Annotated in this window: 48 protein-coding genes and 4 pseudogenes; 22 read left to right on the forward strand and 30 right to left on the reverse strand. The window is 73.8% G+C overall.

Annotated features, from left to right (window positions below; translation table 11 throughout):
• Window positions 1–229 precede the first annotated feature (229 nt).
• Window positions 230–2,599, reverse strand: a complete 2,370-nt coding sequence (treY, locus tag AQJ66_RS01175; protein WP_208611254.1) for a malto-oligosyltrehalose synthase — start codon at window positions 2,597–2,599, stop codon at window positions 230–232.
• 92 nt (window positions 2,600–2,691) lie between these two features.
• Entirely contained in the window at window positions 2,692–4,815 is a 2,124-nt protein-coding gene (glgX, locus tag AQJ66_RS01180) for a glycogen debranching protein GlgX (protein WP_061915012.1), read from the reverse strand.
• 198 nt (window positions 4,816–5,013) lie between these two features.
• Here glgX and AQJ66_RS01185 point away from each other — a divergent pair, with 198 nt between their 5' ends.
• From AQJ66_RS01185 to AQJ66_RS01200, 4 genes are all read left to right on the forward strand, one after another.
• Window positions 5,014–5,826 (forward strand): hypothetical protein, encoded by an 813-nt coding sequence (locus tag AQJ66_RS01185; protein ID WP_061915015.1) that lies wholly within the window; start codon window positions 5,014–5,016, stop codon window positions 5,824–5,826.
• A gap of 48 nt (window positions 5,827–5,874) precedes the next feature.
• Window positions 5,875–7,200 (forward strand): copper amine oxidase, encoded by a 1,326-nt coding sequence (locus AQJ66_RS01190; protein WP_061915018.1) that lies wholly within the window; start codon window positions 5,875–5,877, stop codon window positions 7,198–7,200.
• Window positions 7,201–7,315: 115 nt separating this feature from the next.
• Window positions 7,316–8,557, forward strand: a complete 1,242-nt coding sequence (locus AQJ66_RS01195; protein ID WP_061915020.1) for an SAV2148 family HEPN domain-containing protein — start codon at window positions 7,316–7,318, stop codon at window positions 8,555–8,557.
• A gap of 147 nt (window positions 8,558–8,704) precedes the next feature.
• Window positions 8,705–9,436 (forward strand): 3'-5' exonuclease, encoded by a 732-nt coding sequence (locus AQJ66_RS01200; protein WP_061915023.1) that lies wholly within the window; start codon window positions 8,705–8,707, stop codon window positions 9,434–9,436.
• Between the two features lie 34 nt (window positions 9,437–9,470).
• On the opposite strand, the gene AQJ66_RS01205 is transcribed toward AQJ66_RS01200, so the two are convergent.
• The gene (locus AQJ66_RS01205; RefSeq protein WP_061915026.1) at window positions 9,471–10,334 is read right to left on the reverse strand and encodes a phosphotransferase enzyme family protein; all 864 of its coding nucleotides are present in this window, start codon (window positions 10,332–10,334) and stop codon (window positions 9,471–9,473) included.
• Between the two features lie 196 nt (window positions 10,335–10,530).
• Here AQJ66_RS01205 and AQJ66_RS01210 point away from each other — a divergent pair, with 196 nt between their 5' ends.
• Window positions 10,531–11,682, forward strand: coding sequence for a CDP-alcohol phosphatidyltransferase family protein (locus AQJ66_RS01210; RefSeq protein WP_061915029.1), 1,152 nt, complete (start codon window positions 10,531–10,533; stop codon window positions 11,680–11,682).
• 70 nt (window positions 11,683–11,752) lie between these two features.
• Here the strand turns inward: AQJ66_RS01210 and AQJ66_RS01215 are convergent, their stop codons facing one another.
• Entirely contained in the window at window positions 11,753–14,005 is a 2,253-nt protein-coding gene (locus tag AQJ66_RS01215) for an MMPL family transporter (RefSeq protein ID WP_107118826.1), read from the reverse strand.
• Window positions 14,006–14,383: 378 nt separating this feature from the next.
• Between AQJ66_RS01215 and AQJ66_RS01220 the strand changes: the two genes are divergently transcribed.
• The 4 genes from AQJ66_RS01220 (at window position 14,384) to AQJ66_RS01235 (ending at window position 17,487) form a co-directional block, all read left to right on the forward strand.
• Window positions 14,384–14,932: a DUF1697 domain-containing protein gene (locus AQJ66_RS01220; protein WP_061915035.1), complete on the forward strand. Its 549-nt coding sequence runs from the start codon at window positions 14,384–14,386 to the stop codon at window positions 14,930–14,932.
• Window positions 14,933–15,069: 137 nt separating this feature from the next.
• The gene (locus AQJ66_RS01225) at window positions 15,070–16,002 is read left to right on the forward strand and encodes a sigma-70 family RNA polymerase sigma factor (protein ID WP_061916599.1); all 933 of its coding nucleotides are present in this window, start codon (window positions 15,070–15,072) and stop codon (window positions 16,000–16,002) included.
• Between the two features lie 55 nt (window positions 16,003–16,057).
• Entirely contained in the window at window positions 16,058–16,693 is a 636-nt protein-coding gene (locus tag AQJ66_RS01230; protein ID WP_061915038.1) for a mycothiol-dependent nitroreductase Rv2466c family protein, read from the forward strand.
• Between the two features lie 503 nt (window positions 16,694–17,196).
• The gene (locus AQJ66_RS01235; protein ID WP_061915040.1) at window positions 17,197–17,487 is read left to right on the forward strand and encodes a hypothetical protein; all 291 of its coding nucleotides are present in this window, start codon (window positions 17,197–17,199) and stop codon (window positions 17,485–17,487) included.
• Between the two features lie 64 nt (window positions 17,488–17,551).
• On the opposite strand, the gene AQJ66_RS01240 is transcribed toward AQJ66_RS01235, so the two are convergent.
• The 16 genes and pseudogenes from AQJ66_RS01240 to AQJ66_RS01310 form a co-directional block, all read right to left on the reverse strand.
• Window positions 17,552–18,289 carry a sirohydrochlorin chelatase gene (locus AQJ66_RS01240; RefSeq protein ID WP_061915043.1) on the reverse strand — a complete coding sequence of 246 codons (738 nt, stop codon included), beginning with the start codon at window positions 18,287–18,289 and terminating at the stop codon, window positions 17,552–17,554.
• A gap of 8 nt (window positions 18,290–18,297) precedes the next feature.
• Window positions 18,298–19,182 (reverse strand): ABC transporter permease, encoded by an 885-nt coding sequence (locus tag AQJ66_RS01245; RefSeq protein WP_061915046.1) that lies wholly within the window; start codon window positions 19,180–19,182, stop codon window positions 18,298–18,300.
• Window positions 19,169–19,954, reverse strand: a complete 786-nt coding sequence (locus AQJ66_RS01250) for an ABC transporter ATP-binding protein (RefSeq protein ID WP_061915049.1) — start codon at window positions 19,952–19,954, stop codon at window positions 19,169–19,171. Before AQJ66_RS01250 ends, AQJ66_RS01245 begins: the two co-directional genes overlap by 14 nt.
• 35 nt (window positions 19,955–19,989) lie before the next feature.
• The gene (locus AQJ66_RS01255; protein ID WP_061915052.1) at window positions 19,990–21,093 is read right to left on the reverse strand and encodes an aliphatic sulfonate ABC transporter substrate-binding protein; all 1,104 of its coding nucleotides are present in this window, start codon (window positions 21,091–21,093) and stop codon (window positions 19,990–19,992) included.
• Window positions 21,094–21,316: 223 nt separating this feature from the next.
• On the reverse strand, window positions 21,317–22,651 hold the full coding sequence (locus AQJ66_RS01265; RefSeq protein WP_061915058.1) for a sulfate adenylyltransferase subunit 1: 1,335 nt from the start codon (window positions 22,649–22,651) through the stop codon (window positions 21,317–21,319).
• Window positions 22,652–22,653: 2 nt separating this feature from the next.
• A complete protein-coding gene (gene cysD, locus AQJ66_RS01270; protein WP_061915061.1) occupies window positions 22,654–23,589 on the reverse strand; it encodes a sulfate adenylyltransferase subunit CysD in 936 nt (311 codons plus the stop codon).
• A complete protein-coding gene (gene cysC / locus AQJ66_RS01275; protein WP_061915064.1) occupies window positions 23,586–24,122 on the reverse strand; it encodes an adenylyl-sulfate kinase in 537 nt (178 codons plus the stop codon). The genes cysD and cysC overlap by 4 nt, the downstream gene beginning before the upstream one ends.
• 26 nt (window positions 24,123–24,148) lie before the next feature.
• Window positions 24,149–24,862 (reverse strand): phosphoadenylyl-sulfate reductase, encoded by a 714-nt coding sequence (locus AQJ66_RS01280; RefSeq protein ID WP_061915065.1) that lies wholly within the window; start codon window positions 24,860–24,862, stop codon window positions 24,149–24,151.
• Window positions 24,859–25,050, reverse strand: a complete 192-nt coding sequence (locus AQJ66_RS01285) for a hypothetical protein (protein WP_061915068.1) — start codon at window positions 25,048–25,050, stop codon at window positions 24,859–24,861. Before AQJ66_RS01285 ends, AQJ66_RS01280 begins: the two co-directional genes overlap by 4 nt.
• Window positions 25,047–26,747, reverse strand: coding sequence for a nitrite/sulfite reductase (locus AQJ66_RS01290; RefSeq protein WP_061915070.1), 1,701 nt, complete (start codon window positions 26,745–26,747; stop codon window positions 25,047–25,049). Before AQJ66_RS01290 ends, AQJ66_RS01285 begins: the two co-directional genes overlap by 4 nt.
• A gap of 126 nt (window positions 26,748–26,873) precedes the next feature.
• Window positions 26,874–26,957, reverse strand: coding sequence for a putative leader peptide (locus AQJ66_RS40800; RefSeq protein WP_341849403.1), 84 nt, complete (start codon window positions 26,955–26,957; stop codon window positions 26,874–26,876).
• A gap of 136 nt (window positions 26,958–27,093) precedes the next feature.
• Window positions 27,094–27,657 carry a GNAT family N-acetyltransferase gene (locus AQJ66_RS01295; RefSeq protein WP_061915073.1) on the reverse strand — a complete coding sequence of 188 codons (564 nt, stop codon included), beginning with the start codon at window positions 27,655–27,657 and terminating at the stop codon, window positions 27,094–27,096.
• 108 nt (window positions 27,658–27,765) lie between these two features.
• On the reverse strand, window positions 27,766–29,100 hold the full coding sequence (locus AQJ66_RS01300; protein ID WP_061915076.1) for a hypothetical protein: 1,335 nt from the start codon (window positions 29,098–29,100) through the stop codon (window positions 27,766–27,768).
• Between the two features lie 154 nt (window positions 29,101–29,254).
• On the reverse strand, window positions 29,255–30,544 hold the full coding sequence (locus AQJ66_RS01305) for a helix-turn-helix domain-containing protein (RefSeq protein ID WP_061915079.1): 1,290 nt from the start codon (window positions 30,542–30,544) through the stop codon (window positions 29,255–29,257).
• Between the two features lie 174 nt (window positions 30,545–30,718).
• A pseudogene (locus AQJ66_RS39830) lies at window positions 30,719–31,204 on the reverse strand (IS200/IS605 family accessory protein TnpB-related protein); the annotation flags it as partial.
• Between the two features lie 184 nt (window positions 31,205–31,388).
• Window positions 31,389–33,026, reverse strand: a complete 1,638-nt coding sequence (locus AQJ66_RS01310) for an acyl-CoA dehydrogenase family protein (protein WP_061915082.1) — start codon at window positions 33,024–33,026, stop codon at window positions 31,389–31,391.
• Between the two features lie 95 nt (window positions 33,027–33,121).
• Between AQJ66_RS01310 and AQJ66_RS01315 the strand changes: the two genes are divergently transcribed.
• Complete coding sequence (locus AQJ66_RS01315) at window positions 33,122–34,285, forward strand: YihY/virulence factor BrkB family protein (RefSeq protein WP_061915084.1); 1,164 nt, start codon at window positions 33,122–33,124, stop codon at window positions 34,283–34,285.
• A 107-nt stretch (window positions 34,286–34,392) separates the two neighbouring features.
• Window positions 34,393–35,076: pseudogene (locus tag AQJ66_RS01320) on the forward strand (helix-turn-helix domain-containing protein); the annotation flags it as partial.
• Here the strand turns inward: AQJ66_RS01320 and AQJ66_RS36800 are convergent.
• On the reverse strand, window positions 35,062–35,460 hold the full coding sequence (locus AQJ66_RS36800; RefSeq protein WP_079060060.1) for a VOC family protein: 399 nt from the start codon (window positions 35,458–35,460) through the stop codon (window positions 35,062–35,064). The pseudogene AQJ66_RS01320 and the gene AQJ66_RS36800 overlap by 15 nt on opposite strands.
• Window positions 35,461–35,680: 220 nt before the next feature.
• Between AQJ66_RS36800 and helR the strand changes: the two genes are divergently transcribed.
• The 5 genes from helR (at window position 35,681) to AQJ66_RS01345 (ending at window position 40,518) form a co-directional block, all read left to right on the forward strand.
• Window positions 35,681–37,864: an RNA polymerase recycling motor ATPase HelR gene (gene helR, locus AQJ66_RS01325; RefSeq protein ID WP_061915087.1), complete on the forward strand. Its 2,184-nt coding sequence runs from the start codon at window positions 35,681–35,683 to the stop codon at window positions 37,862–37,864.
• A gap of 49 nt (window positions 37,865–37,913) precedes the next feature.
• A complete protein-coding gene (locus AQJ66_RS01330; RefSeq protein ID WP_061915089.1) occupies window positions 37,914–38,468 on the forward strand; it encodes a hypothetical protein in 555 nt (184 codons plus the stop codon).
• A 70-nt stretch (window positions 38,469–38,538) separates the two neighbouring features.
• Window positions 38,539–39,189 carry a ThuA domain-containing protein gene (locus AQJ66_RS01335; protein ID WP_061915092.1) on the forward strand — a complete coding sequence of 217 codons (651 nt, stop codon included), beginning with the start codon at window positions 38,539–38,541 and terminating at the stop codon, window positions 39,187–39,189.
• 160 nt (window positions 39,190–39,349) lie between these two features.
• Entirely contained in the window at window positions 39,350–40,213 is an 864-nt protein-coding gene (locus AQJ66_RS01340; protein ID WP_061915093.1) for an isocitrate lyase/PEP mutase family protein, read from the forward strand.
• Entirely contained in the window at window positions 40,210–40,518 is a 309-nt protein-coding gene (locus tag AQJ66_RS01345; protein ID WP_244162707.1) for a hypothetical protein, read from the forward strand. Before AQJ66_RS01340 ends, AQJ66_RS01345 begins: the two co-directional genes overlap by 4 nt.
• Before the next feature lie 85 nt (window positions 40,519–40,603).
• Here the strand turns inward: AQJ66_RS01345 and AQJ66_RS01350 are convergent, their stop codons facing one another.
• The gene (locus AQJ66_RS01350; protein ID WP_061915096.1) at window positions 40,604–41,665 is read right to left on the reverse strand and encodes a LacI family DNA-binding transcriptional regulator; all 1,062 of its coding nucleotides are present in this window, start codon (window positions 41,663–41,665) and stop codon (window positions 40,604–40,606) included.
• A gap of 292 nt (window positions 41,666–41,957) precedes the next feature.
• On the opposite strand from AQJ66_RS01350, the gene AQJ66_RS01355 reads away from it, so the two are divergent.
• Window positions 41,958–43,544: a carboxylesterase/lipase family protein gene (locus AQJ66_RS01355; RefSeq protein ID WP_208611274.1), complete on the forward strand. Its 1,587-nt coding sequence runs from the start codon at window positions 41,958–41,960 to the stop codon at window positions 43,542–43,544.
• Between the two features lies 1 nt (window position 43,545).
• Here the strand turns inward: AQJ66_RS01355 and AQJ66_RS01360 are convergent, their stop codons facing one another.
• On the reverse strand, window positions 43,546–44,121 hold the full coding sequence (locus AQJ66_RS01360) for a TetR/AcrR family transcriptional regulator (RefSeq protein WP_061915098.1): 576 nt from the start codon (window positions 44,119–44,121) through the stop codon (window positions 43,546–43,548).
• A 104-nt stretch (window positions 44,122–44,225) separates the two neighbouring features.
• Between AQJ66_RS01360 and AQJ66_RS01365 the strand changes: the two genes are divergently transcribed.
• The gene (locus tag AQJ66_RS01365) at window positions 44,226–44,795 is read left to right on the forward strand and encodes a dihydrofolate reductase family protein (protein ID WP_061915101.1); all 570 of its coding nucleotides are present in this window, start codon (window positions 44,226–44,228) and stop codon (window positions 44,793–44,795) included.
• 49 nt (window positions 44,796–44,844) lie between these two features.
• Here the strand turns inward: AQJ66_RS01365 and mmuM are convergent, their stop codons facing one another.
• Window positions 44,845–45,765: a homocysteine S-methyltransferase gene (mmuM, locus tag AQJ66_RS01370; RefSeq protein WP_061915104.1), complete on the reverse strand. Its 921-nt coding sequence runs from the start codon at window positions 45,763–45,765 to the stop codon at window positions 44,845–44,847.
• 264 nt (window positions 45,766–46,029) lie between these two features.
• Between mmuM and AQJ66_RS01375 the strand changes: the two genes are divergently transcribed.
• The 4 genes and pseudogenes from AQJ66_RS01375 (at window position 46,030) to AQJ66_RS01385 (ending at window position 48,843) form a co-directional block, all read left to right on the forward strand.
• On the forward strand, window positions 46,030–46,689 hold the full coding sequence (locus AQJ66_RS01375) for a TMEM175 family protein (RefSeq protein WP_061915107.1): 660 nt from the start codon (window positions 46,030–46,032) through the stop codon (window positions 46,687–46,689).
• Between the two features lie 191 nt (window positions 46,690–46,880).
• Window positions 46,881–47,261 (forward strand): annotated as a pseudogene (locus tag AQJ66_RS36805) (DUF2264 domain-containing protein); the annotation flags it as partial.
• A 354-nt stretch (window positions 47,262–47,615) separates the two neighbouring features.
• Window positions 47,616–47,984 carry a VOC family protein gene (locus AQJ66_RS36810; RefSeq protein ID WP_061916607.1) on the forward strand — a complete coding sequence of 123 codons (369 nt, stop codon included), beginning with the start codon at window positions 47,616–47,618 and terminating at the stop codon, window positions 47,982–47,984.
• Between the two features lie 49 nt (window positions 47,985–48,033).
• Window positions 48,034–48,843 (forward strand): isocitrate lyase/PEP mutase family protein, encoded by an 810-nt coding sequence (locus tag AQJ66_RS01385; RefSeq protein WP_061915110.1) that lies wholly within the window; start codon window positions 48,034–48,036, stop codon window positions 48,841–48,843.
• On the opposite strand, the gene AQJ66_RS01390 is transcribed toward AQJ66_RS01385, so the two are convergent.
• The 6 genes and pseudogenes from AQJ66_RS01390 to AQJ66_RS01415 form a co-directional block, all read right to left on the reverse strand.
• Window positions 48,777–49,496, reverse strand: coding sequence for an alpha/beta fold hydrolase (locus tag AQJ66_RS01390; protein ID WP_061915113.1), 720 nt, complete (start codon window positions 49,494–49,496; stop codon window positions 48,777–48,779). The genes AQJ66_RS01385 and AQJ66_RS01390 overlap by 67 nt on opposite strands.
• Window positions 49,493–50,083 carry a TetR/AcrR family transcriptional regulator gene (locus tag AQJ66_RS01395; RefSeq protein WP_061916610.1) on the reverse strand — a complete coding sequence of 197 codons (591 nt, stop codon included), beginning with the start codon at window positions 50,081–50,083 and terminating at the stop codon, window positions 49,493–49,495. Before AQJ66_RS01395 ends, AQJ66_RS01390 begins: the two co-directional genes overlap by 4 nt.
• 85 nt (window positions 50,084–50,168) lie before the next feature.
• Window positions 50,169–51,488, reverse strand: a complete 1,320-nt coding sequence (locus AQJ66_RS01400; RefSeq protein ID WP_061915116.1) for a jacalin-like lectin — start codon at window positions 51,486–51,488, stop codon at window positions 50,169–50,171.
• Between the two features lie 82 nt (window positions 51,489–51,570).
• Window positions 51,571–54,468 carry a glycoside hydrolase family 2 TIM barrel-domain containing protein gene (locus AQJ66_RS01405; RefSeq protein WP_061915119.1) on the reverse strand — a complete coding sequence of 966 codons (2,898 nt, stop codon included), beginning with the start codon at window positions 54,466–54,468 and terminating at the stop codon, window positions 51,571–51,573.
• 12 nt (window positions 54,469–54,480) lie between these two features.
• A pseudogene (locus tag AQJ66_RS36815) lies at window positions 54,481–54,943 on the reverse strand (carbohydrate ABC transporter permease); the annotation flags it as partial.
• A gap of 228 nt (window positions 54,944–55,171) precedes the next feature.
• Window positions 55,172–56,431, reverse strand: a complete 1,260-nt coding sequence (locus AQJ66_RS01415) for an ROK family transcriptional regulator (protein ID WP_061915126.1) — start codon at window positions 56,429–56,431, stop codon at window positions 55,172–55,174.
• Window positions 56,432–56,485: the final 54 nt, after the last annotated feature.

Here is a 56,485-nt window from a genome sequence, read left to right on the forward strand (position 1 = left end):
GGCTCGGCACCTCCCCGGGCTCGCCGTCGACCGGCTTCGCCGAGGCGCGCCGTCCAGCTGCGCGGCCCACCGGCGTAGCTTCCGCGCACGCACGCCAAGACGGCCCGGGCGCGACCGGAGCCCTGCCGGTCCGCCTGCGGCCCGGCGGCCCCGTCCGCGGCGGCACGCGAGATGCCGCACCCGCCGGCGGTGAGCCCGGCAGGCGCGGACCCGGCGGCAGCGTGCCCGCTCAGTCGCCGTCCGTCCGCTCCAGCAGGACCACCGGCAGGCGCTCGAAGAGGTCCGCCACGCGGGTGGGACCCGTGAACTCGCGGCCCGGGGTCAGGGTGTCCGTCCAGCGGCCCGGGGGGAGGTCCAGGCGGGTGTCGCGCCAGCCGCCCGTCTCCGCCAGGCGCAGGGAGAGGCGGGTGACCGCCGTCAGGACCTCGCCGGAGCGGGTGAAGGCCAGGCAGTGCTCGGCCGCCGGGCCGTCCGCGGTGAGCGGGGCGTACGTCGCCGCCGTACCGAAGGCGCCGGGCCGGCGGGCGCGCAGCCGCAGGGCGGCCGCCGTCAGCGCGTCCTTCTCGCCGGGGGCCGCCGGCGGGAACGACACCGGGCGCCGGTTGTCCGGGTCCACCAGCGCCCGGTACTCGCTCTCCGTGCCCTGGTACACGTCCGGCACCCCCGGCATCGTCAGGTGGACCAGGGCGGTGCCGAGGACGTTCGCGCGGATGTGGGGCTCCAGCACCTTGCGGAAGGCGGTTACCCGCTCGCCGGGCGGCCCGCACGGTCCCGCCGAGACGAAGGCGGCCACCGCCTCCTCGTACGGCGGCTCCTGCTCCGTCCAGCTGGTGTACATGCCCGCCTCGCGCACGTGCTTCAGCAGCGCCTGCTGGACCCGCTCCTCCTCCGCCGGGCCCAGCCCGAAGACCGTCTGCCAGGCCGCCCAGGCCAGTTGCCCGTCCGGCACGCCCTCCTCCGGCAGGGTCACCTCGGCGAGCAGGTCCGCCCAGGGGCCGGGGCACTCGGTGAGCACGGCCAGCGCCGCCCGGACGTCCGCGCTGCGCTTGGTGTCGTGGGTGGAGACGACCGTCCCGGTGGCCGGCCAGTCGCGCTGCACGCGCGCGCAGTATGCGTGGAAGTCCTCCGGCGTCACGCCGGGCGAGCCGGGGTCGCCGCCGACCTCGGCGGCCGACAGCAGCGGCACGTACCGGTAGAAGGCCGTGTCCTCCACCGCCTTCGCGCGCAGCGCCGACGCGGTCTGCGCGAACCGGGTGCGGAACTCCACCCGGTCGGCGTGGTCCGGCGCCGACGCGTCGCCCGGGTCCTCGACCAGCATCCGGCGCACGACGGCGACCGCGTCGGCCTCCTCGGGCACCACGAAGGCCAGCCGGGCCTCCGCGGCGGCCTCCTCGGTGACCACGGCGGCGGCGTCGCCGGAGGCGTACGGCCGGTACACCCGCATCCGGACCAGCAGCTCCTCCACGGCCGTGCGCAGCGCCCAGGGGGCCCGGTCGCGCAGGGCCAGGTCCGGCGAGGCGGCGCACAGCCGGGCGGCCACCCGGGTGAGCCGGTCGGTCTCGGTGGCCAGCTCGTGCGTGAGCACCTTGTAGGCGGCCCGCCGGACCGTGGCCTCCCAGTTGCCGCCGCGGTCCGTCTGCGGCGCCGCGAAGGCCCGGTAGCGGCCCAGCAGCTCGTACGCACCGGTGCGGTCCGTGAACAGGCCGTCGACGTGGCGCAGGGCGTCGTAGCCCGTGGTGCCGGCGACGGGCCAGGAGGCGGGCAGGTGCTCGCCGTCGGCGAGGATCTTCTCCACCACCGTCCAGCGCCCGCCGGTCGCCTCGTGCAGCCGCGCCAGGTAGCCGTCGGGGTCCGCCAGCCCGTCCGGGTGGTCGACCCGCAGCCCGTCGATCACGCCCTCCGCCAGCAGCTGGAGGATCTTGCCGTGGGTGGCGTCGAACACCTCCGGGTCCTCCACGCGCACCCCGATCAGCTCGGAGATGCTGAAGAAGCGCCGGTAGTTCAGCTCGGTGCGGGCCAGCCGCCACCACACCGGGCGGTACCACTGGGCGTCCAGCAGGTGCGGCAGCGGCAGGTCCGCCGTGCCCTCGCGGAGCGGGAAGGCGTGGTCGTGGTAGCGCAGGACGTCCCCGTCGGCCACGAGGTGGTCCAGCTCCCCGCCGACCGGGCCGCCGAGCACGGGCAGCAGCACCCGGCCGCCCTGCGCCTCCCAGTCGATGTCGAACCAGCGCGCGTACGGCGAGCCGGGGCCCTCGCGCAGCACCTCCCACAGCGCGTGGTTGTGCCGGGGAGCCATGGCCATGTGGTTCGGGACGATGTCCACCACCAGGCCCAGCCCGTGCTCTTGCGCGGTCCGCGCGAGCTCCCGCAGCCCGTCCTCGCCGCCCAGCTCCGCGCGCACGCGCGTGGGGTCCGTGACGTCGTAGCCGTGCGCGGACCCGGGGACGGCCTCCAGGACGGGGGACAGGTGCAGGTGCGAGACGCCGAGCGAGGCGAGGTGGGGTACGGCCGCCGCGGCGGCGGCGAACGGGAACGCGGGCTGGAGCTGCAGCCGGTAGGTGGCGGTGGGCACTTCCGGTCGGGGGCGCGCAGAAGTCATGGGAACCTACGTACCCAGCGTGCCGTGTTTCGTGTCATCCGGTCCGCGTCCGAACGGGGGGCGCGCGATGCAGTGCGCGCCCCCGCGTGCGCCTACGCCGGCCGCTGGAGCACCGTCAGGCTGCGGTCCACCAGGGTGATGCGGTCACCGGCCGCGACCTTCGGGCCCGTCCCCGGCGGGACGCCGTCCGGGCGGGCCGTGTCGACGACCACCTGCCATTCCTGCCCGTGGTCGACGGGCACCACGAAGTCCAGCGGCCCGGGTGAGGCGTTGAACATCAGCAGGAACGAGTCGTCGGTGATCCGCTCCCCGCGCGCCCCGGGCTCGGAGATCGCGTTGCCGTTGAGGAACACCGTCAGCGTCGAGGCCTGCGCCGAGTCCCAGTCCTGCTGGGTCATCTCCGCGCCCTCCGGGGTGAACCAGGCGATGTCGGACAGCTCGTCGTGGGTGCCCTCCACCGGGCGGCCGTGGAAGAAGCGGCGGCGGCGGAAGACCGGGTGGTCGCGGCGCAGCCACACCATCGCGCGCGTGAACTCCAGCAGCTCGCCGCCGCCGCCGTCGTCCTCGGTGCCGGGCCAGTGAACCCAGGACAGCTCGTTGTCCTGGCAGTAGGCGTTGTTGTTGCCGTTCTGGGTGCGGGCGAACTCGTCGCCGTGGCTGATCATCGGCACGCCCTGGGACAGCATCAGCGTCGCGACGAAGTTCCGCATCTGCCGGGCGCGCAGGGCGAGCACGTCCTGGTCGTCGCTGTCGCCCTCGGCCCCGCAGTTCCAGGACCGGTTGTGGCTCTCGCCGTCCCGGTTCTCCTCGCCGTTGGCCTCGTTGTGCTTGTCGTTGTAGGCGACGAGGTCGTGCAGCGTGAACCCGTCGTGGCAGGTGACGAAGTTGATCGAGGCCAGCGGGCGGCGGCCGTCGTCCTGGTAGAGGTCGGAGGAGCCGGTCAGCCGGCCGGCGAACTCCGCGAGCGTGCGCTGCTCGCCCCGCCACACGTCCCGCACGGTGTCCCGGTACTTGCCGTTCCACTCGGTCCACAGCGGCGGGAAGTTCCCCACCTGGTAGCCGCCCTCGCCGACGTCCCACGGCTCGGCGATCAGCTTCACCTGGGAGACCACCGGGTCCTGCTGCACCAGGTCGAAGAACGACGACAGCCGGTCCACCTCGTGGAACTGCCGGGCCAGCGTCGCCGCGAGGTCGAAGCGGAACCCGTCGACGTGCATCTCGGTGACCCAGTACCGCAGCGAGTCCATGATGAGCTGGAGCACGTGCGGGGACCGCATGAGCAGGGAGTTCCCGGTGCCCGTGGTGTCCATGTAGTAGCGCGGGTCGTCCGTCAGCCGGTAGTACGACGGATTGTCGATGCCCTTGAAGGACAGCGTCGGGCCCAGGTGGTTGCCCTCGGCGGTGTGGTTGTAGACCACGTCGAGGATGACCTCGATCCCGGCCTCGTGCAGCGCCCGGACCGCCGACTTGAACTCCAGGACCTGCTGGCCGCGGTCGCCCCAGGAGGCGTACGCGTTGTGCGGGGCGAAGAAGCCGATGGTGTTGTAGCCCCAGTAGTTGTTCAGGCCCATGTCGACCAGCCGGTGGTCGTTCACGAACTGGTGCACGGGCATCAGCTCGAGCGCCGTCACCCCGAGCTTGGTCAGGTGTTCGATGATCGCCGGGTGGGCGAGCGCCGCGTACGTGCCGCGCAGCTCCTCCGGCAGCCCCGGATGGCGCATGGTCAGACCCTTGACGTGCGCCTCGTAGATCACCGTGTGGTGGTAGTCGGTGCGCGGCGGCCGGTCGTCGCCCCAGTCGAAGTACGGGTTGATCACCACCGACGTCATGGTGTGCGGCGCCGAGTCCAGGTCGTTGCGCCGGTCGGGCTCGCCGAAGTGGTAGCCGTACACCTCCTCGCCCCAGCGGACCGACCCGCTGACCGCCTTCGCGTACGGGTCGAGCAGCAGCTTCGCCGAGTTGCAGCGCAGCCCGCGCGCGGGATCGTACGGGCCGTGCACCCGGAACCCGTACCGCTGCCCCGGCATCACGCCCGGCAGGTACGCGTGGCGCACGAAAGCGTCGCTCTCGCGCAGTTCCACCGCCGTCTCCGAGCCGTCGTCGTGCAGCAGACACAGCTCTACTCGGTTCGCGGCCTCCGTGAAGACCGCGAAGTTGGTTCCGGCGCCGTCATACGTGGCACCGAGTGGATACGCCTCTCCAGGCCAGACCTGCATGGACACGACTCTCCCAGGTGTGCCGCCCTGTCGGGGCCGCGTTGCGTGCGAGTCTCCCCGAAAGTGAGGGAACCGCCGGTGACTTACATCCCTCTTACCCGCCGACCAGTGCATACGGCGACTCTTGTACCCGCCGTGTGCCGAACCAATGGGGCAGAACGTACTCCCGGGGAAATGTTGGGGGAGTAGGGGGAAGATGTGCGCACGCTAGCGCGCCGCCACCTGGGCAAGGTGGTGGCCGGTACGGCCCTGGCGGTGGCCGGGACCGCCGTGATGGTCGGGATCACCCTGCCGGGCACGGCAGGGGCGGACGAGACGGGAGGGAGCGGGGCCGGTGCCGGCCAGGCCGCCCGGCAGACGGGACCGGGGCCGGACGGAGCCCCGCCGGGCGTCGTGCGGCAGGCGCCGGCCGAGGGGAAGAAGGGCACGGGGAGCGACCCGCTGACCGACGACGAGCTGCGGCGCGCCGCGGCCATCGCCGCGGGCGGGCAGCCGGCGGCCGCCGAGAACGTCGACGGCGCACGCGGCGCGCAGCGCCTCAGCGTCGACCTCGCCGACCCGGAGGCGGACGAACTCGACGACCCGCACGCGCCGCGCCGGGCGGACGTGACGTTCTACGACTACAAGAGCGACGCCCTGATCACCAGGACGGTGAACCTGGAGACCGGCAAGGTCGAGCGGACCGGCACCCAGCACGGGGTGCAGCCGCCGCTGAGCCGCGCCGAGAACGCCGAGGCGGCCCGGCTGCTGATCGCCGACCCGCTGGGCGCGGGCCTGAAGGCGGACTACAAGGACGCCACCGGGCACGAGCTGACCTCACCGGACCAGCTGCTGCTCAACGGCGCCGTCTACCGGGCCATCCCGGGCGGTCAGCCGGCCGTCCTCGACAAGTGCGGAGAGCACCGCTGCGTGCGGCTGTTCCCGAAGATCGTCAACGGTCCGTGGATCGACGCCCGCCGGCTGGTGATCGACCTGAGCGCCCACAAGGTCGCCGAGCTCAGCCGCCGCTGAGCCGTCCTCCGTCCCACTTTCCACCTCCTCGAGGGAGTCTCCTCCGTCATGCGCAGAAACAGGATCGGCCGCGCCCGCATACGCGCGGCCGCCGGTCTCACCGTGGCCGCCCTGGCCGCCGGCGCCGCGGCCGGCGCCGGACCCGCCGTCGCCCAGCCCCAGGCCGCCCCCGGCGCGGCCGCGGCCGCCGACTGCAGCGCCGCCTACCGGATCGAGCAGAAGCTCTCCACCGGCACCACCTGGCGGATGTGCTGGCGCTACGACAGCAAGGCCGGCCTCGTCCTGGAGCACGTCTCCTACCAGCCCAAGGGCGAGCCGAAGCCGATCCAGGTCCTCAACAGCGCCCGCCTCGCCCAGATCGACGTCCCCTACGACGACGGCAGCGTCGAGTACGACGACCTGACCGGCTTCGGCTTCGCCCAGGGCCTGATGAACCTGGCGCCCGGCGAGTGCCCCGGCGGCACCATCAGGACCGTCAAGGTCCCCGACGCCTGGGACCCGCAGCACCCGAACGTCAACGGCCTTTGCACCACCACCCGCTCCCGCGGCCACGCCTACCGCATGCAGGGCGACAGCGCCAACAAGGTCTTCCAGGCCCAGGGCAAGGACCTGCTCGTCTACACCGTCAACCAGGTCGGCTGGTACGAGTACATGACCGAGTGGCGCTTCCAGGACGACGGCACCGTCAACATGAACGTCGGCGCCACCGGCAGCCTCTCCTACGAGGACTACGACGCCGGCGACGGCCGCGGCTGGCCCATCGGCAAGGGTGCCAAGGCCTACGCCACCAGCCACACCCACAACGTGTTCTGGCGGCTGGACTTCGGCCTCGACGGCTCCTCCAAGACGAAGGTGGAGCAGTACGACTCGGCCGTCACCGCCCCCGCGCACGGCCAGCAGGCGCCGACCAACAAGACCACCCGCACCAAGGTCACCAAGGAACTCGCGGGCGACTACAAGACCTACCGCTGGTGGCGGATGGTCAGCGCGACCGGCAAGAACGAGGACGGGCACGCCCGTTCGTACGAGATCGTCCCCGGCCCCACCACCAAGTACCCGGGCCGCAGCTTCACCCGGCACGACGTGTACTTCACCGAGTACAACAAGTGCGAGCAGTTCGCCAGCAACAACCCCGGCAACTGCCCGGCGGGCGCGGGCAAGTCCGTCGACAAGTGGGTCAACGGCCAGACGCTCACCCACCCGGTGGTCTGGATGAACGTCGGCTTCCACCACATCGCCCGGGACGAGGACCAGCAGCCCATGCCGATCCACTGGCAGGGCTTCGCCATCGCCCCGAGGGACGTCACGGCTATGAATCCGCTCACGCCGGACGAGCTGGCATGGCAGAACGGCCACTGGCGGCCGCGTAGTTGAGCGAACAGGACGGGAAACCGACCTGTCCATCCGGCTGCATCGCCGACCGCTCCCGGAGTACCCTTCCTTGATCGTTGGGACGGGGAAGGTCCGGGGGACGGAAGGCGGTGCACGGGTGGGCTCGGGAGGGCTGGAGCTGCCCCCTGGTGACGAGGGTCACGAGGGGAACTCCGCAGACGTCCCGCCCGGTGCGGTGTCCCTGGCCCGGCCGATGGACGCGGCCGGGTCCATCGGGCCGGAACTGGACTGGGACACCGACGCCTGGCTCGAGGTGCGCGTCCGCGCCCAGCGGGCCGGCCGGGCCTACATCTGGCTGAACCTGGTGGAGCAGCGGCTGCGCGCGGTCGTGGCCGCCGTGCTGCGGCCCATCTACGAACCCGTCCACGGCGACGAGTGGGTGGTCGCCGCGGCCGGGCCCGCAGGCCAGGAGTGGGTGCAGCGGGCGGTTGCCGTCCGCGAGGTCAGCCGCCGCAAGGGCTACCTGCTCGACCCTGCCGACGACAACGTGCTCAGCTTCCTGACGCTGCCGCAGCTGCGGGAGCTGATGGTGCAGCACTGGCCCTGCTTCGAGCCGTACTTCGACGAGCGCCGCGACCTCGAACTCGCCCTGGACGAGCTGGAGGTCACCCGCAACGTCGTCTCCCGCAACCGGGCGCTGTCCGAGTCCGTGCTGAACCAGGCCGAGCGCGCCTCGGCCCGGCTGCTGGACATGCTCGGCGCCGGCGGCGACGTGCCCTCCGCGCGCCGGCTGCCCGTCGACGCGGTCGAGGACCTGGTGGGCGACCGGTACGCGGACGTCGTCGCCGTCCACTCCGACCGGGTGCGGCTCATGCGCCAGTTCCCGGCCGAGGACCTCTTCGGCGAGGCCCGCCGCCTCGACGCCATCGGCATCGGCCTCAACCTGCTGGTGCAGAACTTCTCCGGCCGCCGCCTGGTCCGGCTCGCCGAGTCCGGCTGCCGGGTGCGGCTGCTGTTCCTGAACCCGGCCTCCAGCGCGGTCAAGCGCCGCGAGCGCGAACTCGGGATGAAACGGGGCGAACTGAGCCGCTCCGTGGAGATGAACATCCTGCACCTGCGCCGGGTCCGCTCCCGGCTGCGCGACCCGGGCGCCTTCGAGATCCAGGTCTACGACGAGACGCCCCGTTTCACCGCCTACCTGGTGGACGGCGACGGCGCCGACGGCATCGCCGTGGTGCAGTCCTACCTGCGCGGGGCGCGGGGGATGGAGTCGCCGGTGCTGGTGCTGCGGGGCGGCAGCAAGGTGGTCAAGCCGGGCGACGCGGGCGACGGCGGGCTCTTCCCCACATACCGTGAGGAATTCGAGCTGGCCTGGGCGGATTCGCGCCCGGTGTCCTGAACTGTCCCCGGGGGCAGGCGGAACGCGCTCCCCGGATTGTCAGTGCCGCGTGCGATGGTGAAGCCCACTGGGGGAAAGCACCACCGAGAAGGGGGGCCGCCGAATGGGACGGCACCGGGAGTCGCACGCCGGAACGAGGGCCGTGCGATGAGCTGGATCACGGGGCCGCTCGTGGCCTTCGACCTGGAGACCACGGGCACGGACGTCGAGACGGACCGCATCGTCACCGCGGCGCTGGTGCGGCTGGGGCCGGACGGGGCCGTCGCCGCGGAGTGGAACTGGCTGCTCGATCCCGGGGTGGCGATACCCGCCCAGGCGTCGGCGATCCACGGCATCTCCACGGACCACGCCCGCGCGCACGGTGTCCGGGCCGCCTCCGCCGTCGAGGAGATCGCCCGGAGCGTCGCCGAGGTCCTGGACGCGGGGACCCCGCTGGTCGTGATGAACGCGCGCTACGACCTGTCCCTGCTGGACCGCGAGTGCCGGCGGCACGGACTGGCGTCGGTCGGTGAGCGGCTGGGCGGCGAACCGTCGCCCGTCATCGACCCCCTGGTCATCGACAAGCACGTCGACAGGTACCGCAAGGGCACGCGCGCCCTGCACGCGCTGTGCGCGCACTACGGCGTGCCGCTGGACGACGCCCACAACGCGCGGGCGGACGCGGTGGCCGCCGCCCGCGTGGTCCGGCGCATGGGCGAGAAGCACCAGCCCGTCGGCTCGATGTCCCTGCCCGACCTGCACGACCTGCAGATCCGCGCGGCGGCCGACCAGTCCGTCTCCCTCCAGGCCTACCTGCGCCGCACCACGAACCCGTCGGCGGTCGTCGAACAGGCCTGGCCGGTCATCCCGCGCAGCCGGAGACCCGAAGCGAACGGCTGAGCCGGCGGCGGGGCTCCAGGGGCTGCCGCGGCGGTCAGAACGGATACCACCGCACCGTCTCGTCCCCGTCCCGCAGCGACGCCACGCGGCGGCGGAACTCGGCCAGGGCTGCGGGGTTGCCCGGCGCGTGCTGGGCCACCCAGGCGCAACTGGCCGTCTCACGGGCGCCCCTGAGGACCGCGCAGCCCTCCCACTCCCGTACGTCCCAGCCGTAGGCCTCGGTGAAGGAGTCGTAGTCCTGCGCGGGCAGGCCGTACCGGTCGCGGGAGAGGGCCATGACCACCAGGTCGTGCTCGCGCAGGTCGGCGGAGAAGGTCTCCAGGTCGACCAGGACCGGGCCGTCGGGTCCGACGTGCACGTTGCGGGGCAGCGCGTCGCCGTGGATCGGCCCCGGGGCCAGACGGGGCGTCAGCGCGGCGGCGGCCGCCGCGAACCCGTCGCGGCGCGCCCGCAGGTACGCCGCGTCCTCCGGGTCGATCGCGTCGCCCGCGAGCCGCAGCCAGCGCTCCACTCCGCCCAGCAGCTCGCGGGGCGGCAGGGCGAAGGGGGGAGCGGGGAGCGCGTGCACGATCCGCAGCAGCCGCGCCAGGTCCCGCGGCCGGGCCGGCCGGACCGGGTCCGCCAGCCGGTGCCACACCGTCACCGGGTGCCCCTCGATCAGCAGCGGCTTCGGCTCGGCCGCCCGCACCGCCGGGACGCCCGCGTCGGCCAGCCAGCCGGCCACCTCCAGCTCGCGCCGGGCCCGCTCCAGCAGCTCGGCGTCGCGGCCCACCTTGACCACCAGGCCGCCGGCGGCGAACACCGCGTTCTCGCCCAGGGCGAGGAGCCGCGCGTCCCGCGCCGGGCCGGGCAGCACCGCCGCCGCGGCCAGTACGTCCCGCGCCCGTGCCTCGTCCATCACCCGTCTCCGCATCGTCTCGGTCCGTCACGCGCCGGCCAGTCTCGCATCCGCGGTCGCCTGGCTCTGCCGTAGACCCGACCGATCTGTCGGACCGTTACCCCTCGCCGAAGGTTGTACGGAGCGGATCTTGTGCCTTCGGTAAGAGCATTCCTAACGTCGGGTAAACGCCGATTGAAAGTCAGGTAGTAGACCCATGCCATCGAAACACCGGGACGTTCCGGGCCTTGCCGAGGTGCGCCGCCTCACCCAGAAGAAGCGGGACGCGTGGTGGACCGTGCTGCTCGTCGACCCGGTCGCCACACCGCTGGTGCGCCAGGTCGCCCAGCGCACCCGGATCACGCCGAACCAGATCACCTGGGGCGCACTGCTGCTCGGACTCGTCGCGGCCGGCTGCTTCGCGCGGGGCGAGTGGCACTGGCTGATCGCCGGTGCCGTCGTCTACCACCTGAGCTTCATCCTGGACTGCATGGACGGCAAGGTCGCCCGGCTCACCGGCCAGGGCTCGGTGTTCGGCGCCTGGCTGGACTACATCTTCGACCGGATCCGCGTCATGGCCTGCGCCGTCGCGCTGATGGGCGGCCAGTACCACCGCACCGGGAACACCCTCTACATATGGCTGGCCGCCGCGGTCGTCTTCCTCGACGGGCTGCGCTACCTCAACTCCCTGGAGATATTCAAGACCCGGCACAGCATGCGCAAGCAGATCAAGGCCCGCCTGCGGGCGGCCCGGCGCGCGGAGAACGCCTCCCGCGTCGCCTTCATGGAGGACCTGCTGCGCGACAACCCCGAGGCGGACATCGAGCAGGACCTGCGCCGCGCCGCCGACGAGGGCACGCGGCCCTTCGTCGCCGGTGACGCCGGGCTGCCGGCCGAGGCGGAGGGCGCCGCCCTGCTGGACGAGGCCGAGGTCGAGGGCGCCGAGCCGCCGGCCGCCGGCACCACCGGCCCGCTCACCGGCGCGGTGCCCGCCACGGCCACCGCACAGGGCACCGGCACGGTCACCACCGAGGCACCGGCCCCGGCCCCGACGGCGACCGCGCCGGCGAGCGCCCGGGTCATCGACCTGCACCAGGAGTTCCGCCACCGCTTCCCCGCCTATCTGCGGATGCGCTCCTTCCTGCTGCGCCACCGCATCCGCACGCACCTGGTGAGCGGCATCGAGTTCCAGATGGGCGTCTTCATCGTCGGCCCCCTGCTGGACGCGATCATCCCCACCACCGTCGTCGCCGGTTCCCTGCTGCTGGTGTTCGAGCTCGCCATCGTCTACAAGCTGCTGCTGTCGACCCGCGACTTCGCCCGCACCATCGACTCCTTCGACCGGGACACGGTGACGCGCGCCGCCTGAGCCGTCCGGCACCACGGGCCGAGGGCCGGGGGGCACCGCCCCCCGGCCCTCGGCCCGAACCCGTCCGGCGTCAGATCCGTACGGTCTCGCCCCCCACCTCCGCCGGCCGGGCCGGCTCCGGAGGCTCCGGCGCCTCGTCGTGGGTGAGGTCCGGCAGCCGGTGCAGCCACTTCGGCAGGTACCAGTTGCGCTCGCCGAGCAGGGCCATCACGGCCGGCAGCAGCACGCCGCGGATCACCGTCGCGTCGATGAGCACCGCGGCCGCCAGGCCCACGCCCATCTGCTTCATCGACTGCATCGACAGCGTGCCGAAGATCGCGAACACGGCGACCATGATGACGGCGGCGCTGGTGACGACGCCGGCCGTGGTGACCACGCCGTGCTGGATGGCGTCCTTCGTGGTCCGGCCGCGCAGCCGGGCCTCGCGGATCCGGGACACCACGAACACGTGGTAGTCCATCGACAGGCCGAACAGGATCACGAAGAGGAACAGCGGCAGCCAGGTCACGATCGCGCCGACGCCCTGCGCGCCCACCAGGGAGGCGCCCCAGCCGTGCTGGAAGACGGCGACGAGGATGCCGTAGGCCGCGCCCACCGAGAGCAGGTTGAGCAGGATCGAGGTGATCGCGACGGTCAGCGAGCGGAACGACAGCAGCATCAGCAGGAAGGCGAAGACGACCACGAACGCGAACACCGGGACGACCGAGCCGAGGAGCTGGTCGTTGAAGTCGTGGTTGCCCGCGACCTGCCCGGTGACCGGCGCCTGCACGCCCTCGACCTTGCCGAGCGTGGCGGGCCGGACCGTGTCGCGCAGCGTGTCCAGGCTCTTGACCGCCCGGTCCATGTCGGAGCCGCCGACCAGCGGTACGGAGACCAGGGCGACGTTCTGCGCCCGGTGCACCGTGATCTCGACGGGGCCGCGCGAGGCGCCCGAGGAGACCGCCTGGCGCTTGAAGCCGGCCAGTGCCCGCCGGACCTCCGGCGCGTCGATGTCCTTGGCCTTGACGACCACCTGGGCGGGTTCGGAGCCGCCCGGGAACGCCTCGTTGAGCCGGTCGTAGGTCTGCACGATCGGCAGCGAGTCGCCGAACTCCTGGTCCAGCGTGAGCTGCTGGGTCTTCATGCCGAGCGCGGGAGCGGCCACGGCGAGCAGCGCGCCGACCGCGACGAGGACGGAGACCAGGGGCCTGGCCAGCACGCCGCGCAGCACGGCGGTCCAGAACCGGCTCTCGCCGCCGCCACCGCGCCGGCGCCGGCGGCCCAGGAACGGGATGCGGCCCTTCTCGACCCGCTCGCCGAGCAGGGAGAGCAGCGCGGGCAGCACGGTCACCGAGCCGACCATGGCGACCGCGACGACCATCAGCGAGGCCAGGCCCATCGCCTCGAACTCGGCGAGCCCGGTGAACAGCATGCCCGCCATCGCCACGCACACCGTGACACCGGAGACGATGATCGCGCGCCCGCTGGTGGCGGCGGCGATGCGCAGGGCGGTGCCGGCGTCCCGCCCGGCGTCCCGCTCCTCGCGCTCGCGGCGCAGGTAGAAGAGGCAGTAGTCGACGCCGACGGCCATGCCGACCAGCAGCATCACGGAGTTGGCGGTGTCGCTCATCGGCTGCAGGTGGCTGACGAGGCCCATCAGGCCCATCGTCGCCATGATCGCGGTGATGGCCAGGCCCACCGGCAGCAGCGCGGCCACCAGCGCGCCGAAGGCGATCAGCAGGATGCCGAGGGCCACCGGCACGGCCGAGTACTCGGCCTGCTGGAAGTCGTTCCCGAAGGCGTCCTTGTACTGCTTGTTCATGCTGGCGCCGCCGATCTCCTCGATCCGCAGGCCCGGGTGCGCCTCGCCCACCCCGGCGACGGCGTCCAGCACCGGCTCGACCCGGTCGGCGGCGGTCTTGGCGTCACCGCGGATGTCGAACTGCACCAGCGCGCTGCGCCCGTCCCGGGAGATGGTGTGCGTGTCGTAGGGCGAGGTCACGTGCGTGACCTTCCCGGTGCGCCGCACGGCGCCGACCACGTCGGCGACGGCGGCCCGGAACTCGCCGCTGGTGGCCTCGACGGCGCCGTCCCGCGACTGGATCAGCACGCTCTCCCCGGCCGGCTGCTTGATACCCGCGTCGTCGATGATCCGCGCGGCGGTGTGCGTCTCGCCCTTGAGCTGGTCGCTCTCGTTCACGTCGACCCGGCCGGCCGCCGAGCCGAACCCCATGGCCAGGACGACGAACAGCACCCATATGCCGACGGCGGCCCAGCGGTGCCGGGCGCTCCATCCGCCGGCGCGGGCGGCCAGGCCCCGCACGCGCACGTCTGCGTTCCCCATGACGGGATGTCCCCCTCGTGTGCGGTGACGGCCCCCTGCCGCCACGCCTTCGCTTGCTCCGCTACGACCGTATGGGCCGGGCGAGGAGCTCTCGTCGTACTGCCCGGTGAGGTGCGCGGCGCCCGGCTCACCACTGGGGAGGACGACGGCCCCTTACATCTATCGGGATCTCCCGGGGGCGAGCCCGGGGAGGGGACCCGGACGCCGCTTCCGACGTGTCGCGGATTGCGCAACCTTGTTGAACAAATCACAGAATCGCGCAGGAGTTGAACCGGAGCCGGTCGATCCGCCAGAGTTTCGCGCAGCCCGGCGTACGCCGGCGCCCGGCCCGTCGCGCCCGCCCCCACGGGGCACGACGGGCCGCTCTATCGTGTCGGGATGACGACCACCTACGCGGCGCTGCTGCGCGGAATCAACGTCGGCGGCCACCGCAAGCTGCCGATGGCCGAGCTGCGCACCCTCCTGACCGGGCTCGGCCACGACGGCGTACGGACCCATCTGCAGAGCGGTCAGGCCGTCTTCACCGCCGGCCGCGGCGACGAGGAGTCCCTGGCGGCCGAGCTGGCCGGGGCGATCGAGGAGCGGTTCGGCTTCGCGGTCGACGTGATCGTGCGCGACCACGCCTATCTGCGGGCGGTGGCCGAGGCCTGCCCCTTCCCGGCCGCCGAACTGGAGGCCAGGCAGCTGCACGTCACCTACTTCTCCGCACCGGTCACCGCCGATCGCTACGCAGGCGTCGACGCCCCGGCCCACCTTCCCGAGGAGTTCCGCCTCGGCGACCGCTGCCTCTACCTGTACGCCCCGGAGGGCCTCGGCCGCTCCAAGCTGGCCGAGGTGCTGTCCCGGTCCCGGCACGCCAAGGAGGTGATCGGCACCACCCGGAACTGGAACACGGTGCTCAAGCTGGTCGAGCTGACCGCCCCGTGAACCGGGCGAACGCCCCCGGCGGCAAACGCGGTTGATCCGCGGGCCCGGATCGCGTTTCGTGGCTCCCGGCGCGACGCGCCGCGCGCGGAGGAAGGGACGGGAAGACGGTGGACGGGGAGACGGTGGACCGCACGGCGGTGGACGGCAGGACGGCGGACGGCGGAACAGCGGACGGGGCTCGGCTCGCGGCTCGTTTCGAGGCGGACCGTCCGCACCTGACGGCGGTGGCGTACCGGCTGCTCGGCTCGGCCCCCGAGGCCGACGACGCCCTGCAGGACGCCTGGCTGCGCGCCCGGCGGGCCGACACCACCGGGGTGGAGAACCTCACCGGCTGGCTGACCACGGTGGTGACCCGGGTCTGCCTGAACCAGCTGCGCGCCCGCCGCAACCGCCGCGAGGACCCCCTGGACGCGCTGGAGCCCGACGCCTCCCTCGGCGCCGCGGGCGGCGACCCGGCCCGGGAGGCGCTGCTGGCCGACGAGGTCGGCGTCGCCCTGCTCGTCGTCCTGGACACCCTCTCGCCCGCCGAGCGGGTCGCCTTCGTCCTGCACGACCTGTTCGCCACGCCCTTCGACGAGATCGCCCCGCTGCTCGACAGGACCCCGGCCGCCACCCGGCAGCTGGCCAGCCGGGCCCGCCGCCGGGTCCGGGGCACCACCCCCGCGCCCACCGGTGACGCGAGCCGCCGCCAGGAGGCGGTCGAGGCGTTCCTGGCCGCCGCGCGGGGCGGTGACTTCGCGGCGCTGTTCGCCCTCCTCGCGCCGGACGTGGTGCTGCACGCCGACGCACGCGTCGGCCCCTCGCCCGTACCCGTCACGGTCCGCGGCGCCGAGACCGTCGCCCGGGGTGCCCTGGCCGCCGTGGCCCGCGCCCGCTTCACCGGCCCCGCCCTGCTCGACGGCCGGATCGGCCTCGTCATGGCCCCGTACGGCCGCCCGCGCCTGGTGCTGGCGTTCTCCTTCGACGACACGGGCCGGATCGCCCGGGTCGAGATCGTCGCGGAGCCCGACCGCCTGCGGGAGACGGAGATCGCGGTCGCCGGGCCGGGGCAGCCGGAATTGGACCACTGAGAACGCGGCGGATTGGGCCGGGATCCTGCTCCACCGGCCCACTAGCGTCACCGCCATGACCTCTGCGCACCACAGTCCTGCGACCGCCCCCACCCGGGTCGGCTGCTACTTCGACCCCGCCTGCCCCTTCGCCTGGATCACCTCGCGCTGGCTGCTGGAGGTCGAGCGCGAACGCCCGCTCGACCTCCGCTTCCACGTGATGAGCCTGTACCTGCACAACGTCGGCAACGAACTGCCGGACTGGTACCGGGACCTCGTCGACCGGTCGATCGGGCCGGTGCGGGTCGCCGTGGCCGCAGCGCGGCGGCACGGTGAGGAGGTGCTGCGCGACCTGTACACCGCCCTCGGCACCCGGATCCACGAACGCGGCGAGAAGGACTTCGACGCGGTGGTCGCCGGCGCCCTGGCCGAACTCGGGCTCGGGGCGGACCTGGCGGCCGCCGCCCACGACCCGTCCTGGGACGACGCGGTGCGCCGCAGCCACGAGGCGGGCGCCGAACCGGAGTCGGGCGGCTACGTGGGCACGCCCACCGTCCACGTCGACGGCACGGTGTGGTTCGGACCCGTGCTGCGGGCCGTCCCGCGCGGCGCCGAGGCCGCCGGGCTCTTCGACGCCTTCCGGACACTGGCCCGCCACCCCGACGTCTTCGAACTCAAGCGGACCCGCACGGGAGCGCTCCGCTTCGACTGATCCCGGAAGGCGAGGCGCGGCACGCCGAACAGCGGTGGCCGAATAACGCTCCTGAGGCGTGCCGGACGCCTCCGGCCGGTGACATATCCGCCGGGCCCGGCGCAGAACCAAGAGCCGACCGCGGTCCGACGTCACAGGGGAGCGCCGGACCGCGGTCGCCCCACGTCTCCCCGCCGTACCGGAGTGACCCGGCTCACCAGGACCCACGGCACGGCACACCCGTGGTCCCAGGGGCGAGGCGCGCGCGGGACGGCCGGAGGGGAACGCACGAGGCGCACGGGCGCGGTGGTGCCGGAGCCGCCGCGGAAGCAGGGGGATCCGGACACGCACCGGGCCGGTGCCGCGGCGCGTTCCGACCGGGACACGGGATGCGGCCAACGAGCAAAGTTCACTCGTACGAGTGGCTATTTTCGGCCGTCTCCGCATCACGGCGGAGATCGCGCCTAGCCTCCAGCCGACCCGCTCGCCCCGCTCCCTGCGCACCAGGAGTCAGGATCAGGACAATGAGCACCTACAACTACCCCGGGCCCCCCAACGGCCCCGCACACGGACTCGACCTCGACGGCCTCCTCCGGCTCACCGACGGGTTCCTCGAGGCGCTCCACGCCGAGTACCCCGGACTCGTCCCCTGCGGAGAGGTCATCCGCGAGGCGCTGGAGGAGGCCGCCGGGGACGGCGGTCCGCCCAACCGGGGCCGCATCCGCTCGGCCCTGGAGACCCTCTCCATCGGCGCCTCGGCCGGCACCGTCAGCCTCGCCTACACCCAGCAACTGGCGCACGTGATGGACCTCTGAGACCCCCGGGGCTCCGCCGCCACGGGGCCCCGGCCTCACCCGCGCGGCACCGCTCGTACGCGCCTCAGGCGCCGAGCGCCGCCGGCAGCGGCAGGGCGGCCGCGTCGTACCGCTCCAGCAGCACCCGCGCCACCTCCGGTGCCGGGCCCAGGACGTCCGCCAGGACGTCCGCCCCGGCCGCACCGCGCGCGATGCGGTCCGGGAGGAAGCCGGGCGCCAGCACATAGGGCGCCACGGCGACCCGCGCACAGCCGAGGGCGCGCAGCTCGCGCACGGCGTCCTCCGTGCGGGGAAGGGATGCGGAGGCGAACGCAGGCCGCACGGCGCACCAACCGGTACGCCACCACTCCCGCGCGATGTCGGCGATCACTGCGCTCGCCTCCGGGTCGGAGGACCCCGCCGAGGCCAGCACGACCCCGGTCGAGGACTTGTCGGCGGGGCTCAGCCCCGCCTCGTACAGCCGCCGTTCCAGCGCGGACAGCAGCAGCGGCGACGGGCCGAGCACCTCCGCCTGCCGGATCCGCAGCCGGGCCGGCGCCTCCCGCAGCACGGCGGGGATGTCGGCCTTGGCGTGGAAGGCCCGGGTCAGCAGCAGCGGCAGCGCCACGACGTCCCGCACGCCCTGCGCCGCCAGCGACTCCAGCACTCCCGGCACCGACGGCACGTTGAAGTCCAGGAACCCGGTCTCCACGCGCAGTCCCGGCCGCAGCGCCCGGACCCGCTGCACCAGGGCGTGCACGGTCCGGGCATGCCGCGGGTCGCGGCTGCCGTGGGCGACGACGAGGAGGACCGGACGGTGCATGGTGTGCCTCAGCCCTTCACCAGCAGGCCGCGGCTGCGCAGCACCCACCGCTCCAGCGGGCTGAAGATCAGCAGGTCGATGGCGATGCCGACGAACAGGATGAGCAGGATCGCCTCGAACACCATGGCCATGTCGCTGGCCGTGCGGGCGTTCTCCAGCAGCTGGCCGAGGCCCACGCCCAGGTCCGGGAAGCTGGCGATGATCTCCGCGGCCATCAGCGAGCGCCAGGAGAACGCCCAGCCCTGCTTCATGCCGGCCACGTAGCCGGGCAGCGCGGCGGGCAGGGTGACGTGCCAGGTCCCCTTCAGGCCGGTCGCGCCCATCGTGCGGCCCGCCCGCAGGAACAGCGGCGGCACCTGGTCGACGCCGGACACCAGGCCGTTGGCGATGGACGGCACCGCGCCCAGCAGGATCACCGCGTACATCATCGAGTTGTTCAGACCCAGCCAGATCACCGCGGGCGGCACCCACGCCACCGACGGCAGCGACTGCAGACCGGACAGGATCGGGCCGATCGCCGCGCGCACGAACCTCACCCGCGCCACCAGCAGACCCAGCGGAGTGCCGATGAGCAGCGCGAAGCAGAAGCCGAGCAGGCCGCGCGAGACGCTGGTCCAGATGTAGCCGAGCAGCGTGCCCTCGAGCCACGACTGGCGCACGACGTGCCAGACGGCGGCCGGCGAGGGCAGCCTGGTCGGGTCGTCGACCACCTTGAGGCTGATCAGCCCCTGCCAGACCGCCAGGACCACGACGATCGCGGTGAGGGGCGGCAGGACCTTGGTGAGGAGGGTCTGCCGCAGGGGCGTGCGGCCGGTGGCCGCGGTCTCCAGCGCGTCGAGGCCCGCCTCGATGCTCCCGGCGTCCTGCGCCGGTGTCGTCTCAGTGCTGGCCATGACGGCGGATCTCCCCACGCAGTACCTCGGTGATCTCCAGGGACAGTTCGGCCACGGGCGCGTCCTCGATACGGCGCGGCTGCGGGATGTCGACCGTCCACTCCCGGGCGATCCGGCCCGGCCGGGAGGACAGCAGGACGACCCGCTGGGCCAGCCGCACCGCCTCGCGCACGTTGTGCGTGACGAACAGGACGGAGAGCCCGGTCTCCGCCCAGATCCGGGTCAGCTCGTCGTGCAGCACGTCCCGGGTGATGGCGTCCAGCGCCGCGAACGGCTCGTCCATCAGCAGCAGGTTGCTCTCCTGCGCCAGCGCGCGGGCCATCGCCACGCGCTGCCGCATCCCGCCCGACAGCTCGTGCACGCGCTTGCCGTACGCGCCCTTCAGCCGGACCAGTTCGAGCAGCTCCTCGGCCTTGCCGCGCCGCTCGCTCTTCGCCACGCCCCTGAGCTTCAGGGCGAGTTCTATGTTCTTGCCCGCCGTCAGCCACGGGAACAGGGCGTGCTCCTGGAACATCAGGGCGGGGCGGCCGTCCGTGGTGATGGACCCGGCCGTGGGCCGGTCCAGGCCCGCCACCAGGTTCAGCAGCGTGGACTTGCCGCAGCCGGAGGCCCCCAGCAGGGTGACGAACTCGCCCGGCGCGACATCGATGCTGATGTCGTCCAGGACCAGTTGCCGCCCGCCCGGTGCCGTGAAGGACTTGGAGACGTGCTCGAGGCGTGCCGCGTACGCCACCGCCTCGGCGGCCTTGGCGAGAGTCGTGGTCGTGGCCATGGTCGTCACCTCCTGGAGAGTCGTCGGATGTCGTGTCAGCGGGTGCCGAGACCGGCGTCGCCGACCGTGCCGGCGCCCTGGTCCTCGAGGACCTTGTTGAGGATCGTGAGGTCGTAGATGCCCTTCAGATCCGGTTTCCGCAGGAGGCCCGCCTCGACCGCGTGCCGCGCCTCGGTGCCGAGCGTGGACGCCAGCGGGTCGTCGGTGAACGTGATCGACTTCCAGGCCGGGTCCAGGACGCCGGCCGGCAGCGCCGTGCCGGAGTCGGCCGCGAGCTGCCTGTTCGCGGCGGCCTTCGCCTGGCCCGGGTGGGCGTTGATCCACTTGTTGGTCTCGACGGAGGCCCTCAGCACGGCCTCGACCGCCTTGGGGTGCTCCTTGAGGAAGCCCTGCCGCACGACGATGTTCGTGATCACGAACTTCTTGTCCGGCCACAGCGACGACTCGTCGAGCAGGACCTTCGCGCCCTCCGCGACCAGCTTGGAGGCGGTCGGCTCCGGCACCCAGGCGCCGTCCACGGAACCGGACCCGTACGCGTCCGGGGTGATCTTGTTGTCCATGCGGACGACCGTGACGTCGCCCTTGCCGCTCTGCGCGTCGACCTTCCAGCCCCGCCCGGCCGCCCAGTCGAGGAACGCCACGTCCTGCGTGTTGCCCAGCTGGGGTGTGGCGATCCGCTTGCCCCGGACGTCCTTCGCGGTCGTGATCCGCTTCGGGTTCACGACCAGCTTCACCCCGCCCGACGCCGAACCGCCGATGATCCTCAGGTCCGTACCGCCCGACTTGGCGTAGCCGTTGATCGCCGGGGACGGGCCGATCCAGCCGATGTCGATGGAACCCGAGTTGAGCGCCTCGATCTCGGAGGGACCGGCGTTGAAGACCGCGGGTTCCACCCTGGTCGCGCCCAGCTCCTTCTGGAAGAAGCCCTTCCGCATGCCCACCAGCGCGGTGGCGTGCGTCAGGTTCCCGAAGTAGCCGATCCGCACGGAGCCGAGGCCGTCGGTCCGCTCGGCTCCGGCGGCCACCTGGGCGGTGCCGTCGTGCCTGGCCTGGGAGCCGTAGCCGCAGGCGGCGAGGGCGAGCAGGGGCAGCGCGGCGAGGGCCGCGAGGCCGCGGCGGAGGGCGGTCGGTGCAGGCACGGGAGGTGTTCCCCTCGTAGGGCCCGGCGGTCACGGTCTCTCAGGTCGTGGCCGGGAGATCGGCGGGTCTGCCACCACGGCGGTGGCGGGTGCGGGCGCGCGAGCGGTGCGCGTACGTCAGCGCACACATCGCGTCACTCCGCCCCTGCCGCTGCCGAGGTCGCCGCTGCCGACGCGGCCGCCCTCCTTCGCGAACATGGACCAGTAGTCGGTGGGGGTCATGTCAGAAGTCCCACCCGTCGTCCCCGGCCTCGTCCTTGACCGGGTCCGGGGCGGCGAACGACTCGCCGACCATGCCCGCGGTGAGCGTGGTGCCGTCGCTGGGGTCGATCAGGATGAAGGAGCCCGTGCGGCGCGAGTCGGCGTAGGAGTCGACCGGCAGCGGCTCGGCGGTACGGATCTTCACCCGGCCGATGTCGTTGGCGACGAGCCGCCCCGGGTGCGGGTGCAGGGACAGGTCGTCGAGCGTGAGCCGGGACGGGATGTCCTTGACGATCGCCTTGACCGTGCGGGTGCCGTGCTTGAGCAGCACCCGGTGCCCGACGGTCAGCGGCGCGTCGGCGACGTGGCAGACGGTCGCCTCCACGTCCTGCGTGGTGGCCGGGGCGTCCTTGGTCGGCACGATCAGGTCCCCGCGCGAGATGTCGACGTCGTCCTCCAGCAGGACCGTCACCGACTGCGTGGTCCAGGCGACCGTGACCGGCTCGCCGAGCAGGTCGATGCCCGAGATCCGGCTCGTCCGGCCGGACGGCAGGACCGTGACCTCCTCGCCGACCCGGAAGGAACCGGCCGCGATCTGGCCCGCGTAGCCCCGGTAGTCCGGGTGCTCGGCGGTCTGCGGCCGGATCACGTACTGCACGGGCAGCCGGGCGTGGCAGTGGCTCAGGTCGTGGCTGACCGGGACCGTCTCCAGGTGCTCCAGCACGGTCGGGCCGCCGTACCAGTCCATGGTCGCGGACGGCTCCACCACGTTGTCGCCGGCGAGCGCCGAGATCGGGATGGCGGTGACCTCGGGGACGCCCAGCTCGGTGGCGTACGCCGTGAACTCCTCGGCGATCGCGGCGAACACGGACTCCCGGTACTCGACCAGGTCCATCTTGTTGACGGCGAGCACCACGTGCGGCACGCGCAGCAGGGCGGCGATCGCCGCGTGCCGGCGGGTCTGCTCGACCACGCCGTTGCGGGCGTCGACCAGGATCACCGTCAGCTCGGCGGTGGAGGCGCCGGTGACCATGTTCCGGGTGTACTGCACGTGGCCAGGGGTGTCGGCCAGGATGAACCGGCGGCGCGGGGTGGCGAAGTAGCGGTAGGCCACGTCGATGGTGATGCCCTGCTCGCGCTCGGCGCGCAGGCCGTCGGTCAGCAGGGCGAGGTCCGGGCCGTCCTGGCCGCGGCTCGCCGACACCCGCTCCACGGCCTCCAGCTGGTCGGTGAGGACCGACTTGGAGTCGTGCAGCAGCCGCCCGACGAGAGTGGACTTGCCGTCGTCGACGGAGCCGGCGGTGGCGAACCGCAGCAGGGTGGTCTCGGGGAGCGTCTCGGTCGTGGTGGTGCTCATCGTTAGAAGTACCCCTCGCGCTTGCGGTCTTCCATCGCGGCCTCGGACAGCTTGTCGTCGGCGCGGGTCGCGCCGCGCTCGGTGAGCCGGGAGGCGGCGATCTCGGCGATCACCGCTTCCAGCGTGGTGGCGTCGGAGTCGACAGCGCCGGTGCAGGACATGTCACCGACGGTGCGGTAGCGCACCAGCCGCTTCTCGACCGTCTCGCCGTCCTTCGGGCCGCCCCACTCGCCCGCCGTCAGCCACATCCCACCGCGCCGGAACACCTCGCGCTCGTGCGCGAAGTAGATCTCCGGCAGCTCGATGCCCTCGCGGTCGATGTACTGCCACACGTCCAGCTCGGTCCAGTTGGACAGCGGGAAGACCCGGACGTGCTCGCCGGGGGCGTGCCGGCCGTTGTACAGGTTCCACAGCTCCGGGCGCTGGCGGCGCGGGTCCCACTGGGAGAACTCGTCGCGCAGCGAGAACACCCGCTCCTTGGCGCGGGCCTTCTCCTCGTCGCGCCGGCCGCCGCCGAACACCGCGTCGAACCTCTCGCTCTGGATCTTCTCCGTCAGCGGAAGGGTCTGCAGCGGGTTGCGGGTGCCGTCGGGACGCTCCTTGAGCACACCGCGGTCGATGTAGTCCTGGACGGAGGCCACGTGCAGGCGCAGCCCGTGGGCGGCGACCACACGGTCCCGGTACTCCAGCACCTCGGGGAAGTTGTGCCCGGTGTCCACGTGCAGCAGCGAGAACGGCACGGCCGCCGGAGCGAACGCCTTCAGCGCCAGGTGCAGCATGAGGATGGAGTCCTTGCCGCCGGAGAACAGGATCACCGGGTTCTCGAACTCGCCCGCCACCTCGCGGAAGATGTGCACCGCCTCGGACTCCAGCGCGTCCAGGTGCGACAGGGCGTACGGGCTGTCCGTGCCCTCCTCGGTCTTCGCCACGGTCGTCATGCCAGTCCCCTCTCGCCGAGCAGGGCGTACACGGACGCCGCGGACTCCTGCACGCTCTGGTGCTGCGACTCGATCCGCAGGTCGGGCGCCTCGGGCTCCTCGTACGGGTCGTCGACCCCCGTCAGCCCCGACAGCTCGCCCGCGGCCTGCTTGGCGTACAGCCCCTTCACATCGCGTACGGAGCACACCTCGACCGGGGTGGCGACGTGGATCTCCAGGTACGCCGTGCCGCTCGCGTCGTGCCGCTTGCGCACCGCGTCGCGGCTGTCCGCGTACGGCGCGATGACCGGGACGAGCGCCTTGACGCCGTTGCGGGCGAGCAGTTCGGCGACGAAGCCGATGCGCTGCACGTTGGTGTGCCGGTCCTCGCGGGAGAAGCCGAGGCCCGCCGAGATGAACTCGCGGATCTCGTCGCCGTCGAGCACCTCGACGCGGTGGCCCTCGGCGCGCAGCCGCCCGGCCAGTTCGTACGCGATGGTGGTCTTGCCGGCGCTCGGCAGACCCGTGAGCCAGACGGTGGCTCCGCTCGTCACGTCATTCTCCTGAATCCGATGGTTCGTCATCCGTGCAGCCCGCACTCGGTCTTGGCGCGGCCCGCCCAGCGGCCGGCGCGCGCGTCCTCGCCCTCGAGGACCCGGCGGGTGCAGGGGGCGCAGCCGACGGAGGCGTAGCCGTCCGTCAGCAGCGGGTTGGTCAGCACGCCGTGTTCGGCGACGTAGGCGTCCACGTCGTCCTGGGTCCAGCGTGCGATCGGGGAGATCTTGACCTTCTGCCGCTTCTCGTCCCAGCCGACCACCGGGGTGTTCGCCCGGGTCGGGGACTCGTCGCGGCGCAGGCCGGTCGCCCACGCCCGGTAGCCCTTCAGGCCCTCCTCCAGGGGCAGCACCTTGCGCAGCCGGCAGCACAGGTCGGGGTCGCGGTCGTGCAGCTTCGGGCCGTACTCCGCGTCCTGCTCGGCGACGGTCCGGCGCGGCGTGAGGGTGATGACGTTGACGTCCATCACGGCCTCGACGGCGTCCCGGGTGCCGATGGTCTCCGGGAAGTGGTAGCCGGTGTCGAGGAAGACCACGTCGACGCCCTTGAGCACCCGCGAGGCGAGATGGGCGACCACCGCGTCCTCCATGGAGGAGGTGACGCAGAACGCCGTGCCGAAGGTGTCCACCGCCCACTGGAGGATCTCCAGGGCGGAGGCGTCCTCCAGGTCGCGCCCCGCCTGCTCGGCGAGCGCCCTCAACTCGTCGTTCGTGCGCTGCTGTTCCCGAGTCGTCGTCATGTCCGGTCGTCCCCTCCGTTGTCGGCCCGCCGCAGCCCCTGGGCGAGCAGCCCGAGGAACTTCAGCCGGAACGCGCGGTTGCAGGCCCCGCACTCCCAGGCGCCGTGACCGCCGTCCGCGGCCTCGCTGGGGCGCAGGTCCTCGTCGCCGCAGTACGGGCAGTAGAAGGGTGCCGCGCGCTCGCTCACGACAGGGCCTCCTCGGAGGCGCGCGAGGCCCAGGCGGCGAAGCGCTCGCCGTCCTCGCGTTCGGCCTGGAAGCGCTTGAGCACCCGCTCGACGTAGTCGGGCAGTTCCTCCGCGGTCACCTTCAGGCCGCGCACCTTGCGGCCGAAGCCCGCCTCCAGGCCGAGGGCGCCGCCCAGGTGCACCTGGTAGCCCTCGACCTGCTCGCCCCGGTCGTTGAGGACCAGCTGGCCCTTGAGACCGATGTCCGCCACCTGGATCCGGGCGCAGGCGTTCGGGCAGCCGTTGAGGTTGATGGTGATCGGCTCGTCGAAGTCGGGCAGCCGGCGCTCGAGTTCGTCGATCAGGGTGGAGCCGCGCTGCTTGGTCTCGACGATGGCGAGCTTGCAGAACTCGATGCCGGTGCACGCCATCGTGCCGCGCCGGAAGGAGGACGGCCGGGCGGAGAGGTCCAGCGACTCCAGGCCGTCGACCAGCGAGTCGACCCGGTCCTGCGGGACGTCGAGGACGATCATCTTCTGCTCGACGGTGGTGCGGACCCGGCCGGAGCCGTGCGCCTCCGCGAGGTCGGCGATCTTCGTCAGCGTGGCGCCGTCGACGCGGCCGACGCGCGGGGCGAACCCGACGTAGAACCGGCCGTCCCGCTGCCGGTGCACACCGATGTGGTCGCGCCACTGCTGCGGCGGCTGCTCGGGGGCGGGACCGTCGACGAGCCTGCGGCCGCCCAGGTACTCGTCCTCCAGCACCCGGCGGAACTTCTCCGCGCCCCAGTCGGCGACGAGGAACTTCAGGCGGGCGCGGTTGCGCAGCCGGCGGTAGCCGTAGTCACGGAAGATCGAGATGACGCCCTCGTAGACGTCCGGGACGTCCTCCAGCGGCACCCAGGCGCCGAGCCGCACGCCCAGCTTGGGGTTGGTGGACAGCCCGCCGCCGACCCACAGGTCGAAGCCGGGCCCGTGCTCGGGGTGCCGGACGCCGACGAACGCCACGTCGTTGATCTCGTGCACCACGTCCAGCAGCGGCGAGCCCGAGATGGCCGTCTTGAACTTGCGGGGGAGGTTCGAGTACGCCGGGTTGTTCAGGACGCGGCGCTTCATCTCCTCCAGCGCGGGGGTGGGGTCGATGATCTCGTCCTCGGCGATGCCCGCGACCGGGGAGCCGACCATCACGCGCGGGGTGTCGCCGCAGGCGGTGACGGTCGACAGGCCCACGCCCTCCAGCCGCTGCCAGATCTCGGGCACGTCCTCGACCCGGATCCAGTGGTACTGGACGTTCTGCCGGTCGGTGATGTCGGCGGTGCCGCGCGCGAACTCCTGCGAGATCTCGCCGATCACCCGCAGCTGCCGCGTCGTCAGCGCCCCGCCGTCGATGCGCACCCGCAGCATGAAGTAGCGGTCGTCCAGCTCCTCCGGCTCCAGGATCGCGGTCTTGCCGCCGTCGATGCCGGGCTTGCGCTGGGTGTACAGCCCCCACCAGCGCATCCGGCCGCGCAGGTCGCTGGGGTCGATGGAGTCGAAGCCCCGCTTGGAGTAGATCGTCTCAATGCGTGTCCGCACATTGAGACCGTCGTCGTCCTTCTTGACCTGCTCGTTGCCGTTGAGCGGGGTGAAGTGGCCCGCGGCCCACTGACCCTCGCCGCGGTGACGGCTCACCTTGCGGCGGGGCGCGGAGGCAGCAGGGTTCTGCGGGGTGGCGGCCATGGTTTCTACGTCCTTCGGACAGGCGACATGCGGCTCTGAACTGCGCGTATCGCGCACGCGGGCAGGCGTGCGCGTCCTTGCGCAGCAGGAGGGGGATCAGGGGGGAGGTCGGCGGTGCTGGGGGCGTCAGCTCGCCGGACAGATGGCGCTGGACATGCGGCCGAGGTCGACGTGCCGCCGACTCACCAAGGCAATTCCAGATCCAGGCATGACGGAAGCGTGTCATGGGGATCTCTGGCCAGTCCACCTTTGTCCGCGATCTGGACGAAAGTATTCTGCATAGTGAGACAGAGTGGCGTGGGTCACGCGAACGCGCCCACGCCATGGTCGGATTCGAGTCAGCCGGTCAGGCGCCGGGCCACGGTCCCGGCGTGGGGGCGAGCCGCTCCTCCTCCACCTTGGTGTCGAACAGCCTGAAGCCGCGCCGCAGGTAGTTGTCCATCGCGAACTCGCCGTCCTTGCTGCACGTGTGCAGCCACACCCGCTTCGTCGGCGGCCGGGAGGGCCACCTCTCGGCCAGGTCCCAGGCGCGGGCCGTGCCGTACGCCAGGAGATGGCCGCCGATGCGGCGGCCGCGGAAGGCGGCGATCAGGCCGAAGTAGGCGATCTCGACCACGCCCTCGTCCTGCGGGTCCAGCTCCACGTACCCGGCCGGCGTGCCGCGGTCGAGAGCCACCCAGGTCTCCACACCGGGGCGTTCCAGCTGCTCCCGCCACCGCGCGTGGCTCCAGCCGAGGCGGTCCGTCCAGCGGATGTCGCCGCCGACCGCGGTGTACAGGAAGCGGCTGAACTCGGGGGAGGGGACCTCCGCGCGGACGATCCGGACGTCGCCCTCCGGGGCGGCGGCCGGCAGCAGGTCGGCGGGCGAGGTCTGCTCCAGGGACCAGGTGGTGACGGGGACGGTGCTCATGCGGGCCAGGGAATCACCCCACCCGGCGGTCTGTCGATCGGCCCGGTCACACCGCCGGTCCGCCGGTCCGCCCGTCCGTCGGTCCGCCGGTCCGCCGGTCGTCGGTCGTCAGTCCGCCGAGCGGTCGAGCGCCGCCAGCGGCACCGCGAACAGCATCCGGTCCGACAGGGACCAGACCTCGCCCGTCTCCTGCCAGTAGGACAGGGAGCCCGCCGAGCGGGCCCAGCAGTGGTGGGAGGCGTCGAAGCCGCAGTGGGCCGCCTGCGCGCCCTTCCGGTCCTGCCGCCACAGCCCGTCGTGCGCACCGGCGGAGCTGGACAGGTGTCCCACATACCAGGACGGGGCCGCCGCACCGGGCCGCCGGTACGACAGCACGCCGCGGATCCCGGCCGCCTTGGTCCTGTAGGCCTCGACCGCGTCCGCGCGCCCCGCGGAGTCGGTGGCGAGCAGGCCGCCGCGCGCGGGGTCCGTGCTGAAGGCGTACCGCCACAGCCGGGCGCGCCGGTCGCTGCCGGGCGCGGTCCACTCGCCGGCCACGAGGCTGTCGGGCGCCGAGCCGCGGTCCAGGGAGAGGGCGCCGGGGCACGGGGGGCCGGCGGCGGAGCAGCGGCCGGCCGCGTAGCGGTAGGAGCCGACGGCGGGCATCACGTACCCGTAGCCGTCCGCGGACCAGCCGCCCGGCACCCGGCCGACCGCCGGCGTGGTGGCCGTGGTCCGCTGGATGCGGTCGAGGTCGTAGACGTAGAGCGCGTCGGCGCTGCCGGCCGTGGTGGTGACCAGCAGCTTGTTCTGGTACCAGACCATGCCGGAGACGCCGGACGCCAGCCCCCGGTAGTCCCGGCCGCCGTCGACGGGCACCACGAGCAGCACCCAGCGGTAGACGGGGCGGGCGGGGTCGTCGGTGTCGACGAAGGCCACCCGGGCCAGGCCGCGTTCGGCCGCGCGGCCGGCGGTGGCGCTGTGGGTCCAGCCGGCCAGGACCACCCGGTGGGTGCCCCACACGCCGTCGTCGTCGGCGTCGCCGGAGGTGGTCACCGAGGCGGGCCGCCAGGCCGTGGCGGCGGCGTCGGTCCGGTCCCAGCAGTAGGCGCGCCCGGCGGCCGGGGCGACGGGCAGGGTCGCCCGGTCACCCGCGGAGCAGCCGGCGCCCGAGCGCAGGGTGTGGTCGGCCGTGCGCAGCACGGCGTCCACACCGACCGGGCGGCCCATGGACGCGGCGAGCCGGTTCAGGGTGCGGGCGGGGACCAGGCGCTCCTGGAGCCGCAGCGGGCCGGTGTCCGCCCGGGAGGTCAGCGGCTGGAGCGCGCCGGGGTTGCCGGCGACCTCGGCCTGCGAGGTGCTGATCAGGGTGGCGGTCGCGGTGAGCGCCAGCGCGGTCCCGGCGAGGACCGCGCGCAGGGCCGCGCCCCGTCTGCGCCGGCGGTGTCTGCCGCGATGCTTCATGTCTCCTCCCGAGGCGGGCCAACTGCGCCCGGCGGTCGTCGCGTTGACCGAGGAGCAGGTGGGGCGGCCCGTAGGGATGCTACGGCAGCGGCGGACGCCACAGGGCCAAGACCCCGCAAATACCCGTGAACGCACCCCGTGCCGTACGGCGTTCTCAGCCGCCGTCCGGTGCCGTCCGGCGCCGGGCCACCGCCGCCGCCGTCGACCGGGGCAGCAGGTCACGGGGGTCGCCGGGCAGCAGCACCTCCACCTCCACGCCCTCGCGGAACCGGTACGGCCGGTGGCCGAGAAGGTCGCCCAGGTACCGGCGGATCCTGGACATCTCCGCCCGCACGGTCACGGTCCGGGAGCGGTCGCCGAACAGGTCCTCCGCGAGCGCCGCCGCGCCGCACCCGGAGGGGTGTTCGGCGAGCAGGAACAGCAACTCGGCGTGCCGGGGACTGAGTTCCCGGGACCAGGGGCCGGCCGCCCCGGACACGGCCACCACGCCCCGGCCCGGCCGGCTCAGGTCCAGCGTGACCCGGACGGCGCCGCCGGCCGGCGGGTCGCCGGCCGCGCGCAGCAGCCAGCCGCCGGCCAGCGGCTCCACCGCGCAGGCGCCGAACGCGGGCAGCCACCGGCGGCCCGGCGCCAGCGACTCGGGCAGCGTCAGCCGCCGTACGTACGGCATCCCGGTCACGGCCGCCGCCCAGCCGTCGCGGTCCACCACCAGAGCGCTGCCGTCCAGCCGGGCCAGCACCGGGGCGGCCACCGTGCGCAGCCGCTCCAGCGAGGCCAGGTGCCGTTCGCGCAGGTGCGCCTCGGCGAGCTTGGCGACCGAGCCCACCCAGGACAGGGTCGCCGGGTGCATGGTCTCCAGCGGACCGCTGACGTCCACCACGCCGATGAGCCGGCCGTCCCTGGGGTCGGTGATCGGCGCGCCGGTGCAGGTCCAGGAGGTGTGGGAGCGGACGAAGTGCTCCCCGGCGAAGACCTGTACCGGCCGCCGTACGACCGCGGGGGTGCCCACCCCGTTGGTGCCGACGACGTCTTCGCGCCAGTCCGCGCCGAGTTCGAACCCGAGGCCGTCGGCCTTGCGCAGCACCTGCGGCGACCCCTCCCGCCACAGCACGCGGCCGTCGGCGTCGGCGACGACCATGATGTGCTGGGCGGCGTCCGCGACCGACAGCAGCCCCTCGCGCAGCACGGGCAGGACGTGCCTGAGCGGCGACTCCTCGCGTCTGCGCCGCACTTCGTCGCGGGACAGCGGGCGCGACCTGAAGTCGTGGTCGGGGTCGACGCCGCTGCGCAGCATCCGCGACCAGGACTGCTCGATCACCGGCCGCGGCGGGACCCGCGCACGGTGGCCGGCGAGCGTCGCCTCGCGCACCTCGTTCAGCATCCGCGCCGCCTGAGCCGCGTTCACGGCGGCCAGACGCGCCACGTTCGTCGGCGGGTTCACCACTGGGGTCCTCCCGGGATGGGCGTCGAACACACTCGTCCAAGCACACTGTCGTTCCAGCACGCGTCACGCCGTGCCGGCGGTGGTTCCCGGCCCGGCCGCTGCGCACATACTGCCGTCCGGCACATGCCGGGTGCACACACTCCGCACACAGTCACCGACAGGTTGCAACCGTTCCTAGGGACTGAGTGGGAGTGAGTCCTGGTGCCAGGACTCGTGCTCAGCCGTGTGCCCCGAACGGTTGTGGGCACACTGGTCGCCCGCTTTCGCTCCGCGTCCGGCCCGCACGGATCGTGTCCGTGGTCCGGGAATGCGGGGGCGGGTTCCCTCACGCTCCGGGACGCCCGGTGCGGCCTGGACGGTCCGATGCCCCACCACATCACGCTGGTGTGGTGGGGGCGGTGCCGTCCGTCGCCGGATCGGGTGTCCCAGGGCGCGCCTTCCGATCGCCACCGCTGCCGCGTCGTGGCGAGTGGTGGTGCGAGTTGTGCTGCTGAGGGGCTTCTGCCAGTGCTGGGCGCCCCAGCGGCTGGTGTAGGCGGGGTCGACGGCGACCAGGGGGATGCCGAGTTCGGCGGCCATGGACACCAGCCTGCCGCGCAGCCGCGCGGTGGGCATACCGGAGATCAGCCGGCGGAACCGCTTGCGCCGCCCGTGCCTATCCAGTATCAGTTCGCAACCCCCTGCAACCCTGGTGAACGGCCGGGGTTTGGCCGAGACTTGCCCCCGGCGCCGCCTCCGGGCGGCGTCGGGGGCCTCCACCGGCCCACGCGGCGGGGGTGGTGCCGTGTCGGCGCAGCACCACCCCCCCCCTGCGTCCGCCCCCGGCCGGGCCCGCCGCTGCCGGTCAGGACACCGGCCGCGCCCGCTCCACCACCGACGCCAGGTCCAGGCCCCCCGGCAGCGTGCCGAAGGACGCGCCGTGGTCGCCGCCGAGGCGGGAGGCGCAGAAGGCGTCGGCGACCGCCGGCGGCGCGTGCCGCACCAGCAGCGAGCCCTGCAGGACCAGCGCGAGGCGTTCCACCAGCCGCCGGGCCCGGCCCTCGACGTTCTCCAGGTCGGCGAGTTCGGTGAACAGGTCCTTCACCGCCCGGTCCAGGCGGTGGTCGGCGCCGTGCGCCCGGCCGATCTCGGTGAGGCAGGCGTCCAGCGCGCCCGGCTCGCGCCGCAGGGCCCGCAGCACGTCCAGCGCCTGCACGTTGCCCGCGCCCTCCCAGATCGAGTTCAGCGGCGACTCGCGCACCAGCCGGGGCAGGCCCGACTCCTCGACGTACCCGTTGCCGCCCAGGCACTCGGCGGCCTCCACCGCCACCGGCGCGCAGCGCTTGGTGATCCAGTACTTGGCGGCCGGCACCGCCAGCCGCAGCAGGGCCCGCTCCTGCTCGCCCCCGTCGTCGCAGGCGGCCGCGAGCCGCACCGCGAGCGCGGTCGCGGCCTCGGACTCCAGCGCGAGGTCGGCGAGCACGTTGCGCATCAGCGGCTTGTCGACGAGCCGGCCGCCGAACGCCTCGCGGTACGTGCAGTGGTGGATCGCCTGCGCCACCGCCTGCCGCATCAGGCCCGCCGAGCCGAGCGCGCAGTCCAGCCGGGTCGCGGCGACCATCTCGATGATGGTGCGCACGCCCTGCCCCTCCTCGCCGACGCGGCGCGCCCAGGTGCCGGCGAACTCGACCTCGGCGGAGGCGTTGGACCGGTTGCCCAGCTTGTCCTTGAGCCGCTGGATCAGGAACACGTTGCGGGTGCCGTCGGCGAGGACGCGCGGGACGAGGAAGCAGGTCAGGCCGTCGGGGGCCTGGGCCAGCACCAGGAAGCCGTCCGACATCGGCGCCGAGCAGAACCACTTGTGGCCGGTCAGCGTGTACGTCCCGGCCTCCGCGAGCGGCCGGGCCTCGGTGGTGTTCGCCCGTACGTCGCTGCCGCCCTGCTTCTCGGTCATGCCCATGCCGAACAGCGCGCCGGCCTTCCGGTCCGCGGGCCGCAGGTCGCGGTCGTAGATCGCGGACGTCAGCCGGGGCTCCCACTCGGCCGCGAGGGCGGGGTCGGCCCGCAGCGCGGGCACGGCCGCGTGGGTCATCGACAGCGGGCAGCAGGTGCCCGCCTCGACCTGGGTCCAGACCACGAACGCGGCCGCTCTGCGCACGTGCCCGGCCGGGCGGGTCCAGGCGCCGGTCAGCCCCGCCGAGACGCCCTTGCCGAGCAGCCGGTGCCAGGCCGGGTGGAAGTCGACCTCGTCGATCCGGTGGCCGTAGCGGTCGTGCGTGCGCAGCCGGGGCGGCTGCTCGTTCGCCTGCACCGCCCACTCCCGGACCTGGGAGGAGCCCGAGGTCCGGCCGAGCCCGGACAGCTCGGAGCGCACCTCGGGCAGCAGCGCGGGATCGGTGTGCCGTTCGACGGCCTCGGTCAGGGCCCGGTCGGCGGTGAAGAGGTCGTACCCGACCAGCTCGGGCGGCTGATTCGTCACGGTGTGCGTGGAGTGGCCTGCCATGCACCTGAACCTACCCGGGATCGCGGCGAAGCCGTCCTGCCGTCCGCCCTGCCCGGAAGGTGAGGGGCGCCCGGTGCGGCGGATACCGTTAGGTCGTGCAGCCAGGAAGTGACACCCCCGAGCGACCCGCGGGCCGCCTCCACCGGGCCAGAGCCCTCTACCGGAACGTCTCCAAGCGCCGGACGGCCTGGCTGCTGCTGAAGGACACCGTCAACTCGTGCATGGAGTACCGCATCCTGGGGCTGGCGGCCGAGGCGGCGTTCTTCACGCTGCTGTCGGTGCCGCCCCTGCTGCTCTGCCTCATCGGGCTGCTCGCCTACGTCGACGCCTGGACCGGCGCCCACACGATCAGAAGCCTGGAGAACAACCTCCTCGACGCCTCCCGCACCGTCCTGTCCGAGAAGGGCGTCAAGGAGATCACCCAGCCGATCCTGCACGACGTGATCAAGGGCGGGCGGCCCGACGTCATCTCCATCGGCTTCGTGTTCGCCCTGTGGTCGGGGTCCCGGGCGGTGAACGTCTTCATCGACACGATCACGGTCATGTACGGCCTCGACGGCGTCCGGGGCATCGTCAAGACCCGGATGATGGCCTTCCTGCTCTTCATCGTGGCGCTGCTGATCGGCTCGGTGGCGCTGCCGCTGATGGTGGCCGGGCCGGACGCTGTGGTGGGGGTCGTGCCCTGGTCGGAGACGCTGGTCCAGGTCCTGTACTGGCCGGTCGTGATCGTCCTGTCCATCGCCTTCCTCACGACCCTGTACCACGTCTCCGTCCCGGTCCGCTCGCCGTGGATCGAGGACGTCCCCGGCGCGCTCGTCGCCCTCGCCATGTGGGTCCTGGGCAGCTTCCTGCTGCGGATCTACCTCGTGCACACCATCGAGGGCGCCACCATCTACGGCTCCCTCGCCGCCTCCGTCGCCGTCCTGCTGTGGATCGGCGTGGCGGCCTTCGCCGTGCTCGTCGGCGCGGCGGTGAACGCGGCCATCGACCGGGTCTGGCCGGCCGCGGCCACGGCCGCCGCCCGCGAGGCCAACGAACGGGTCCGCCAGGCCCAGGTCGCCGAGTACGTCGCCCGCGCCGCCGCCGGCCTGGAGACCGACCCCGACGACCCCGACATGCCCTCCGAGTTCCCCGAACGCTGGTCCCGCTTCCTCCCCCCGGAGGACGTCACGTCCCGCCTCCGCACCCAGCCGAAGAACGGCCACCACGCCCCCAAGGGCAACGGGACGCCGGGGGAGCAGCAGCCGCCGGCGAAGTGACGGCGGGCGTGGCCCGCCCCTCGGGACCCCGGGCGCAGGGGGGCCGCCGGCGGGCCGGAGACGGAGGCGAGGGACCGCGGTGGTCCCGGAGGCGTAGCCTGGCGTGCGTGTACGAGGAACGGCCGTCCCGGCTGGCCGGCGCGGTGGTCTGGCACCGTACCCCGGAGGACCCCGCCCGCCGCCCCGTCCTGCCCGACGGATGCATGGACCTGCTGTTCAGCGAGGGCCGGCTGCTGGTCGCCGGGCCCGACACCCGCGCGTACGTCCCCGGTGGACCGCCCCGCGCCTGGTCCGGCGTCCGCTTCTTCCCCGGCACCGCCCCCGCCCTGCTCGGCGTACCCGCCCACGAACTGCGCGACGCCCGGGTGGAACTGGCCGATCTCTGGCCCGCCGCCCGGGTCCGGCGGCTGCGCGACCGGGTCGAGGCGGCGCCCGGCCCGGCGACGGCCCTGGAGGACATCGCCCTCGGCCTCGCCGGAGGGTCACCGGCCCCGGACCCTCTTCTGCGAAGGCTGGTCGCCTGCCTGGAGGAGGGCCGTACGGTGGCGGCGACGGCCGATGAACTCGGCCTCGGCGCACGCCAGTTGCACCGCCGCTGCCGGACCGCCTTCGGCTACGGCCCGAAGACCCTCGCCCGCGTCCTGCGCCTGCGGCGCGCCCTGGCCCTGGCCCGCTCCGGCGTCCCCTACGCCGAGACGGCGGCCCGCGCCGGATACGCCGACCAGCCCCACCTGGCCCGCGACGTCAGGGAGTTCGCGGGCACGACTTTGGGCGAGCTACTCGGCGGCCAGGGGCGCGAACAGCTCGACGGTGTTCCCGTCGGGGTCGAGGACGACGGCGTACCGCTGCCCCCAGAAGGCGTCCCACGGCTTCAGCTCGCCGTGGTGGCCGGCGCCCACCAGGTCCTCGTACCCGGCGTCGACCTCGGCGGGCGACCCGTACCGGAAGGCGAGTGAGACACGGCCCCCGCCCGCGGGCGGCCGCCACCCGGGGTGGAAGGAGCGGACGGTGCTCTCGGTGTCCAGGGCGAGGGTCAGCCCGCCGGGCAGTTCCGCCTCGACGTGCGGCTGCTCCTCGGCCCCCTCGGGGAAGACGAGCCCGAGCCGGCGGTAGAAGGCGAGCGAGGCGGCCAGGTCGGAGGCCACCACACCGATCAGAGCGAATCGTGGAGTCATGCGGCCACCGTAGGCACGGGCGCCCGGACCGGTCTTGAAGGAATCGGACACGGCCGACCGGGGGCCCAGGCGCACAAACGACGAAGGCGAGGAGTTCACCCACTCCTCGCCACTCTCAACGTATAGCGCACGGGGGGCCTTGCCGCAAGCCCCCCTCCGTGCTGCACAATCAGCGGCCCGAGCCAGGTACCTGCAGGAATGCGAGAGTTGCGTAGTGCATGTGGTTTCGAGCGGAGTCGACGACGCGACGCCCCCGACCGGCAGCGTGTTCGACCTTCCCGACCGGCTGTCCGCCAAGGCCGACCCGGCGCTGATCGCCGACGACGCACGGCACTTCGCGGCGCTCGCGCGGTGCCTCGAGGAGTCGGTCGCCGACCTGTCCGTCCGCCTGGAGGCCGAGCTGAGGGCGCCCGGCGGCACGGGGCAGCAGGCGATGGACCGGGACCTGGAGGTCCACCGGCTCACCGCCCGGCTGCGCACCCTGCGCCGCTTCGGCGCCGACCTGTGCCTCGGCCGCATGGTCGGCGCGGACGATCCCGAGCCGGTGTACATCGGCCGGCTCGGACTCACCGACAGCGAGGGGCGCCGGCTGCTGATCGACTGGCGGTCACCCGCCGCCGCACCGTTCTTCGCGGCCACCCACGCCAGCCCGGCGGGCCTGGCGAGCCGCCGCAGGTACCGCTGGACGGACGGCCGGATCAGCGACTACTGGGACGAGGTGTTCACCGCCGACGGGCTCGACGGGCACGCGGCGCTCGACGACCAGTCCGCCTTCATCGCCTCCCTGGGCGGCACCCGGTCGGCCCGGATGCGCGACGTGCTGGCCACCATCCAGGCCGACCAGGACGCCGTGATCCGGGCTGGGTCCCGCGGCGCGCTCGTCGTCGACGGCGGCCCGGGCACCGGCAAGACCGTCGTCGCGCTGCACCGGACCGCCCACCTGCTGTACGCCGACCCCCGCCTCGGCCGTCGGCGCGGCGGCGTGCTGTTCGTCGGTCCGCACCGGCCCTACCTCGCCTACGTCTCCGACGTCCTGCCCAGCCTCGGCGAGGAGGGCGTGCAGACCTGCGTCCTCAGCGACCTCGTCGCCGAGGGAGCCTCGGCGGGGACCGAGACCGACCCGGAGGCGGCCCGGCTGAAGTCGTCCGCGGACATGGCGCGGGCGATCGAGACCGCCGTCAGGTTCTACGAGGAGCCGCCTGCCGAGGCGATGACGGTCACGACCGACCGGGGCGACCTCCGGCTGACCGCCGAGGACTGGGCCGAGGCGTTCCGGGCGCCCGGCCCGGGCACACCGCACAACGAGGGGCGCGAGCAGGTCTGGGAGGAACTGGTCACGATCCTCCGGGAGAAGTACGACGGCGGCGGCGGCGACGTCCCGGCCGAGCGGTTCCGCAGGGCGCTTGCGCAGGACGAGGAACTGGTCGGCACCCTGCATCGCGCCTGGCCGCTGATCGGGGCCGCCGACCTGGTCGGAGACCTCTGGTCGGTGCCCGCCTACCTGCGGCTGTGCGCGCCCTGGCTCACCCGCGACGAGGTGCGCACCCTCCAGCGCGCCGATCCCCGGGCCTGGACGGTGTCCGACCTGCCGCTGCTGGACGCGGCCCGGCAGCGGCTCGGCGATCCCGGGGCGTCCCGGCGCCGGCGCCGGCTGGAGGCCTCCGCAGCCGCCGAACGCGCCTACCGGGCCCAGGTCACCGAGAACCTGCTCAGGACCGACGACGACTGGGAGGGCATGCTGATGACGATGCTGACCGGTCAGGACCTGCAGAACAGCCTGGTCGACCCGGACGCGCCGGCCGCCGGTGAACCCGACCTGCTCGCGGGCCCGTTCGCGCACATCGTCGTGGACGAGGCCCAGGAACTGACCGACGCGGAGTGGCAGATGCTGCTGCTGCGCTGCCCGTCGCGCAGCTTCACCATCGTCGGCGACCGCGCCCAGGCCCGGCACGGGTTCGAGGAGTCCTGGCGCGAACGGCTGGAGCGGATCGGCCTCGACCGGATCGACGTGGCCTCCCTGACGGTCAACTACCGGACCCCGGAGGAGATCATGGCGGAGGCCGAGCCGGTCATCCGGGCCGTGCTCCCGGACGCCAACGTGCCGGTGTCCATCCGCAAGGGCGGTGTCCCCGTCGTCCACGGTCCGGTCGCGGACCGGGACGCGGTCCTCGACGCCTGGCTCGCCGCGCACGGCGAGGGCATCGCCTGCGTCATCGGCGACCCCGGCTTCCGGCCGACCTCCCGCGTCCGCTCGCTCACCCCGGAGCTGTCCAAGGGGCTCGAGTTCGACCTGGTCGTCCTCGTCGACCCGGAGACGTTCGGCGAGGGCGTGGAGGGCGCGGTCGACCACTACGTGGCGATGACCCGGGCGACCCGGCAGCTGGTGGTCCTCACCAGCTCCTGACCCCGTACCGCCCGGCCGCCCCGGCACACCTGTGCGGCACCATGGGCGCATGATCCGTACCGCGCGCTTACTGCCCCCGCTCCTGCTGCTGCCCGCCCTGCTCGCGGGCTGTGGCACCGAGAAGGCCGGGAAGGCGGACGCCGGCTCCGCGCGGCCGTCGTCCGCCGCGCCCCACCCGGACCGTGCCGCACTCGAGGCCCGTGTCGAGGCGATGGGCATCGCGCCCGACCTCGTCTACGTGACCCGGGCGCCGGGCTTCACCCTCGCCCAGCAGTCCGTGGGCGTGAACGGCGACGACGGTTTCTCCGCCGCGTACTGGGCCGAGGGCGGCGCCGTGCTCCACCTCTACGTCGACCGCCCCGCCCACGCCGGCCGGCCCGCGTACGCGGTGGCGAAGAAGGGCTGCGTGGTCCGGCTCAGCGGCGAGCACGTCCCCGGTGCCGTCCTGCGTGCGGCGCTGCGCGCCGTCCACCGCCCCTCCACCGCTGAACTCGCCGCCCTGCTGCCCCCGTCCGCACCGGCCCCGACCGGGCCGGTGCGCCGCGGCGACCTGCCCTCCACCGGCGACGGAGCCCCCGACAACAGCGTGACCGAGGGCGGCTGAGCCCCGGGCCGGTGCCGGGGAACGGGCCGGCCCGTGACGTGGGACCCGGTGAGCGGTGAGACTCGGGCGCATGACCTCCCGGCTGCTGATCTTCACCCGCACCACCGACTACCGCCACGACTCCATCCCGGCCGCCGTCGACGCCGTACGCGCCCTGGGGCGGTTCGCCGTCGAGCACACCGAGGATCCGGCGGACCTGGAGCGGCCGCTCGACGGGTTCGCCGCCGTCGTCTTCCTCTCCACCAGCGGTGACGTGCTGACACCCGAGGGGCGCGGGCGGCTCGCCGGGTACGTCGAGTCGGGCGGCGGCTTCGCCGGCGTGCACGCGGCGGCCTGCACCGAGCACGGATGGCCGTACTACGGCGAACTCCTCGGCGCCCGCTTCACGCGGCACCCGGCGTACCAGCCCGGCAGGGCCGTCGTGGAGGACGCCGGGCACCCGGCGACCCGGGGGCTGCCCGCGGTGTGGGACGTCACCGACGAGTGGTACGACTTCGACGCCAACCCGCGCGGCGGCGCCCGGGTGCTGCTGCGCGCGGACGAGACGTCGTACGAGGGCGGCCGGATGGGCGAGGACCACCCGCTGGCCTGGTGCCGCCGGCAGGGGGACGGACGGGTGTTCTACACGACCCTCGGGCACGCCGCCGACGCCTACCGCGACACCGACTTCCTGGCCCACCTGGGCGGGGGCCTGGCCTGGGCGGCGGGCCGGCCCGAGTGACGTTTCTGCGGTGAACTCGTTGGGCCGTCCGAGTGAGTAAAGCCCACGTAATTCACAGGTCATGCGTGTACTTGGGGAAGCTCTTGGCTTGGTAAAGGGCGTCGAGACGCGGGCGGCAGCGATGCCGCCCGCGTCACCCACCCACAGAAGGAGCCGGACCTTGACTTACGGGAAGAAGCTGCGCGAGCGGATCGCCGGGCCCGGGACCACACCGCTGATCGGCGTGTACGACATGTACTCGGCGTCGATCGCGGCCAAGCACTACGACGGGATGTTCGTCTCGGGCTTCGGCTTCGCGGCCTCGTACTACGGCCTGCCGGACATCGGGTTCATCGCCTGGCCGGACATGGTGGCCTTCGTCCAGCGGCTGCGGGGCGCGTTCCCGCACCACCACCTGCTGGTCGACATCGACGACGGGTACGTCGATCCCGAGGTCGCCTGTCACGTCGTCGAGGGACTGGAGCGGATCGGTGCCTCCGGGGTGATCCTGGAGGACCAGAAGCGGCCACGCCGCTGCGGCCACGCCGACGGCAAGCAGGTGCTGCCGCTGGAGGAGTACCTGGAGAAGCTGCACCGCGTGCTGGAGACCCGCAAGGACCTGGTGGTCGTCGCCCGCACGGACGCCACCGACGAGCACGACATCCTGCACCGCGCCGAGCGGCTCGCCGCGACCGACGCCGACGTGGTGCTGGTCGACGGGGTGCGCAGCGTCGACTGGATCAAGCGGATCCGCGAGGTCACCGGCGGCAAGCCGCTGCTGTTCAACCAGATCGCCGGCGGCAAGTCGCCCCGCCTGTCGCTCGGCGAGCTGTCCGACCTCGGCGTGGACGTGGCGATCTACAGCACACCCTGCCTGTTCGCCGCCCACGAGGCGGTGGACTCCGCGCTCAGCGACCTCAAGGCCGCCGACGGCCGGCTGCCCCGGGTGGATCCCGCGAGCGGGGTCGGCGTGCAGGCGGCGACCAGCCTGCTGGAGCGCAACATCGCCCGCGAGCGGCTCACCCCCGAGGGCGTGGCCGTATGACGTCCGTGCGGGACCGGGCCCCGGGCGGCGGGGCGCGCAGCACGGCGGCCGGACCCCGGTTCGGCGCGGCCGCCGTGCTCGCGGTCGCGCTGCTCGCGGCCGGCGCCGGGGCCGCGGCCGCGTCCGGCGGCGGCCTGGTCACCGTCGTCGACAACTCGCACGCCGACTCGATCCTCGAGGTCGACCGCACGGCCAACGTCCAGACCGGCAGCGGCACCGCCGGCAGCGACCACGACGGCAGCGCCGTGGACGTGGTGGAGGCCCTCGCCGGCGCCGCCGGCCGGCACGCGCACGCGGAGGACTGAGCGGGGCCACGGAACAGCCGCGACGGACGGGCGCTTCGCACGGGGGGTGCCCGGCCGTCGCCCGTGCCGGGCCCCGCCGTCCCCGTCAGCGTCCCGGTGCCGGCTCGGGCCGCGGTGCAGCCGTGCTGGACCGGTGGACCAGCCGTGTCGACAGTTCGGTGCGCGTGCCCTCCGGGCGTTCGCCGTGCGCCATGCGCACCAGCAGCCGCAGCGCGGTCGCCGCCATCTCGCCGAGCGGCCGGCGCACGGTGGTCAGCGCCGGAGTCGCCCAGCGGGCCGCGGGCAGGTCGTCGAAGCCGACCACGCTGACGTCGTGCGGCACCCGCAGTCCCCGCTCGGCCAGCGCCCGGTACGTCCCGAGCGCCATCCGGTCGGAGCAGACGAACACCGCCGTCGGCGGCTCGGGCAGGTCCAGCAGCTCGTGCGTGCGCAGCCGGGCCGTCCTGTCGTCGAAGCCCGCGTACCGCTCGTACCCGGCGCGCCGGCGCACCCCGGCCGAGGCGAGCGCCGAGCGGTAGCCCGCCACCCGGGCGGTGCTGCACGTCCTGCGCCGGGGCCCGGCGATCACGGCGATCCGCGTGTGCCCGAGGCCCAGCAGGTGCTCGGTCGCGCTCACCCCGCCCTGCCAGTCGGCCGCCCCTACCGACACCACGCCCGCCGGCGGCTCGTGCACCGGGTCGATCATCACGAACGGGATGCGGTGGTGCTCCAGCCAGGCGTATTGCGCGTGGGACAGCTCCGCCAGGTCGAACAGCACGCCCGAGGAGCCCCGCGCCGTCAGCCTGTCCAGCCAGCCGCGGTGCGGCCGGTCGCCCCGGGTGCGGTTCGGGCCCGCCGAGACGACCACCTCCAGCCCCGCCTCGTACGCCGCCTCCTCCACGCCGTGCAGCACCGCGCCCGACCAGGAGCTGTCCAGCGCGTGGACCACCAGGTCCACCAGCCCCGACGCCTTCGCCGCGTCGAAACGGGGCCGGCGCACGTACCCGAGCCGGTCCAGCGCCTCCGTGACCCGGCGGCGGGTCTCGGGTGCCACGTCCTCACGCCCGTTGACCACCTTCGACGCGGTCGGCACGGACACCCCCGCCTCGCGGGCCACCACCGCCAGCGTCGGCCCGGCCGCCACGCTCGCACTCCCCGCACGGACCATGGGGAACCGCCTTTCCGACCCGCCGCCGGGCCACCGAAAGGTGCGACCACCGCCGCCTCCGCGGTCTGCGCACCGACCAAATAGAAAGCGCTTCCTACGATAGGTGGGCCCCAAGGCGGCGTGAAGACGCGGGCCTTCGCGGGATCGCACGGGCCGGACGGCCGAGGGCGAGGGCGGGACGCCCGCCGTCCGGCCGACCGGCGGGTCGGTGCACGGGAATACGTACGTGCGACATCGCGCTCTCCTGTGCACAGCGTGGCCTGTGCGCAGCACGGTGAAGGGCTGGTGGGTGATGACGGCAGACCAGACGGGCCCCGTGGTGAGAACGCCCCACGGGGCCGTGCGCGGCCGGTACGAGCACGGGATCGCGGTGTTCCGGGGCATCCCGTACGCCGCCCCGCCGGTCGGCCCCCGCCGGTTCCGCCCGCCGGAGGCTCCCGAGCCCTGGGCCGGGGTGCGCGACGCCGCCGCGTTCGGGCCGACCGCGCCGAAACCGCCCTACTCCGGCGCCTTCGCCCTGTACCTGTCCGACCCGGCCGTCCCCGGCGACGACTGCCTCAACCTCAACGTGTGGACCCCCGAGCCGGGCCCCGGCGCCCGCCTCCCTGTCCTGGTCTGGCTGCACGGCGGCGCCCTGACCAGGGGATCCTCCGCCGTGCCGGTGTACGACGGGCGTACCTTCGCCCGCGACGGGGTCGTCTGCGTCTCGGTCAACTACCGGCTGGGCGTGGAGGGCTACGGCCTCTTCCCGGACGCCCCCGCCAACCCCGGCCTGCGCGACCAGCTCGCCGCCCTGCGCTGGGTCCACCAGGCGATAGCCGCCTTCGGCGGCGACCCGGACCGCATCACGCTGTGCGGGCAGTCGGCCGGGGCCATCAGCGCCGGTGTCCTGCTCGCCGCGCCCCAGACCCAGGGCCTGATCCGGCGGGCGGTGCTGCAGAGCGGGCCGCCGGAGGTCTCGGAACGCGACAGGGTCCGGCGCATGGTGCGCCGCATGGCCGCCCGGCTGAAGATCCCCGCCACCGCCGAGGCCTTCGCCGCCGTCGACCGCGACCTGCTGCTGCGCACCCAGGCGGAGGTCGGCCGGCTCAGCAGCCCGGTCCTCGGCGGCCCGGCCTTCGGCATCGTCGTCGACGGCGACCTGGTGCCCGGCGACCCGCTCCGGGCCCTGACCGAGGGCGGGGCCGCCCGGGACGTGCGGCTGCTCATGGGCTGGACCCGGGACGAGTACCGGCTGTGGCTGGTGCCCGGCGGGCTGGTGGAGCGCGTCGACCGGCTCGGCCCGGTCGCCCTGGCCGGCGCCATGGCCCGCTGCCACGCCGGCGCCGACGTGGCGCGCGGCTACCGCGCCCTGCACCCGGAGGCCGGAACCGCCGAGATCGTCGGCCAGATGGTCACCGACCACCTGCTGCGCATCCCCCTGCACCGGCTCGCCGACGCCCGCCCCGGCGGCTGCCACCTCTACGAGTTCGCCTGGCCGTCCCGCCGCCCGGGCCTCGGCGCCTGCCACGCCCTCGACCTCGGGTTCGTCTTCGACTCCGGCGCGGTCCCGGAGTCGACGCGGCTGGCGGGGGAGGGGGCCCCGCAGGAACTGGCCGACGCGATGCACGGGGCCTGGGTCCGGTTCGCGGCGACCGGCGACCCCGGCTGGCGGAGCTGGGACGCCTCGCACCCGGTACGGATCTTCGGCGACGGCGACGGCGACGGCGACGGCGTCGCGTACACGGCGCACGGCCCACGGGACGCGCAGCTCGCTCTCTGGCCGGCCGCCGCCACGCTTCCCCGGCCGGCCCCCGACCCGGACATCCGCGCCCCGGGAGCGGAACTCGCCTCGGCGGTCCGCCGCCTGCGCCGCTCCGTGGGCGCCAGGCGCCGCTGACTCACCGGCGCGGCAGGAGGCGCGTCACCATGGCGTCGACCAGGGCGTCCAGCCGGTGCGGTGCGAGGAGTTCCGGGACGGTCAGGTCGTCGACGATCAGCCCCAGCATGGCCAGGTAGAGCAGGACCGCCCCGGTGCGGTCGCCGGGCAGGCCGCTCTCCAGGTGGAAGCCGATGTTGGCGTCGAGCTCCGCGGTGAGGAAGCGCGCCAGCTCGGCGTGGAGTTCGGGCCGCCGCGTGGCCTCCAGGCGCAGTTCGAGCATGGCCAGGTGGCTGCTGCGGTCGCGGCGCATGCGGTCGACGAGCTGCAGCATCAGGGTCCGGACCAGCTCATGCGTCGGCTCGGCGGTCATCGTGCCGGCCAGCTCGGCCGGATCCGGGGTCAGGCGCTCGCGGGTGCGCCGCATGACCTGGGCCAGCATGTCGGCGCGGTCGGCGAAATAGTTGGTCGCCGTCCCGACGGGCACGGCCGCCTCCTTGTCGACGGCGCGCAGCGTCAGGCCCCGGGAGCCCTCGCGGGCCAGGACCTCGATGGCGGCGTCGAGCAACGCCGTTCGCCTGGCCGGATTCTGACGCATCGACAGCTCCTCGGGGGTCTCGTTCGAAGTGCGGTTGACACCACTGCGGGTGCAGTACTACGTTCAAACCACTGCACTCACAGTACATCAGGAAGAGAGACCGGATGCGCAAGCTCACCTACTACGTCGCCGCCACCCTCGACGGCTACATCGCCGCCCCGGACGGCAGCTACGACTTCCTCCCCTTCGAGGGGGAGGTCCGGGAGGCGATCCTCGCGGAGTACCCCGAGACGATGCCGGCCCATGTGCGCGGGCCGTTCGGCCTGACGGACACCCCCAACCGGCACTTCGACACCGTGATCATGGGGCGCGGCACCTACGAGCCGGCCCTGAAGGCGGGCATCACCAGCCCCTACCCCCACCTGGAGCAGTACGTCGTCTCCCGCACCCTGACCGCCGGCGACCCGGACGTGCGGATCGTCGCCGACGACCCGGTCGCGCTGGCGCGCGGCCTGAAGGAGCGTGACGGCATGGGCATCTGGCTGGCCGGCGGCGGCAAGCTGGCCGCCGCTCTCCGCTACGAGATCGACGAACTGGTCATCAAGCACAACCCGGTCGTCATCGGCGCCGGCATCCCGCTGTTCGACGGCCCGTTCGCTCCCACCGGCTTCCTGCCGACCGCCCGCCGCGCCTTCGACTCCGGCGTCACCGTCGTCACCTACGCGAGGAAATGAGGGGTCGAGGCCGTCCGGCGCTTCCGCGGCCGCCGCTCCCCCCACCCGCTCACAGCGCCCGCGCGATGGAGGCGATCCCCTCCGGCCCCACCCGGCAGCACCCGCCCACCAGCCGGGCCCCCGCGTCCCGCCAGCCCCTGACCTGCTCGGCGCCGAACGTGCTCCGCCCCCGCCACGCGCGTGCCCGCGCGTCCCACGTCTCCCCGCTGTTGGGGTAGACCACGACCGGCTTGCCGGTCACCCGCGCCGCGACCCGGGCGGCGTACTCCACGTCCCGCGGCGCACAGCAGTTCACCCCGACCGCGATGACCTCGTCCACGTCGGCGGCAAGCGCGAACGCCTCCTCCAGCGGCTGCCCGGCGCGGGTGTGCCGGCCGTCGACGGTGTACGACAGCCAGGCCGGCACCCCCAGCCCGCGCACCGCCCGCAGCAGCGCCGCCGCCTCCTCGGCGTCCGGCACCGTCTCCAGCGCCAGCACGTCCGGCGCGGCGGCGGCCAGCACCTCCATGCGCGGCCGGTGGAACCGCTCCAGTTCGTCCACGCCCAGCCCGTACCGGCCCCGGTACTCGGAGCCGTCCGCGAGCATCGCCCCGTACGGCCCGACCGACGCCGCCACCCACAGCGGACGCGCGGCCCCGGCCGCCCGCGCCCGCCGGGCCGCCTCGCGGGCCAGCTCCACGCTCAGGGCCAGCAGCCGGGCCGCCTCCGCGCGGCCGGTGCCGCGCCGGGCGAACCCCTCGAAGGTGGCCTGGTAGCTGGCGGTGATCGCCACGTCGGCGCCCGCCGTGAAGTAGGCGAGGTGCGCGTCGGTGACCGCCTCGGGCCGCTCGGCGAGCAACCGGGCCGACCACAGCTCGTCGCTCAGGTCGTACCCGGCCGACTCGAGCTGGTTGGACAGACCGCCGTCGAGTACGACCGTCCCGGCGGCGAGGGCCTCGGCGAGGCCGGGCGAGGTGGCGCTGCTGCTCATGCCACGACGCTAGCCCCTGCCGCGGGAAGGCCGCCGCCCGGCCCCGCTGCGTCCTCACGGTGGGGCGCCGCCCCGGCCCGTGCGGCCGGCCCCGGCCGAGGCGGCGGCGGTCCGACGACACGACGCCCCCGGCCGGCCCGGCGCCCGCTGGGCGCGGACAGGCGACTGGCAGTGCACCCACGGTCAAGCCACCCCGCGACGTCCCTCGTAGGGTTGCGGACGTACCGGCGCGTCCCCTCGCGAGCAAGCACGTCTGGAGCCACCGTGACCCGCACCCGTCTCCGCGGTTTCTCCCTCTCCGACACCACCCGCGCGGAGGCCTTCAGCGACGGCGTGCTGGCCATCGCCGTCACGCTGCTGGCCCTCGGACTCGCCGACCCGCCGCACCGGCCGGGCGGCCTCGGCCACGCGCTGCTGGCCCAGTGGCCCGCCTACCTCGGCTACCTGGCCTCCTTCGGATACGTGTCGGTCATCTGGCTCAACCACCACCAGGCCTTCGTGCGGATCCGCGTCATGGACCGCGGACTGCACGCCGCCAACCTGGTGCTGCTGTTCAGTACGGCGGCGCTCTCGTTCCCCACCTCGGTCGTCGCGGACGCGCTGCGGGCGGACCCCGCGGGTTCCGACGCACGGGTCGCCGTCGCCCTCTACGCCGGGCTCGCCGCGGTGATGTGCCTGAGCTGGGTGGCCTTCTACCACCAGCTGGCCCGCCGCCCCGGGCTGCTCACACCGGACGCGGAGAGCACCTACGTACGGCACGGACGCCTGCGCTCCTGGGCCGGAGCGCTCGCGTACGCAGCCGCCGGGCTGCTCGGCGTCCTCGTCTCGCCGCTGCTGGCGGTCGCCGTCTTCGTCCTGCTGCCCGTCTTCTACTTCGTCACCAGCGAAGGGCTCCCCGAGGGCCGGGCGGGGGCGGGGGCCTGACCGCGGCGGGAGTGAGCGGGAGGCCCGTTCCGTCCAGGTTCGAGCATGCGCCACCGCCTGCGCGGGACCGGTCCGCGACGAACTCCTCGCCCGGCGCCCGGTGCCCGGCGGCCCGGTCCGGGGATGAACACCCGGGGCGCCCCGAGGCAACCGGAGCGCCCCGGGCCCCGCGAGGAAGGAGAACGACCCCCGTGACCGAACCACCCGCCGAAGACCGCTCCTTGAGCCCGTACACCGGGTACACCCGCGCCCACTGGGAGGCCACCGCCGACGCCCTGCTCGCCGCCGTGGAGCCGTACGCCACCGCCGACCGGGCGCTGTACCACCTGCCCGGCGACCGGGTCAGCCACGCGGGCCGCCTCTCCGACGGCCTGGAGGGCTACGCCCGCACCCTCCTGGCGGCGGCCTTCCGCCGCGACGAGACCGTGCTCGGCCGCTACGCCGAGGGGCTCGCCGCCGGACCCCGAGGTGTCTGGCCCCGCATCACCGACCGGAGCCAGCCCCTGGTCGAGGCCGCCTCGATCGCGCTCGCCCTGCGGCTGACCCGGCCCCTGCTGTGGGACCGCCTCGACCAGGGCGGGGGTGAAGGTCACCGCGCACGGGTGAGGCGCGGGGGGCGGCGGGACGGCAGGAGGTGCCGCCGCCCTGGGCCGCTTCGCGCCGGGCGGTCAGGTTTCAGCCGCGTCTCCGACCCGGGCGTGCGGTACCGCGCCGCCATCCGAGCCGCGCCCGCCGGCCGCTGCCGCCGCCCGGCTGCTGGAGGACCACCACGAACGTATCCGTGGCGCGGGGGCCGAGGAGGGAACCGCGGCCCGGGACCCCGAGCCGCCCGTGGCGGTGAGGCGCCGGACGGTGGAGCGGATGGGCGCTCGGGCCGCCCCGTAACTCGCTTGCCCCGTCTCCGCGCAGGCCGCCAGAATCCGCGGATGACCTCCAGGATTCGCCATGTCACCGTCGACTGCGCCGACGCCCACGCCCTCGGCAGCTTCTGGTCCGCCGCCCTCGGGCTGCCGCTTCACGAGGACGATCGTCCCGGCGACCCGGAGGCGCTGATCGAGGGGGCCGGGCTGCTCTTCGTCACGGTGCCGGAGGCCAAGACCGTCAAGAACCGGGTGCACTTCGACCTCCAGCCCCAGGACCGCGGCCGTGACGAGGAGGTCGAGCGGCTGCTCGGACTCGGGGCGACGCTGGTCGACGACCGGCGCAGGGCCGACGGGACCGGGTGGGCGGTGCTCGCCGATCCGGAGGGCAACGAGTTCTGCGTGGAGCGGAGCGCGGCCGAGCGCGGGGAGTGAGCGCGTCGGTTCGGCGGGGGCCGAAGCGTTCGGCGGTCAGGATGGCCGTATGAGCGCAGAACCCGCCGTGCCGGACTTCGCCGGACTCCATCAGCGGCCCGGTGAGCCGTTGCTCCTGCCCAACGCCTGGGACCACGCGTCCGCCGCCCTCCTCGCGGGCCGCGGGTTTCCCGCGATCGGCACGACCAGTCTGGGGGTGGCCGCGGCCGCCGGGCTGGCCGACGGGGCCGGCGCGACCCGGGAGCAGACCCTGCGGCTGGCCCTCGCCCTCGGATCCGGGTCGTACCTGCTCTCCGTCGACGCCGAGGACGGGTTCAGTGACGATCCCGGTGAAGTGGCCGAGTTCGCACATCAGTTGTGGACCATGGGGGTCGTCGGGATCAACCTGGAGGACGGGCTCGGGTCCGCCGCCCGGCACGCCGCCAAGGTCGCCGCGGTCAAGGCGGCCGTGCCGGGGATGTTCGTCAACGCCCGCACGGACACGTACTGGTCGGGTGACGGGGACGAGACGGAGACCCTGCGGCGGCTCGACGCCTGTCAGGAGGCGGGCGCCGACGGGGTGTTCGTGCCGGGGCTGTCCGACCCGGGTCGGATCGCCGCCCTGGTCCGGCGCGTGGACGTTCCGCTCAACATCCTGTACGCACCGGCCGGACCCACCCCGGCCGAGCTGGCCGGCCTCGGCGTCCGCCGGGTCAGCCTCGGTTCGCTGCTCTACCGGCGGGCGCTCGGCGCGGCGCTGGACGCGGTGGACGAGCTGGTGGCGGGGCGGGTGCCGGGCGGTACGGCGCCTTCCTACGCCGAGGTGTGCGAGCTGCGGCGGAACGTCTCGGTGAGCACCTCGGCGAACTCCACCGGGTGATCCAGGGCGCCGAGGTGGCCGCCCGGGAACTCGGCGAAGGCGCCGCCCAGGCGGCCGGCGAGGAACATCGCCGTCTCGTGCAGGAGCCCGCCCCGGGAGGCCGAGCCCGCGGCCACCGTGAGGCGGTCCGGGTGGGCGAGGGCGGGCGGGGGCGCCCAGGCGGTGAACGGGCGCAGGACCCGGGCCAGGAAGACGCCCATCGGGGTCGCCGACTCACCTACGGCGGGCGGCCGGTGCGGCCCGTCGAGGCCGGCGATCAGCTCGTCGCGGCGGCGCGCACCGTCCGGCAGCGGCGTCACGCACGGTGGCTCGTGGGCGACCACGTGCGCGAGCCGTTCGGGGTGCCGGGCCAGCAGGTCGAGCACCGCGATCCCGCCGGAGCTGGTGCCGAGGACGTGGGCCCGTTCGCCCGGCGGCAGGACCGCCCGCAGTACCCGGTGGGCGCGCTCGCTCCAGTCGGCCGGGTGCTGGTCCGGGACCGGGAGGCCCAGGCGGCCGTGGGCGAGGCCCAGGGGGTCGCAGGTCACCACGGTGAAGCGCCGGGCGAGGTGCGTGGTCAAGGGCTCCAGGCCCATCGGGTGGCCGGCGCCGCCCGGCAGGACCAGGAGGACGGGGCCCGTGCCCGTCACGTCGTGGTGTGCGGGCCCGGTCATCGTTCTCCGGCCTCTTCCGCTTCTCGGGGCCAGTGGGTGAGGGTCACGTGCAGGGCCTCCACCGCCTTGTCCCAGGAGGCCCGCACGTCCCGCGCCGCGCCGAAGCCGCCGGCCGACTCCAGGGCGCAGTAGCCGTGGAAGGTGCTGCGCAGCAGGCGCACCGCGTCCGTGAGGTCGGGCTCGGCCAGGCCGTAGGCGCGGAGCATGCCGTAGGTGACGTCGGCCGTGCGGCGCAGGGCGGGGGTGCCGGCGATCAGGGACTGGTCGATGCGGATCTGGGTGGCCGCGTACCGGCCGGGGTGGCGCAGGGCGTAGGCCCGGTAGGCGCCCGCGAACGCGGCCAGGGCGTCCCTGCCCGTCCGGCCGGCCACGGCCGCCGCGATCCGGTCGGTCAGTTCCCCGCCCGCGTGCAGGGCGAGCCGGGTGCGCAGATCGCCCAGTCCGCGGACGTGCGAGTACAGACTCGCGTCCTTCACGCCGAAGTGCCGGGCCAGCGCGGACATGCTGAGGTGGTCGAACCCGGCCTCGTCGGCGAGTTCCGCCGCGGCGGCGACGATCCGGTCGGCGGTCAGCCCTGCTCGGGGCATCATCGCCCTCCCTCTCGCGGGCCCGGCCAGGGGTCCCGGTGCGCGGCGAACCTAGGACCCCTAGGATACGGCGAACCTAGGGCTCCTAGGGAGTGATCGGCGCGTACAGCACGCCCAGCTTGTCGATCTCGTCGCCGGAGCGGCCGGTGAAGCCGGCGATCTGCCAGCCGGACGGGGCGGTGAAGGTGGTGGTGTCCGCGGTGGCCGAGCCGGTGGTCAGGGTGCGGCCGCGGTCGGTGCCGAAGGAGGCCGAGAAGATCCGCGTGTGTCCGTCCTTCTGGCCCTCCGTCAGTTTCACGGAGGTCAGGTGCTCGCCGCCGGCCAGGGTGAGGGACGTGGCGGTGCCGCCCGTGCCGCCGTGCGTGAGGACCGTGCCGTCGCCGTGGGTGAGGGACAGCCCGTCCAGCCGGGCGCCGCCGCGCAGGGTCAGGGTTCGCGGGGCGGGTGAGGCCGGGAGGTCGTCGGCGTCGGTGAAGGCCGTGCCGTGCGGACCGCCGAAGAAGTCGCTCGCGCGGAGCTTGGGGCTGACCGTGTAGGTGAAGTCGACGGTGTGCGGGAAGTGGTCGGAGAGGTTCTGGCCGGCGGGGTCCAGGAATCTGGCCCACTCGTCGTTGTAGCGGGTCGCGGTCAGGGAGACCAGAGGGCTGCCGCGGTAGAGGACCTTGTCCACCACCTCGCAGTCGTTCGGCGGCGCCGACTCCGGGCACATCAGTGGGTCCGCGCCCTGCGCCGGCGGCGTACCGCCCTTGACCAGGCGTACCCAGGCGTCGGTCAGCCCGTTGCCGTCGACGAGGGTGCGGATGTTGTCGCCGGTGCGCGTGTAGCGGGTGTTGGTGTCGCCCATGACGATCACCGCGTTGCCCGCCGAGTTGGCCTGGATGAACGCCGACAGCTGGGCGATGTTGGCCCGGCGGGCGGCCAGCGCGTCGGCGGTGTCGTCGGCGTTCGGGTGCGCGTTGTACAGGTCCACGTACACCCCCTCGGCGAGGCGCACCCGGGCCAGCGTGAAGCCCTTCGGGGTGAGGCAGTTGGTGCCGGTGCAGTCGTTCCACTTGACGCGCTCGAAGTCGTCGAGGGGGTACGTCGAGAGGGTGTTGAGGCCGTCGCCGATTCCGGCGCCGCCGCTGGTGGCGGTGCGGTAGGGGTGGTCGTCGCCCGCGTACAGGGCCGCGTGGTAGTTGAAGTCCTCCTGGACGTTGACGATGTCGTACCCCGACAGACGGGGCGAGATGAGGGGGGTGTCGGCCGCCGGGTGGCTCGAGCTGAGGCCTTCCGGCAGGCCGGCCACGTTGTACGTCAGGACGCTGAAGCTGCCCGAGTCCGCTGCCTCGGCGGTACCGGCGGACGCGCTCAGCCCGGCGAGGGTGAGCGTGCCCGCCGCGACGGCGGTGACCAGCCGGCGCACGGGTGTCATGTTCCTCAGGGGTCTCATGAGCCCCATGGTCGGGTCAACAGGCTTGTTTTAAAAGGGTAGTTGAGAAAACTGTTCACCTTTCGCTCGCGGGTGACGGCCAGCCGGCCTGGGAGAACACGAAGGAGAACGCGGCCGGTTCTGCCCGCAGGTGGTACCGCGGCAGCGGGCCCGGGCCGCAGGACTGCGAGCCGAGGCCGTGCTGGCGGTGGTCGAGGTTCACCCACACCGCCCCGCCCGGGGCGAGGTCGGTGCGGTGGGCGGCCGCGTCCAGGTGCTCGGTGGTCCAGCGGCGGGCGGTGAGGAAGAACTCCGGGTCGCCCTCGATGCGCAGGCCGCCGAGCTCCGCCCAGCGGACGTCGGCCCGGGCGCCGTTCTCCTGCGGACGGACGTAGGGGGTCTGCAGCTCGTCGACCGTCGACTGCCAGCGGCCGATCAGGGACGCCGTCCTGCTGTCCGGGTAGGCCTCACCCGGGCCGCCGCCGTACCACTGCACCCGGTCGGCCGCGGGCAGCGCGAACCGGATGCCGAGGCGGGGCAGCGGCACCGTCCAGTCGCCCTCCGGCCGTACGGACACGGCCAGCCGGAGCCGCTCGCCGTCCGACGTCCAGCGGTACACGGTGGACAGCCCGATCTCGCAGGCCGCCGGGGCGACCCGGGTGCGCACGGTCAGCGCGTCCTCGCCCGGCTCGACCGCGTCCAGCCGGTGCCGCATCCGGTGCAGGCCGAGTCTGCGCCACAGCGGGCCGTAGCGGGTGTCGGTCTGCCAGGCGGCGCCGTCGTCGTTGTCGGTGGTGGCCCGCCACACGTCCAGGCGCAGCCCGTCGACGGCCACCGGACCGACCGCGCGCAGCGCGCCGGTGCGGGTGTCGAAGGAGGCGGGGCCGAGGGTGATCAGGCCGTCGCCGGGCACCGGGCGGGCGGTCGACGCGACCGACGGCGCCCGGCGCGGGGACACCGCGAACTGGCCCCAGGCGACGACGTGGCCCCGCGGCGCCCAGGGGGCGTCGGCGGCGAGCTCGGCCCGTACGGTCCAGTGGGCCTCGCCGGCCGCGGTGGCGACGGGCGGCTCGGGCAGCTTGACCTCGGCCGACTCGCCGGGTGCCAGCGCGGGCACCGTCAGCGCGCCCGACTCCACCGGCTCGCCGTTCACCTCGTACGACCAGGTGAACGCCAGCGCCGACAGGTCGGCGAAGTCGTACTTGTTGGTGACGCGGACGCTGCCGCCCGTGCCGTCGCCCTCGACGGCGACCGGCTCGATCACCTTCTTGTACTCGACCAGGCCGGGGGAGGGCCGGCGGTCGGGGAACAGCAGCCCGTCGCAGACGAAGTTGCCGTCGTGCAGCTCCTCGCCGAAGTCGCCGCCGTAGGCGTAGCCGAACCGCTGGTCCTCGATGCCGTGGTCGATCCACTCCCAGACGAAGGCGCCCTGGAGCCGGTCGTACGTCTCGAACAGCCTCTGGTAGTCGGCCAGTCCGCCGGGGCCGTTGCCCATGGCGTGCGCGTACTCGCACAGGATGAAGGGCAGCCGGCGGCGCTTGAGGTTGCCGCCGTCCAGGCCCCGGCCGATCCGCTCCACCTCCGCGTGGCCGGCGTACATCCGCGAGTACACGTCCGTGTCACGGCAGTCGGGGTCGCCCTCGTAGTGCACCAGCCGCGAGGAGTCCCGGCCGCGGATCCACTCGGCCATCGCGGTCAGGCCCCGGCCGGTGCCGGCCTCGTTGCCGAGGGACCACATGACGACCGAGGGGTGGTTCTTGTCCCGCTCGACCATGCGGGCGGCCCGGTCGAGCAGCGCCGGGGTCCAGCGGTCGTCGTCGACGGGGTTGTCCCGCCAGGCCTGCTCGGTGAAGCCGTGGGTCTCCAGGTCGCACTCGTCGATCACCCACAGGCCGAGCTCGTCGCACAGGTCCAGGAAGGCCGGGTGCGGCGGGTAGTGGGAGGTGCGCACGGCGTTGACGTTGTGCCGCTTCATCAGCAGCACGTCCTCGCGCATGGTGGCGGGGTCCAGGGCCCGGCCGTGCCGGGGGTGCCACTCGTGCCGGTTGACGCCCTTGAACAGCACCGCCCGGCCGTTGACCTTGATCAGGCCGTCCGACAGCTCCACCGTGCGGAAGCCCACGCGCAGCGGGATCCGCTCCCCCTCGGTGGCCAGCACGCCGTCGTACAGCCTCGGCACCTCCGCCGACCACGGTTCGACGGGCACCGTCACCGGCTCGCCCGTCGCGGTGTCGATGCCGAGCTCCGGCACGGTCACCCGGCCGGCCACGTCGGAGTCGACGCGCAGGGTGCCCTCGCCGCTGACGTGGTCGTAGGCGGCGAGCACGAAGAAGTCCAGGGCGCTGCCCGCCGGCCGGTGCAGCAGGGTGACGTCCCGGAAGATGCCCGGCAGCCACCACTGGTCCTGGTCCTCCAGGTACGAGCCCGACGACCACTGGTGGACCCGGACCGCGAGGACGTTGCCGGCCGGCTTCAGCAGATGCCCGACCGCGAACTCGTGCGGCAGGCGGGAGCCCTTGAACGTGCCGAGCTCGGTGCCGTTCAGCCACACCCGCGCGCACGACTCCACCCCGTCGAAGCGGAGCACCGCCCCGCCCTCGGCGAGGTCCGGCCAGTCCGCGGGCAGGTCGAAGACGCGCAGGTGGTCACCGGTCGGGTTCTCGGTCGGCACCCGGGGCGGGTCGACCGGGAACGGGTAGAGGTGGTTGGTGTACGCGGGGGAGCCGTGCCCCTGGAGGACCCAGTGGCCGGGGACCGGGACCTCCGCCCAGTCACCGGCGTCGTACCCCTGCGCCGCGAAGGAGTCGTCCTCGGCGTCGGCCGTCCCGGACACCCTCAGGCGCCAGCTGCCGTTCAGCGAGAGGGACCTTGCGTCGGAGGACGCGTACCAGGCGCGGGGCGGCAGGGCGCCGTCGCCCGGCGCGACGTCCTCTACGTAGTCGGTGCGGGTGCGGGTGCGGGTGCGGAAAGTCATCGGTCTCCTAGCTCAGCCCGTGATGCCGGTCTGTGCGATCCCCTGGACCAGCCGGCGCTGGAGGAAGAGGAGGACGAACAGCAGGGGCGGGATCGAGATGGCGGTCGCCATGAAGATCAGGTGGTGGTTGACGGTCTGGTTGGTCATGTACGACGACAGGGCGACCTGGACCGTCCAGGCGCTCGGGTCCTGGCCGATCACCAGCGGCCACAGGAATCAGTTCCCTCGGGAACCCGAGGAAGTACTGCCGGAAGAGGAAGCAGGTGAAACCGCTGAACAGGCCCGGGACGATCAGGCCCCGGTAACTGTCCACCCAGCCCCGCGACGACACGAGGACGAAGCCGGGCACGAAGGTGACGGCCGTGGGGACCATCAGGGTCACCAGGACGCCGTAGAAGACCTTGCCGGCGGGCCGGTACGGGATGCGCGCCAGGCCGTAGCCGGCGAGGGAGCACACGAACAGCGTGCCCGCGGTCCCGGTTGCTGCTCGAGTCCGACATGCGACGTCCTTGTCCGATCGGGTACGGCTGCGGGGCCACGCCGGCGAACCGGACGGCTCGAACTGCCGTGTGGTGCCGGGACGTCAGCCTTCGGTCAATGCTTCGGCAAGAGGTTGGACGAAGTGCGCGGAAAGCGTGGTCCGTCGTCCGGCATCCCGAACGCGACCAAGCGGCACAGGAGTTGAGGGCCGCCGGGGCCGGCGTCACGAAGACGGTGCCCGGCTCCTCGTGAGGACGGCGCGCCTGGCGGGTGCGGGGGTGGCGGCGGCCTTGCGGGGGGCGCTCTGCAGGGCGCCTTCGAGCGCGAACGTGGCCGCGCCCAGGGACACCGGGTCGGTGGGGATGGGGGAGAGGACGATCCCGGTCGCGGCCAGGGGCCGGCGCAGCGCGTGCCGGGCGACGGCCGCGCGCACCTCCTCCAGCAGCGGTTCGCCGAGCCGGGCCGCCACCCAGCTGCTGAGCACGACCACCTCGGGGTTGAGCAGGTTGATCAGGTCGGAGATCCCGGCCCCCAGGTAACGGGCGGTGTCCCGGACGACCTCGAGCGCCACCGGGTCGCCCGCGGCGGCCGCGCGGGCCAGGGCGTCGATGGTGGCCGTCTGGTCCTCGGGGTGCAGCAGCGGGGACCGCGGGCTCAGTTCCCGCAGGTTCCGCATGATGCCGGGCGCGCCGACGTAGGTCTCCACGCAGCCGTGGTTGCCGCAGTGGCACAGCCGGCCGTCCAGCACCAGCGTGGTGTGGCCCCACTCGCCGGCGCTGTTGCTCACGCCCCGGTGCAGCCCGCCGCCGAGCGCGAGACCCGCGCCGACACCCGTGCCGAGGTTCACCACCACGGCGTCCCCGCGGCCGCGCGCGGCCCCGAACCACAGCTCGGCGACCGTGCAGGCGCGCAGCGGGTTGTCCAGGTGCAGGGGGTAGGCGATGTGCTCGGACAGCAGGTCGAGCAGCGGCACGTCGTGCCAGTCCCAGTTGGGCGCGTACTCGGCGACCCCGGTGTCCCGGTCCACCTGCCCCGGCACGCTCACCCCGACGCCGAGCACCCGGGCCGCCTCGACCCCGGCCTGGGCGACCACCGAGCCGACGGCGGCGGCGACATGGCCGACGACCTGCTCGGGGCGGCTCTCCCCGGGGCGCATGTCCTCGTCGGCGCGGGCGAGCACGTTCAGCGCCAGGTCGAACAGCTCGACGTGGACGTACGTCTCCGCGATGTCGACGCCGATCAGCGCGCCCCCGGACGCGTTGACGGCGACCAGGCCGCGGGGGCGGCCGCCCGCGGAGTCCTCGAAGCCGACCTCCGTGATCATGCGCAGGTCCAGCAGCTCGCCGACGAGCGTGGCGACGGTGGCCAGGCTCAGCCCGGTGGCGGCCGCCAGCTCCTGCCGGGAGGTGGGAGACTCGGCGATGATCTGGCGCAGCACCTCGTAGCGGTTCGCCGTACGGATGTCACGCGATGTGCGCTTCACGGAGCTGCCCCTCCCGACCCCTCACCCCAGGCCGGGCGGGAACGGCACCGGCGC

Source organism: Streptomyces bungoensis (genome assembly GCF_001514215.1).
GTDB lineage: Bacteria > Actinomycetota > Actinomycetes > Streptomycetales > Streptomycetaceae > Streptomyces > Streptomyces bungoensis.

Coding starts and splice junctions, on each gene's coding strand:
- AQJ66_RS36800 (WP_079060060.1), bottom strand. CDS start 35,460: ATGACTCCACGATTCGCTCTGATCGGTGTGGTGGCCTCCGACCTGGCC.
- AQJ66_RS01230 (WP_061915038.1), top strand. CDS start 16,058: ATGACCTCTGCGCACCACAGTCCTGCGACCGCCCCCACCCGGGTCGGC.
- AQJ66_RS01190 (WP_061915018.1), top strand. CDS start 5,875: ATGCGCAGAAACAGGATCGGCCGCGCCCGCATACGCGCGGCCGCCGGT.
- AQJ66_RS01210 (WP_061915029.1), top strand. CDS start 10,531: ATGCCATCGAAACACCGGGACGTTCCGGGCCTTGCCGAGGTGCGCCGC.
- AQJ66_RS01350 (WP_061915096.1), bottom strand. CDS start 41,665: ATGGTCCGTGCGGGGAGTGCGAGCGTGGCGGCCGGGCCGACGCTGGCG.
- AQJ66_RS01300 (WP_061915076.1), bottom strand. CDS start 29,100: ATGAAGCATCGCGGCAGACACCGCCGGCGCAGACGGGGCGCGGCCCTG.
- AQJ66_RS01235 (WP_061915040.1), top strand. CDS start 17,197: ATGAGCACCTACAACTACCCCGGGCCCCCCAACGGCCCCGCACACGGA.
- AQJ66_RS01395 (WP_061916610.1), bottom strand. CDS start 50,083: ATGCCCCGAGCAGGGCTGACCGCCGACCGGATCGTCGCCGCCGCGGCG.
- AQJ66_RS01200 (WP_061915023.1), top strand. CDS start 8,705: ATGAGCTGGATCACGGGGCCGCTCGTGGCCTTCGACCTGGAGACCACG.
- AQJ66_RS01295 (WP_061915073.1), bottom strand. CDS start 27,657: ATGAGCACCGTCCCCGTCACCACCTGGTCCCTGGAGCAGACCTCGCCC.
- AQJ66_RS01205 (WP_061915026.1), bottom strand. CDS start 10,334: ATGGACGAGGCACGGGCGCGGGACGTACTGGCCGCGGCGGCGGTGCTG.
- AQJ66_RS01345 (WP_244162707.1), top strand. CDS start 40,210: ATGACGTCCGTGCGGGACCGGGCCCCGGGCGGCGGGGCGCGCAGCACG.
- AQJ66_RS01245 (WP_061915046.1), bottom strand. CDS start 19,182: ATGGCCAGCACTGAGACGACACCGGCGCAGGACGCCGGGAGCATCGAG.
- AQJ66_RS01280 (WP_061915065.1), bottom strand. CDS start 24,862: ATGACGACGACTCGGGAACAGCAGCGCACGAACGACGAGTTGAGGGCG.
- AQJ66_RS01360 (WP_061915098.1), bottom strand. CDS start 44,121: ATGCGTCAGAATCCGGCCAGGCGAACGGCGTTGCTCGACGCCGCCATC.
- AQJ66_RS01215 (WP_107118826.1), bottom strand. CDS start 14,005: ATGGGGAACGCAGACGTGCGCGTGCGGGGCCTGGCCGCCCGCGCCGGC.
- AQJ66_RS01390 (WP_061915113.1), bottom strand. CDS start 49,496: ATGACCGGGCCCGCACACCACGACGTGACGGGCACGGGCCCCGTCCTC.
- AQJ66_RS36810 (WP_061916607.1), top strand. CDS start 47,616: ATGACCTCCAGGATTCGCCATGTCACCGTCGACTGCGCCGACGCCCAC.
- AQJ66_RS01335 (WP_061915092.1), top strand. CDS start 38,539: ATGACCTCCCGGCTGCTGATCTTCACCCGCACCACCGACTACCGCCAC.
- AQJ66_RS01365 (WP_061915101.1), top strand. CDS start 44,226: ATGCGCAAGCTCACCTACTACGTCGCCGCCACCCTCGACGGCTACATC.
- AQJ66_RS01310 (WP_061915082.1), bottom strand. CDS start 33,026: ATGGCAGGCCACTCCACGCACACCGTGACGAATCAGCCGCCCGAGCTG.
- cysD (WP_061915061.1), bottom strand. CDS start 23,589: ATGACGACCGTGGCGAAGACCGAGGAGGGCACGGACAGCCCGTACGCC.
- AQJ66_RS01385 (WP_061915110.1), top strand. CDS start 48,034: ATGAGCGCAGAACCCGCCGTGCCGGACTTCGCCGGACTCCATCAGCGG.
- AQJ66_RS01220 (WP_061915035.1), top strand. CDS start 14,384: ATGACGACCACCTACGCGGCGCTGCTGCGCGGAATCAACGTCGGCGGC.
- AQJ66_RS01355 (WP_208611274.1), top strand. CDS start 41,958: ATGACGGCAGACCAGACGGGCCCCGTGGTGAGAACGCCCCACGGGGCC.
- treY (WP_208611254.1), bottom strand. CDS start 2,599: ATGACTTCTGCGCGCCCCCGACCGGAAGTGCCCACCGCCACCTACCGG.
- glgX (WP_061915012.1), bottom strand. CDS start 4,815: ATGCAGGTCTGGCCTGGAGAGGCGTATCCACTCGGTGCCACGTATGAC.
- mmuM (WP_061915104.1), bottom strand. CDS start 45,765: ATGAGCAGCAGCGCCACCTCGCCCGGCCTCGCCGAGGCCCTCGCCGCC.
- AQJ66_RS01240 (WP_061915043.1), bottom strand. CDS start 18,289: ATGCACCGTCCGGTCCTCCTCGTCGTCGCCCACGGCAGCCGCGACCCG.
- AQJ66_RS01250 (WP_061915049.1), bottom strand. CDS start 19,954: ATGGCCACGACCACGACTCTCGCCAAGGCCGCCGAGGCGGTGGCGTAC.
- AQJ66_RS01330 (WP_061915089.1), top strand. CDS start 37,914: ATGATCCGTACCGCGCGCTTACTGCCCCCGCTCCTGCTGCTGCCCGCC.
- AQJ66_RS01265 (WP_061915058.1), bottom strand. CDS start 22,651: ATGAGCACCACCACGACCGAGACGCTCCCCGAGACCACCCTGCTGCGG.
- AQJ66_RS01405 (WP_061915119.1), bottom strand. CDS start 54,468: ATGACTTTCCGCACCCGCACCCGCACCCGCACCGACTACGTAGAGGAC.
- AQJ66_RS01290 (WP_061915070.1), bottom strand. CDS start 26,747: ATGGCCGCCACCCCGCAGAACCCTGCTGCCTCCGCGCCCCGCCGCAAG.
- AQJ66_RS40800 (WP_341849403.1), bottom strand. CDS start 26,957: ATGCCTGGATCTGGAATTGCCTTGGTGAGTCGGCGGCACGTCGACCTC.